The following is a 57671-nucleotide window of genomic DNA, read 5'->3' on the forward strand; positions in this document are numbered from 1 at the left end:
AATAACGGCAAATTCCTAGAAGATCTATATTATCGCCTTAATGTATCCTCTCTAAAAGTACCTTCATTATATGAGAGAAAAGAAGATATACCTCTACTCGTTAAATATTTTGTTAAGCAGCTTTCAAAATTTTCAGGTTTAAAAGAACGTAACTTTGCCGATGAAACTATCGCTGCTCTTCAATCCTATGAATGGCCGGGTAATATTAGACAATTACGTAATGTAGTTGAATGGACTTTAATTATGAATCCATTAACTACAGGTAATAATGAAATTATAAAACCTTATATGATACCTTCCGAAATATTAGCAAATAGTGCTAATCTCACAAAACTTGAAGATAGTTTTGATGTGTTATCTATGCCGCTTAGAGAAGCTAGAGAAGTTTTCGAGCGTCAATATCTATCAGCACAAATGAGTCGTTTTAATAATAATATTTCAAAAACATCTTCATTTGTCGGTATGGAAAGATCGGCTTTGCATCGTAAATTAAAATTATTAAGCTTACATATACCTCCTACAAATAGAATAAATGAAGAAGAATATGAGGAAGCAAATGCTTAAAGTCATATCAATAATTACTATTTATTTGTTATTAAGCAGCTGCTCCGAATCTACTCGTGATGCGAATGGATTACTTACGGATAGCCAAAGTACGGTAATTCGGAATTATATAATATCGCAAAATTCTAAAAACCTTAAAGTGAACCTTAAAGAGAAGTTCGGTTCAAATTTAAAAGGAGTCAAATTAATAGGAGTAAAGCTAATAAATGAAGATTTATCAGGAATAGATTTAACTTCCTGCGAAATATTACGTACTGATTTTGCAGGTAGTAATTTAGAAAAAGCTATACTTACAAATGCTATAATTCAAGAAAGTAATTTTGCAGATTCGGTAATAAAAAATATTTCCGGGTATAATTCTGACTTTCAAGGTTCAATTTTTAACAATATAACATTACAAAATACAAATTTTGTTCAATCAAATTTTAGCGATACTGCTTTTAATAAAACTACTATAATAAATGTCAACTTTGAAAATTCTAAATTTAGTCATGTATTATGGAGTGATAATACTATTGACGGTGTTAATTTTCAAAAAACTAACCTAAAGAATAATAGCTTTAAAAATACTAATATAACAAATTCAATATTTTACGGTACGGATTTAGAAAAAAGTGTAATGAATAATACCAATTTTACTAATAATTATTTTGAATCTAGCGACCTAAGTCAAACTAAATTAACAGCAGTAATAATTAAAGATTCTAACTTCACACAAAGTATTTTTAATGAAGTAAACTTTAATAACGTACAAAGTAATAACTCTTTCTTTTCATACGCTTCCTTTCAAGATTCAACATTACAGAATATTAGCCTTACTAAATGTGATTTACAAAATAGTACAATTAGTAGTTCAGTTTTAAATCATTTTAAAATCGATAATGCTATATTAAATAATATGAGTCTAAACGATAATAAATTTAATAATTTATCAATAAAAAATAGTAATGCTAATTTTGTAAGGATTAATAAAACTAAAGGCTCAAATATTACTTTAGATAATATTAGCTATACTAATAATATTTTTAGCAATAATGATTTTAAACAATTTATAGTGATTAATACTGACTTAAACAGCAGTGAAATAATAAACTCAAATATAACTAACGGACAATTTAATAACGTAAATTTTTCTAAATCTTTAATACAAAACGTAAATTTTTCAGATGTTAAAATTACTTTAGGTAATTTAAACCAAGTAGCTCTAATAAATTCCAATCTAACAAATACTACGGTTATTAACTCCGTCCTTTCTAATTCACAAATAAATAATATTAACTACCAAGCATATTCCGGTTTTATTAATACTAATGTTTCTAATAATATTATTTTAAATAGCGATAATTCGAGCAAAATTCCACCAAATAATATAGTAATAAGTTCGGTAAAAGATTTGCAAAAAATAACTAACTTAACAAATATAAATTTAACAAATCTTGACTTAAGTAGTTTAGTATTTAATGGAACAGATTTTTCAAATAGTATCTTTAAAAATGCTAATTTAACAAATACGGTAATAAAAAATTCTATTTTAAAAGAGGCTAATTTTTCTGCAGCAATACTTACTAAAACAGATTTTTCAAACTCAATATTAACAAATAGCATATTTAAATCAGCTAAAATTGATCAGGCGGGCTTTAATAACTCTGACCTAACAAATGCTGATTTTACCGAAGCAACAATTAAAGATACTTCATTTGATAAGGCTAAGACAAACGGAATGAAAGGGGTGGAATAGTTTTTAAACGCTATAAGCGACTGTAGGATTTGTTGCATGGCTCGGTTTATCCGTCATTGCGAGGAAATTGCATAGCAATTGACGAAGCAATCTCAGGAGTTTGTTATTATTTCATGAGATTGCCACGCAGTCTACGACTGCTCGCAATGACGGGGTGGTATCCATGCAGCAACGCCCCGCTTATGCAGGAATGACACAGAATTTACCTTTGGTGGTTCTTTGAAGATTTTCCTTTATTAGTAGGAGTATTAGACGGTGTAAATGAATTATTATTCATGAAAGCAGTAGGACTTTGCTTCTTCATTCTATTAATAATTCGTTGTTGTTTAAGATTATTTATCTTTTGTCTTCCGGCTATCCTTATAGATTTAGTAATTTTGGCAGTTTCTACAAATATTTCCTGAGGAGTTTGTAGCTGATCAATTTGCTCATAATGTTTTTTAAGAAACTCTTCTTTTATCTTTGGTTTTACTCCTTTCAAATCAACATATGTTTTATATAACTTCTTTAATTTTATTTTCGATTCTTTTATTTGTTGTTTGGAAGATTTTTGAGGAAGTGATTTAATCGAATTAACAAGACTACTACCTATTTCTTTTATAATATTAACTGCAGGCGAAGCTATTTTCTTTATTCCTTCATAAATTTTACCGAGCCCTCTAGCAATAACATCTAATATTTTAGGCTCATATTCTTTAGATATAGGGGGTGTATCCCTAATAATATCTCTAGCTTCAGTTAGATTACTCGCTAAATTAAGTAATGCTTTTTTCTCCTCTAACTCGGTAGAGCGATTAGCATATGAACTAGCTATATCTGCCTGAGCATCTATAGTATCGGTAATTATTGATTTAGTATCATTAAAAGAAAGATCTATAGGTGTCTTTTTTTGCCTTATAGGGCTGTCTTCTCTTAATTTATCTAGCCTATCACGTATTGCTTGGTCTTTTTGATCATTGAGGCTTTTACTTTTTTGTTCTAGTTTAAGCTCAGATTGCATCTGCTCAATTAGATCATCTACTTCATTCCCGGATTTTTTTGTGGGGACATAAGGTCTATCTTGAAGCTTTGCAAACCTTTCTTCTAATTCTTCAAGTGTTGGAGGAGTGCCTTTAAGTTTTGCTAATCTTTCTTCTAATTCTTTTATTATTTGATCGTCCTGCTTTTTCTTAGACATATATACCTCTGTAATAATTCCTAGGTTTTGTGAAAGAAAATTAATAAGATTTTTGCAATAATAGTTATTCCTATTTCAAAAAAAGCTTATGATTTACAGCAAAAAATAGATTAATTTAATTTTCCGCACGCAAAGCCTAGTTATTTAATAACACAAACTACTAACTAAAATAAAGTATTTTTTGATATGAGCAAAGTATAATTCTACTTTATCAAGTATTTTTAAAGGGTAAGGCAATTCAGCTAATTCAGCGAGTATACTTATCCAACACGTCCGACATGATTTTACGAGCTACGGGGGCAGCGGCTTTACTACCGCCTCCTCCATGGTCAACAAAAACAGTAACAGAGTAACGAGGATCGTGATAAGGAGCGAAGCCTAAGAACAAGGCATGATTACGCCTCTCCCAAGCAATAGAGTCATGGCTTAAATCGTCTTTAGCATTTAGTTTGCCTTGTACTTGGGAAGTACCGGTTTTACCGGCAAGCTGCCTATTTTCACCTAAAATTCTATTATAATACGCCGTACCTCCCGCAACATTCACAGTATTATACAAACTTTCTTGTATAATTTTGATATTTTCAGGCTTAATATTGACATTATAAAATTCCGGATCATTTTTTAATATTCTAGGCGTATATAATTTACCGTTACTTGCAATAGCCGTAATAAATCTTGCAAGCTGCATCGGCGTTACTCCTAAAAATCCTTGCCCGATTGCTAAATTAAAACTATCCCCTATTGACCAAGGAAGTTTTAATTTTTTCTTTTTCCACTCTTTTGACGGTACAAATCCGCTACTTTCAGGAGCTAAATCAATACCGGTCTTTGAGCCGAGACCAAATTCTCTTGCAACTTCAAGAATTTTATCCGGACCTACTATTCTGGCTAACTCATACATATAAATATTGCAGGAATGCTTTAAAGCAGACATCATATCTACCGTCCCGTGTCCGCTATGATTCCAACATCTAAAGCTATTAGTACCAAGAGCAGAGCTACCGTCGCAAAAAACGGTTTTATTAGGATTAATGCCTACTTCAAGAGCTGCAAGTACGGTAATTATTTTAAAAACCGAACCTGGGGGATATGAGCTTTGTATTACCTTATTAATTAAAGGCTTATAAGGATCGCTCATTAAACTTTGCCAATAATTTTCCGATAATTTACTGAAATTATTTGATTCAAAACCCGGTGTGGAAGCACAAATTAGTATGTTTCCGGTTCTAGTATCCATAACTATTGCCGAAGAACCTTTAGGATTTAAATATTGCTGGATATTTTGCTGAAGAGAAGCATCGATATTTAAATACATGTCTTCACCCGATTTAGTAGGGGTTCCTGCTATTTCTCTTACCTGCTTACCGTAAGCATTTACTTCAACTTTTTTATAACCGAATTCTCCTCGTAATTTATTATCGTAATATTTTTCGATACCGGATTTACCAATATTAAAATCGCTTAAGCTATGTATATTTAACTCTTGCTTCTCTTGCTCATTTATTTGACCTAGATAACCGATTAAATGAGAAGTAGTGCTTGAAAAAGGATAAAACCTTAAATATCCTATATCGATAAATATTGAAGCCAGTTTATGCTTTTGTTCTTCAATCATTGATACTTGCTGCCAATCAAGCTGATCAAGTATTATTAAAGGAGTGTGGCGACTAGATTTTTTAATTTTTTGCTTAATATAATTATATTTTTCCGGAGATAAATTTAGAATATTACTAATTATCTCTAATTCATCCCGATAATTATTATTAATGCTCCTATCGATTACTAGCTGATAACATGGTTTATTAGTAGCTAAAATATTGCCGTCTAGATCGTAAATTCTTCCTCTAGTCGGCGGAAGTACAACGAAATTAATACGATTCTTATCCGATAAAGTCTTATATTCTTCACTTTTAATAAGCTGTAAATAAAACATTCTTATTCCAAGCAACGATAAAAATCCGAGTTTACCTAATCCGATTATAAAGGCCCTTCGTGAAATTAACTCACCATGTAGTATTTTTTTATTTAGCATACTTTTTAAAGTAATTCATAGGAGAGTCAAGTATAAGACGAATTATATTATAAGAAAATATAGTTGTTAAAAATTGAAAGAAAATTATTAAATATCCGTCTGCTTCTAGCTTCTTGATTGTTATTAGTAAATATTTAAAATTCAATATAAATAAGCAATAAACACAAAAAACAACAAAATTTATCAAATAGTTTTTAGCTATAAAAAATTTTGAAGAGAGTTTATATATTATATATGCCGACAAAAAAACTAACGAATTTGTACCGATAGGCATACCGCTTACTTGATCTATAAATAAACCGAGAAAAAATATACTAAAAATATTTAAGGAATATAACGACATAAAATAATAAATAAATATAATTTCCATCGCCGGAAAAATTCTGCTTTGAATATTTATTTTATAACTCACTAACGGAAATAATATTATAAAAAAACATAGCAAAGCAAACAGCAATTTTAATATTATTTGTAAGCTATTTTTATATATTTCCTGTTTTATCTTTAACATGAATAATTTTTTATTATGTGTTTTGTAACTGTCACCAGCTAACTTGATAGACGTTGTTGTACGAATCGAGAAGAATGTTCGATGTCATTCCCACGAAAGCGGGAATCCAGCATAAAGCGAGATAAATCGAGCTTTTAAAAATCTTTAAAGTAATGGATTCCCGCCTACGCGGGAATGACATCGAGTGGTTTTGTCTATCCATACAACAACGCCGGTCAAACCACGGAATGACACCTGTATACAAAATATAAATTAATTTTCCATTTTGTACAGTTTTAAAAAATGAATATGGACTCTATAATAACTCACAACAACTAGGATTACATCTTTTATCATCACCGCTAAGCTCTAATTCTTGTTGCTCATCAGAAATTGTGGTGGAGAAAAATTGCTGTTTTGATATAATATTATTTCTTGTTATCGTAGGATCAAAAGACTTAAGCCGTGGGATAGGTATACTAGGTTTATCTGTTATATTTTTACTTTTTGACATAAAAACCTCCTTTTTAGCTTATATACTCGTCATTGCGAGGAAATTACGAAGTAATTGTACGTCCGCAATCTCAGGAGTTTGTTATTATTTCATGAGATTGCCACGTCGCTTCGCTCCTCGCAATGACGGGATGGTATCTCAACTTTCTTCTTCTTCACTTTGTTCTATCGGCTCCAAACCATATAAAGATATCATACGCTCAAAAACTCTACCGGCAGTAGGGGCAGCCGTCCAGCTTGCCGTTGCAAAGCCAAAGCTTTCTTTAGTCGGTTTCGGCTCATCAAATCTAATAAAAATAACATATTGCGGGTTAGATGCAGGTAGCACTCCTAAAAACGATGAAGCTCTACTATTTTTTAGATATTTCTTTTTTCCCCCTGCACCTTGTGAAAGCTTTTCTGCCGTACCGGTCTTACCGCCGATAAGATAGCCTTTGACCTCTGCTCTTTTACCGTTACCTTCTTTTACTACCGATCTAAATAATTTCTTCATTTGGGTAGAGGTATTTTCACTAAAAACTTTTGTACCTATTACTTTTTCATCCTTTCTTTTTAATAAAGTAAGATCATACAAAGTACCGCCGTTAACGACCGGTAACATTGCTCTAACAAAATGCAAAGGGCTAATCGAAATGCCGTAGCCGTACGACATAGTAACACTAGTTAATTCATTCCATCTTTTCTCGGAAGGAAATAACGGAGTACCTCGTTCAGGTAATTCTATTTGTAACTGATCTAATAGACCTAATTTCTTTAGGTATTTTTTAAAATTGCTTTTACCGATTTCAAGCATAATTTGACTTGTGCCAATATTTGAAGAATATAGAAAAATCTCAGGCACACTATGCCACCCTTGCCTTGGTGTATAATCCTTAAGCTGGAATCCTCCTACTTTCATATAGCTTATATCATAAGCATCATTCATATTTATTGCACCGGTATCAAAACCGACTGCCATAGTTAATGCCTTAAATACCGAACCCATTTCATAAATGCCGAGACTTGCTATATTAAACAGCTCTTCCGGTTTGGCTAAACTCGGATGATGAGGATCGAAATCAGGTTTATTTACTAATGCTAAAATCTCACCATTATTTGGATCGGCAATAATGCCTACTGCTCCTATGGCCTTAAATTGCTTTAAAGTTTTATCAATCTCTTCACTTAAAATACTTTGTAATCTGATATCAATAGATAATTGAAGTGGTTCTTTCCGATTCTTTGGTTTGTTTAATTCATAATCGGAATTAGTTAAATATTTATCGTAAGCGAGTTCTAAACCACTAAGCCCTACCAAATCTCTACCTACATAACCGACAACATGCGACAATAAATTAGAAAAAGTATAAATTCGTTTCTGCTCTTCTTCAAATTCAAAACCAAGTAACCCAAGGCTAGTTATTTTTTCCTGCTGACTAGGTAATAAATCCCTTTTTACCCATATAAAGCTTTTATTTGACTTAAGTTCCGCAAGTAATTTAGCTTTATTAATATCAGGTAGAATTTCTGCTAGTTTTTTTATGGAAGTTTCAGGATCGAGAACTATTTGTGGATTAGCGAATAATGACGCAGAAGGTAGGTTAACTGCTAATAAATTACCGTTTCGGTCAACTATTTCTTTTCTAAATTGATGATTTTTTTTAAAGGAATTAATATTTTTATCGTAAACATTCGTAGCAACGATTATCAATCTGTAAGATAAAGTACAAAAAAGAAAAGAAAAGCCACAAATAACCATTAATAATCGGATTTTTGTATTTTTACTACAAACATTCCAAATTATCAGACTTTTAATTGCAGGTTTCCATTTTTCTAAAATTTGTTTCATATATTATTTATAATGACGTTTATAAAAGCCATGCAACAATCCTACTAAGATACGAAGATCAACTTCAAAAAGAGCAAGGAGTCCATAAGACGAGGAGCGGAGCGTATAATAATACGTGAGCACCGGAGTACTTATAGGACGACGTAGCCAATTTTGAAGTTCATCGAGTATCCTTCACTCTACTCGAAACAGTCTGTATATACTTATTATTCGTAATTCTTTTGTAACGCCATTTACTACTCTTTGAAATACTAATATTATGATTAAATTTAATATTTTGATCGATATTTGGCCCTAACGGATCTTTTATCATTTGATAAGATTTAACTGTTTCCAATTTTAAATAAGCTGCCGCAAGTTTTTCCAATCTAGCCGGCAAAAGTAGATAAGCTTGCTCTGCTTTTAAAATATGAATATTATTATTCTCACTATTTATCTGTTTTACAACGCTACTTAATTGATAATCAAGGGTTGAGACTCGCTCTTTTATGCTAAACAAACTACATATTGCTATAATTGTTATCAATAATGTTAAATAGTGAAACTTTCTTATAGTCATAACTAAATTACTCTTGTATTTCCTATAATACTTAGACAATTTTTTAAAAGCATTCGATATCATTCCTGGGTAAAAGCAGCATTGCCTGAGTGGTTCAAAAACCTACTCGATGTCATTCCCGCATAGATCAATTTCGCCTCTGTCATCCCGTGGCTTGACCACGGGATCCAGTTAAAAATACTAAAATTATTAGTATTTTTTATTGTTTTTATGGACCCCGTGGTCAAACGAACTAGGTGACACAGTGGGTTTTACCGATCCACGCAACAAGGCCTTCCCGCGTAGTCGGGAATCCAGTGTAAAGCGAGATAACCTAAGCTTTTAAAAAGCTTTAAAGTACTGGATTCCTGCTTTCGCAGGAATGACATAGGCTATAGTATCTTTTTTGCGGCTCGAAGTTTTGCCGACCTTGCTCTAATATTTATCCCTACTTCTTTATCTGACGGTGCTAGAGCTTTGTTAGTAATAATCTTAAGCCATTTATTCGGGTCAATTACAATATCGTCTTTAGCGTATTTCGACCTTGCTACCGGCTTTTCCGAATTTTCTTTAAAGAAATTCTTAACTATCCTGTCTTCTAAAGAGTGAAAAGACACCACAACTAAACGTCCATCTTTCTTTAATATATTTTTTACATTCACTAAAAACCGCTCTAACTCTCCAAGCTCATCGTTTATATAAATCCTAATAGCTTGAAAGGTTTTAGTAGCAGGATCAATTTTGCCTTTTCTAAATCCTATACTACTTCTAACAATCTCGGCTAACTTACCGGTACTATCAATTCTCGCCGTTTTTCTATATTCTACAATTCTCTTAGCAATTCTTCGTGAAAAGCTCTCATCACCGTATTTATAAATTACATCGGCAAGCTCTTTTTCCTCTGCAATATTTACAAATTCCTCAGCACTAAGCCCTTGCCCGCTCATCCGCATATCGAGTGGTCCGTCATGCAAAAACGAAAATCCTCTATCTGCTATATCTAACTGCATTGATGAAACGCCTAAATCCAGCACTACCCCATCAAATTTTTTTTCCTTAAGCTTTGCAAAACTATCCGTAAAATTCGTTTCTATAAAATCAAATCTCTCACCGTAATTTTGCTTAATTTCTTCGGCTTTTTTAATCACGTTTGGATCACGATCCAAAGCTGTGACATAACAGTCACAGCTTTCTAATATTGCTTTGCTATATCCTCCTGCTCCAAACGTACAATCCAAATAAGACTCACCGCCTTTTGGGCTTAAGGCCTTTAACATTTCACTTAGCATTACCGGTATATGAGATTGCGGCATCAATTCGCATTCCTTAGAGTTAACCGCTTTTCATGAGCGATTTTTTGAGCGGAATTTAAATATTTCTCAAAATTTTGCGGCTGCCAAATCTCAAAAATCACCCCTTTACCTACAAAACACGCCTGCTCCTCGATCCCTGCATGCTTCATTAAAGATTGCGGCAATATCACTCTTCCCTCACCGTCAAACGAAAGCTGCACGGCTTCCCCGAATATCATAGTCTCAAAGGCATCACGCTCCTCGGAATAAGGATCAAGAGTCTCTATCATCTGCCTTAATTTCTCGATATGCGAAATGCCGCACGCTTCTATACAATTATTTCTAATCGACGGATAAGCAATCACGCCGTTAAATAGTTCTTTCCCTAGTACCGCACGGTAATTCGCCGGCACTGACACCCTACTCTTTTTATCAACACCATTTACATACTTAGATAAAAATACATTCATTGGTATAATTTGGGTTATTTTGGGATTTTATGGTAATTTATAGGATATTATAGGAATATCAAGGAGTCAAGCGTTTTTAACAGATAGGAGTTAAATTATTAACTTGTGTCTTTATTGTCATTGCGAACCGACATTGTTGCGTGGGTTGGTTTTTCCGTCTGAGCTAAGGAAAAATTGAAAATTTTGACGAAGCAATCTCAGGAATTTGTTATTATTTCATGAGATTGCCAAGCTCCTTCCAGTCGCGGCCTTGTTGCGTGGATCGGAAAATCCGTTCGGTGTCATACCGTGGCTTGACCACGGTATCCAAAAAACAATAAAAATATTAGTAATTTTAGTATTTTTAACTGGATCCCGCGATCAAGTCGCGGGATGACAGAGGTGAAATGGATCCACTCAACAAGGCCCGCTCGCAATGACGTAAAATCTTGACATATACTTTGAATCGGACTAAACTAAGTTAGTTTAAATCAGTTAAAAATTTTAAAGCTTAAAATGCAAATAGTTAACATTCATAATGCAAAAACTCATTTATCCGAATTAATAAAATTAGCTGCAAACGGCGAAGAAATAATTATATGTAAATCAGGCAAGCCTACCGTTAAACTTGTACAATATAATCCTAAGAAACAACGACGTAAACCCGGATATTGGGAAGGTAAAGTTGTTGTAAAAGAGGATTTTGATGACCTACCCGATGATTTTATGGATTTTTTTTAAGTAATTATTGTAGGCTCTATGAACATTTCTAAAAAGATTTAATTTTGGTTATTTTTTGCTGCAAATTATAAGATTTTTTTGAAATATGAATAACTATTCTTACAAAAATCTTATTAATTTTCGCTAAAAAATACCTCAAAATAAAAATCAATTAAAAATATTCATAGAACCTAGATGAAATATTTATTAGATACACATATTTTATTGCAGTGGCTAAATAATGATAAAACTCTGCCGCATAAAATATCAGAAATTATAGCTAATCCCGATAATATAATTTTCGTAAGCAGTGTAAACACATGGGAAATTACTATTAAAAAATCTTTAGGAAAACTAGAAACTCCAAATGATCTAGAAAAAGCCATTGAGGCTAATGAATTTCAAAAATTACCGATTTCTATAGCACATAGCACTTATATTGCAAATTTACCTTTATATCATAAAGATCCATTTGATAGACTATTGATAACCCAAGCAATAGTAGAAGGTTTAACCCTATCTAAATATTCCGTACATACAATTAAAGCTTAATATATAAAAAAATATTGATTTATTAATTTTTATTATGTTTTATTTGAAATAATTATTGATTAATGTTAATAATTATCTTACTTTTTATATAAATAAAGGTTAATTATGCTGCAACTTAAAATAGGTATTTTTAAAAATATAAAAACTACAACTCAATCAAACGCTAACTATCCCCTAAAGAAAAAAACTACTGAAAAAAAAATTTAAACCCCCACGGTAAAATATATAAATATGATCCCAACCAAGATATTTGGACACCGGATACTGAACTTCTTGGAACAGATTATGATACATAATTATAAATCTAGCATTCTTGACTAAATATATATATTGTGAACAAATGCTAAGTTTGAGCTTTAAAACCTAATTTATGTTTAATTTACCTATTGATAATATTATCGTATTCATATACCTAATATCTATTCTACTCATTGGTATATATTACCGAGCTAAACATAGTAGTTTTAAGAACTATGCAAATGTCGAAAGTAAAGCGAAAAATAGTAAGCTGTTATTAATAGCTACAATATTTGCAAGCTCTGTCGGAGGTGCTACCACTTTCGGCATTATGGAAAAGGTTTTTTTAGGACATGAATATTATGCTTATGCTTTGATGCTTACAATACCTATAGATATATTAATTGCGATCTATATAGTACCTTTAATTGCCAAACATTACGGAGCTGAAAGCATCGGCGATATCCTGAGTACATATTACGGTAACGTTGGTCGTTTTATCGGCGGTGTTAGCTCAGTCATTGTTTCAGTAGGGTTTTTGGCTGCTCAAATAAGCGTAAGCGGCTATATTTTTCAATATATCTTAGAAATAAATTATGTAAATGGGGTAATTTTAAGTTATAGTATAGTACTTATATATACTACAATCGGCGGCTTACAATCTATTGTTTTTACTAATTTACTACAATTTTTGGCGATGATAATCGCTATACCGACCATAACTTTTATCAGTTTAAATAAAATCGGTTTTGTAGATTTTATTAATAACCTACCTACGGAAAATGCAAATTTTGATCAGAGCAACCTACTTTCTTATACGATTGCAGCAGCTTTAAGCTTTAGCGTCATGAATCTATATCCTACATTTATTCAAAGAGCTTTAATTAATAAAAATCCTACGCAAACAACTAAAGCAATATATGTAAAATCCGCTATATATTTTTTCTTCTTGATTTGCATTACTTTAAACGGTTTAATTGCTTATAAGCTTTATCCAAACCAACCGTCAAATTTAGTATTACCTTATTTAATCAGCCAAATTATTCCACCTTTAATTCAAGGGGTAGTAATGAGCGGACTCTTAGCTGCTGTTATGTCTACTGCCGATTCTGATTTAAACGTTACTTCTATAGCTCTCGTTAAGGACATAATTAACCCTATACTTAAAGTAAAAAATCAGCAAAAATTATTATTAATTGCCCGAATTATTAACATTATAATAGGGAGTTTTGCAATAATTGTAGCTTTAAAATTTAGTAACGTAATTGACTTAGTAGTGTTCTTCACCGGTTTTTGGGGACCGGTAATATTAGTACCGTTAATAACAACGCTTTTTGGTATCAGAACATCTAAAACCGTAATGGTCTTACCATCGCTTGGCGGAGCAGCTACTTTCTTAATATGGGAATATTATTCTTTATCATTACAATATTTCAACCTTAGAGGGGTGTTTATAGGAACGATGGTGAGTCTGATGATATTTATTTTAGGACGGTATTATTATGGTTTGATGTCATTCCTGCGAAAGCAGGAATCCAGTAACCGCTAATGTCATCCCGCAGCTTGATCGCGGGATCCAGTTAAAAATACTAAATTATTAGTATTTTTAGTTTTTTATGGATACCGTGGTCAAGCCACGGTATGACACCGAACACGTTTTTCGGTTCACGCGGGAATGACATCGAGTAGGTTTTTCGATCCATGCAACAACGCCGTTTCTAGCTAGAAATGATGTTAATACTATATCTCGTTCCTTTGAGTTCTCCGGTTTTAATAAATACTTGCATTTCTACTAATTCTTGGAGATCTCTTGTAGCGGCTTTAGAGATTTTAGTAATAGTTATATAGTTTTTAGCACTTAAACCACCTTTAAAACCTTCCACTCCTTCCTCAAAAATTCTTTTAACTACTTTTTCTTGCCTTGCGTTTAATATATTTTTGAATTTATCGTAAAACTTTGTTTTATTTATTAAAAACTCTATATTACGTAAAGTATAATCTTGAGCTTTAATTATTGTTCCAACAAAATATAATATCCAATCTGTAATTTCTAAGCTTTTATTATTACGTTCTAAAGCATTATAATATAATTTCTTTCCCTCATTTATTACATGCGATAAGGCTATTAATATAGGTGCCCTATATTTTGACACAGCATTTTTATAGTAATAATTCTACCTATTCTTCCGTTACCATCTTCAAACGGATGTATAGACTCAAAATAAAGATGAGCTATAGCAGCTTTCGTCAGAGGAAGAATATCTTTAGTATCATTATACCATTTTATGAACTTATCCATTTCTTGCTGTACAATATTAGATGGAGGAGCTTCAAAATGAACTGTAGGTTCACATAATATTTACTTGATACTACCTGCATAGGCTCTAAACGAGTGCGATATTTTCCTATAGCACCCAAATCTCTTCTACCGTTAGTTAACATTTCATGCCATTGACACAAACAATCATGACTTAAGGGCTGCTCATACGAATAATACATATCGGCAAGCAATTCAGAAATTCCGGTTTCTGCAGGGGAAGTTTTTCTATTATCCGTTGCTATATTAAAGTAACGCTTTATAGAAGATTGTACGCTAGCTCTGTTTAAATATTCACCCTCAATTTCAGAAGTATTTAAAGCTTCATCACTTGCAAGCATAACAATTAAGTTATTTTGATCTGCTTCTGAAAGATATTTAGCTGCCCCTAAAAGAATACCACTATTTTTAACAAAATTTTTCTCTAAATCTAATATATGTTTCTGATCATATTTAAAGTTAGGCCAATCTTTATGCTGCCAATTCCATATCATGAGCTATAAATATTTATTTTATAACTCATATTATAGCATAATTATGAGTTATAAAATTAGTTTTTTTTGTGCAAAGCATTAAAAATCATCTCGGCAAGTGACTTGTTAATACCGTTTACTTTAGTAAGCTCATCTATTGTTGCATCACATACTGCTTTATAAGAACCGAAATAGTGCAGCAATGCTTTTTTACGAGTTTCACCTATACCCTCTATATCATCAAGGCTTGATAATTTTATGGCACGCGATCTACCGAGTCTATGATTCTTTATGGCGAAATTATGTGCCTCATCCCGCAAGATTTGTAAATATTTCATAATCGGCAAATTTTTATCCAGAGTAAATACTTCTTTACCTGTCATATGAAATTGCTCAAGACCGGCATTTCTATCTACTCCTTTTGACATACAAACAAAAGGAATATTCATTTCAAATTTATCCATTACCTCTTTAACAATACCTAAATGCCCTTTGCCACCGTCTATAATCATCAAGCTTGGCAATTTATGCGGCTCATTCTTAAGTCTAGTTAATCTTCGTGTTAAAACTTGCCTGAGCATTTCATAATCATCACCTACAGCATCATTATGCGTACTGCTGGTATCATCCCGTGGCTTGACCACGGGATCCATAGGGTTTGTTAATGTACTGGAGCCCGCGATCAAGTCGCGGGATGACAATGAAGAGTCGCGGGACGACAATGAGAAAACCCGATATTCCTTTTTATCAAAACCGGCTTTACCGGCAACTACCATAACACCGACTGCAAATTTACCTTGAATATGGCTATTATCATAAATCTCAATTCTTTCAGGAATTTCAGGAAGACCAAATAGCTCTTTGATTTCAAGCATAATCTCTTGATTTTTTGCAAATTTCTTCAAATATTGCTCTAGAGAGAATAAAGCATTTATTGCAGCATTCTGAACTAGCTTGGCTTTACCTCCACTAATAGGTATTATAATATTGAGTTTAGTAATATTATTGATTTTTTTAATCGCCTCTATCACATTCTCTTTATCATTAATTTCATGATTAATTATAATTTCCGCAGGTACTTGTTGTTTTTGGTAAAATTGTAATAAAAAATATTCTAATACTTCTTCTTTAGTACTATTTTCGGTAGAAGTAGGAAAATAAGGAATATTACCGCATGCTTGCCCTGCCCTATATAAAAACACTTCTACGCAATAATGTCCGTTCTTTTCTACAATAGCGATTATATCTGCGTCTTTAACAATATCTGAAACACCTGCCTTAAGCTGCACGTAACTAAGTGCCTTAATACGGTCTCTAATTTCTGCCGCCTCTTCAAAACGCATCTGACTACTTAGCTCTTCCATCTTTTTAGATAGGTTCTCTTGGAGTTCTTTAGTACGACCTTGTAAGAAATCTTTAACCTGAGCTACTAAGTCCCTATAGTCCTCCTTATTTATTTTACCGACGCAAGGAGCATAACAACGTTTTATTTCATATTGCAGACAAGGACGAGTACGTGAATTAAAGTAATTATCCGTGCAGGAACGTAATTTAAAGATTTTTTGCAATTCCGTTAAAGTAGTATTAACTTCCGTGGCAGAAGCAAAAGGACCAAAAAATTTTCCGTCATTTAGAGTTTTACCTCGATATTTTAGCAATTGCGGGAAATCATGATCTAAACGTAACTTAATGAAAGGAAAAGACTTGTCGTCCTTAAGAATAATATTAAATTTCGGCTGAAATTTTTTGATTAGCTGGGCTTCTAAAAGTAGTGCCTCAACTTCGGAATTAGTAATGCTGTACTCTAAAAAACAAGTATTTGCAATCATCCGAAGCGTCTTATTATCTAAATCGCTTTTAATGTAATTAGTAAGACGTTTCTTTAAATTTTTAGCTTTACCGACATAGATAACCTGTTTGTTAACGTCAAACATTCGATAAACCCCGCAGCGTTCAGGAGCATCTATAAGTTTAGATTTAATTAACTCACTTCCGGTAACTTCTAGGGTCATATGTTTTGTGCATTTGTCAATCCCATGGCTTGACCATGGGATCCAGTTAAAAATACTAAAATTATTAGTATTTTTTATTGTTTTTATGGACCCCGTGGTCAAGCCACGGGGTGATACAGTGGGTTTTTTACTGGTCCACGCAACAATACCTTTAGTAGCTTAGCTTATGACGTTTTTCTTAATTCCCTGTTTTATTATACGGATTGTCATTTGCTACTTTAACATTCACTATTTTTCGTGTATTGTCATCAAAGAAAAAGGTTATTTTAAACTCATCTCCTACATTTAAATCTACTTTTGGGTCATAAAGCATAATATGCATGCCACCGGGCTTAAAATCAACGTTAATATTACCGGCAATTGAAAATGGATAATCGACTTTTACCATTTTACTAACCCCTTGATCATTAATTGTTTGATGAATTTCTATTCCGCTTATCTTATCTGAAGATATATTCACTAAATTATAACTCTTACTTCTACTATTTATTAATGTAAAATACATAGCAGAATTGCTAACTTTACCTTGCACATTTGTTGTAGGTCTTGCCCAAGGCTGTGCAAAGTTAACAGCTGCCTCTGCAGGTAATAGATCATCGGGCTGATCAGAAGAAGAATTTGTAGAATTAGGATTTTGAGCTGTTTGGTTATCAGCATAGCTTACTGCACAAATTAAAGTTATAAAACCAACTAATAAAGTTTTTAGCATAATAGTACCTATAATAAATTAAAATAGGATATTAGCATAAGTTATTTTTTTTGCAAAATATTCTTACGCACCTCTTCAGGAAATTTCTCTATTGCATAACGAACTGCGGTTCTTGGCATTTGTGATATATAACGATCCAAAAAATCTATTAACTGTTTTTCATCTTTTTTTCCTGCTTCACGTAGCATCCAACCTATTGCTTTATGCATTAAATCATGTTTATCGTTTAAGAGTAATTTTGCTATTTCAAAAGTTGTATCTAATTGATTATTTTTGATAAAATACCAAGTAGCAACTATAGCTATTCGTCTCTCCCAAAGAATTTCCGATTTTGTTAATGTAAAAAGATAATCCTTTTCTTTATCCCATAAATAAGCTCCTACAACGTGATGAGCTGATGCGTCCACTAAATTCCAATTATTTACGTATTTTATATTGTTTAAATAAAAATTATAAAAAAACTCTTTATCTTGTGCTTTCTGATATTGCATAATCAAAATAGCTAACGCTAAAAATCTTTCTTCATTAAATTCTGAAGTAATAAGTCTGCTTAAATCCCCCACATCTAAATTATAATAACTTTTAGCTATTTTACGTAAAATCGGCACGGTAACCCCAATAAACCGGTCATGCTCTCCATACTCCCCTTCCTTAGTTTTAAAAAACAGCGTTCTACGTTCCACAGGAATAGTAGCATTCTCAAGTAAAATATTTCTAATTTGTTGTAAATTTTCTTTCATGTTCAATAAGCCATTTTTTACGATGTAATCCTCCGCCATATCCTCCAAGTTCGCCATTGCTATTAATAATACGATGGCAAGGAACAATTGTTGCTAACTGATTCATGCCGTTAGCATTTGCAACAGCTCTATAAGAAGTAGGTTTGCCCAAAGCTTTAGCCTGATTTAAATAACTTCGTGTTTTGCCGTAAGGTATATTAATTAATTCTTGCCAAACCATTTTTTGAAATGGGCTTCCTAAAAGATATATAGGAGTATTAAATTTTTGCAAAGTACCGTTAAAGTACAATTTTAACTCCTCTTCAATTGATAGAATAGGTTTAGTGCGATCTTCAGTAATAGCTGATTTTGTTTTAGCTTTAAGTCTTTTAATTTTATGCTCTAACCCTTTACTTTCAGCAAAATCGAGTAAATAAAGCCTCTCTTCATCACTAATTACCAGCATTGAACCAAGAGGCGTATCAAGCCAAGCGGATTTTAAACTCATTTGTTAACCTAAATATAATTTCTTAGTATTATAATATTAATTTTTTTATTTAACAATTTTAATATTTTAATACAACAATTTATAGGTAATTATTATGAAAAAAGCTCATGTTTTTAAATATTCTCAGGTAATTAAAACGGATAGAATAGCAACTATAACTCAATTTAGCCAACACTCTTCTATAGATCCACAAAATGCTGGAACTATAGCTATAAATGAAGAAAAAGACGGCGGGATAATAGACCAGTATAAAACCGGTAAAATCACTACCGAAGAATTTCGTATAGGAATGAATGAATTAATTGAAGAAGCAGGCGGTAAACCTATTACAAATCTTGAAACATTTGATAAATGCTGGAATGCTATGTGCATAGTAGAACCTAAAAAACTAGCAGAGCTATATAATTTACAACAGACGCATAAATTTCATATCCATATTGTAGGCGGTACAAACGAATTACAGCATAATTATATTCAGCAAGAAATACAAAAAGCCTCGATTAAACCTGATATTTCTTATACACTTTCATATGAACTCGGTACATTAGATAAGAAAAAATTAGAATATTATACAGAAAATGTTTTAAAAGCACAAAATTATGAGCCGGTATGGCACACTGCTAATCAAAATGACTACGACCAGAACGCTTTAGACATATTAGGAAAATATTACGATAATACTACTACAGATATTATATAAATATTGATGCCTCTAAAATTCTACAATAGCGGATTATACAATATTCGCTATTTGTGTTATTTAAATCATTTAGCTTCATGCTCTTTAGCAAAATCAATTAAACTCTCCACGACTTCGTTTAAATCTTCAGGCTTAAAAATGATACCAATTTTTTTCTCAACAACATCAAAAAAATAATCATCTAGCGAATTTCTCATTTCATTTAAAATTTTAGTGTTTTTTGTCCAATGAACAATTGTTTTCTGCTTAATGATGTCATAGGTATCACGAGCAATTTGAATGGCATTTTTACACTGATTTTGATTTGTTTTATCCTGTAAAAAGTTAAGTAATTTTCTGTAAAAAACTAGCTTTGTTTTGTTGTTGCTTAATTCACTTGGTACGTCTTTTTTAAGTTCAGCTCTTATTTTTTAAAAGATCACTATCCGATAAACGTTTATTATGATGCTGTATGATTGTGTTATTTATAAGGGTAGAAAATTTTTGATAAAAGGCAGGATCGATATTGATATAATCCTTAATAGTATCTTGTATTTGATTAACCATATCCATGACTGCGATTTCTGTTCTTTTGATAAATTTTTCAAACATTTCATCGTCAAAAATGTTAACCGCTTCAGTTTTAGTAATATTACCGACAATAACATGCTCATCAAGCAATTTTGTGATTTGAGTGGTATATATTTTTTTATCCGGTTTTTCTTTGTAACGCTTTTCCACGATCTCTTTGAGCTTATTAAATCTCTTTAATTCATTCTTTAGTTCTTTTGAAGAAACCTCAGATAATTTATTAGAGTTAGAAGCTATAGACATCAGATTTTTAAATTTATTCAACAAGAAATAAAACTTATTACGTATAGTTTCATCGGCTAAATGCTGTTCGAGCTGTTCAGAATCTAAATCGTTAGACACATTTATAAAAATATTTTTAATTTCTTGCAGTAACGGAAAAAGTTCTTTTAACTTATCATCTACAAAAAATATAGCGTCTTCTAAATCTTCTCTATCAAAATTGTTTAAACCGTAATTGTTATAAAATTGATGTGCTTGTTTTAATTGATTCAATAACCCTACATAGTCAATTATGTAACCGTATTCTTTAATTTTCCCTTTTTCTTCAAATAGACGATTTGCACGAGCAATTGCCTGTAAAAGATTATGCTCTTTTAATTCTTTGCATATGTAAATAACGACATTACGCGGTGCATCAAAACCGGTTAGTAATTTTGAAACTACAATTAAAATTTCAGGATCACCAGAACTTTTAAATTTTTTAATAATTCTATTATTAAATTTTAGTCCGTATTGTTCCCTCATGTTTTTTAAAAATTTATCTACTTCATTTTCACTTTCAATATCTTTATAACCTTCACGGTCATCAGTAGAAGATATAACAACTTCAGAACTCACCTGTCCTATATAATCTAAAATTTTTGTAAAGCGAACAGCGATTAATCTAGAAGGAGCTATTAACATACCTTTTAAACCCGTGCCTTTAAACGTTTTTAAATAGTGCGTTGAAATATCAAATGCTTTTGCATAAATAGCTTCCTTTGTTTGAGAAAGCATCTTTGAGCGACTGAATCTTGTTTTCAAAGCTGCTTTTTCTTCTTTATCTAATCCGTTAGTAATCATATCAAAATATTTATCAAGCAATGATTCATCTTCAAGATATTGCTGAATAATACGCCCTTCATAAAATAACGGTATGATCATGTTATCTTTTAACGCATCTTTTATAGTATATTTATGAATTTAGCCCACCAAACTTTCTCATAGTGTTTTTTTGCTCTTTTAAAAGCGGTGTACCGGTAAATGCTATTAACAAGCGTTAGGCAAAATAGTTCGCATGTTATCTGCTAAATCACCGTATTGAGTACGATGACCTTCGTCAATAAGAGCAAAGATATTATCGTTAGAATCTCTACAATAATCTTCAAGAACTATTTTAAATTTATTAATTACCGTAGTTATAATAGATACATTGCTTCTAATTAATTTAATTAGCTCTGCCGATGTAGTTGCAAGTTTAGGTTCAAGCCCGCAAGCTTTAAAAGTACTTTCAATTTGCCCGTCAAGTTCAACTCTATCGGTTATAATTATGATACGTGGATTCGTCAGGTTAGCGGATTTTAGTAGAAATTTGGCAATCATTACCATTGTTAAAGATTTGCCTGTACCTTGCGTGTGCCATATTACTCCACCTTTTCTAATATTCCCATCATGTTGCCCTATCCTTTTTATAGTTGCATGAGTGCCGAAAAATTGATGATGACGAGCTATTTTTCTTACGTTATTATCAAAAACACAAAAATTTTTAACTAAATCAAGTAATCTTTCAGGACGACATAGAGCATAAAGTACTTTATCTTGTTCGGTAGGTTCTATACTACCTACTAATTGTTGTTTATCAAAATAATTTCTACAATTAGCAAAAGCACCTGAATAAAGAGGATTTTTGCCCTCTTCAGTTAAAGGTTTGTTAATTAGATTACGTATAATATTGATATTTTGTTTTTTTTCTTCCTCTTCTCGCCAAATACTCCAATATTTATCTGAGCTGCCTACGGTAGCATATTTCGCTTCATTTTTATTTATAGCGATTAATAATTGAGCATAATGAAAAAGATGCGGTATTTCATCTGATTTTTGATTACGTATATGCTGAGATATAGCTTGATCTAAGGACTCGGTAGGCGATTTACATTCAATTACTACAAAAGGTATGCCGTTAACGAATAATACAATATCGCATATACGTTCAGTATTCATTTTGGTTTTTACAGCTACTTCAAAAGCAATATTGTAAGTATTATTCTTAGGTTCTTGCCAATCAATATATTGTAAATTATAGCTTTTAGAATCTTTCTTAATATTTGCACTTAAAGTTAGTAAATCATATATCTCTTGGTTAGTTTTTATTAAACCGCAATTTTTAATATCTCTAAGCTGACGCACAGCCTCTTTTGCATCCTTATCATCTGAGTTGATTTTATTCTTATTAAGTTCTTTAATTTTTTCGATTAATATATTCTCTAGCAATATGTTGTGAGGATTACCTCGTTCTATCTTTAGTTCTTGTTGAGTAAGCAGTTTATAGCCGAATGCTATTAATGCTTTCACGGCTAGTAAATGAGAAAGGTGTTTTTCGTTGATATTCGATTTGTTATTATTTGAAAGCATACTTTTAATCACTTCTAAATTTCTTTATGATTTCTAAGTAAGTTAACCGTAAAGATAATTTACCTAGTAAATTTGCTATCAAATCTGAAATTTAGAGCCTACCTGTAAATAAATTTTAACTGATAATTTAATTCTTTTTTGCTGCAAATTATAATTTTTACGTATACGTATCTACCTACACACGCCACTCGCCGGTAAGTAACTTCTGTATTAATCCTTGTTTTTGTTTTTTTATAAGCTCAAGCTCTTTTTTGTGTATTTCTAACTCAGAACACAAACTATTAAGATAACTTGCAATTCGGTTTTGTTGCTCAAGCAAAGGTATATATACAATATAATTCTCAATAGAGGGTTTTTGAATATTCGGCAAACCTGATCCTGTTTTTAGCCGCATAATTTTAGGCTCATTTTGTTTGAGTTGAAAAAATAAAAAATATTTATTTAAATTAGCAGCTAAATTAGTGACTGAATAGCAATGTCCGCCTAACCAAAATTTTTCCTTACATAAATTTACAAAACCACACGAACCACCTTCGCTAATAATAATAGTATTTGCTTCCATATTCCATTGATCCGTAAAGCCTGAAGGAATTACACCACCATTCCAAACAGGATAAATACCGCCTTTCATATCAGGCGATTTAATTGTTTTCCTTTACGAATAGTAGCTATGCTAGAAAGTTTAACAACTTGCCACTTTTCTTCCTTTGCCAGGGTACTAAAGATATCTCTAGCAATTATATTATAATTTTGTTAATATCTTTATACTTTCATCCCACACACGCAAAATATTAGCTATTTTTTGTTGTTCAGGGAGAGGAGGAATTAAAATAGGTAAATTTGAGTATTCTTCAGCATTTATATTTGATTGCACTCCACTTCGTAAAATTTTTTTGATCCAAATTCTATATTCATTAGATTGAGTGAACAAGAAAAGATATTCCGGTAGAATAATTTTTTGATTTGGACGAAAACGAATTAAATAACTTGCATACGTTATAACTTTATTAGATTTATGTAAATAAGTTTTTCCTACACTACCAGTACGTGCAAAAACAATATCGCCTTTTTCTAAATAATAACTTTTCGCATCTGCAAGATTTATACTTTTAGTATTACGAGCGATTAAATTACCTTGTTCATCGATATCGGTAATACGTAAATATCTCGGTAACAAAGGATCATAACTTAGAGCAGCTACATTTGCACCATAAGAACCTTTTCCTATAATACAGTCTTTTAATAATCGATTTTTCCAATCCTTATGCATCATTTCCGCTTCTAAACTCATACATCAACTCCAAGCTCTTTTAAGTGAGCATCCATCTGTGAGCGTATATTTACTAGCTCTTTTTCGAGTTGTTGAATTTCTTTTTGCAGTTCTGCAATGTCAATTTCTTCTTCCTCCTCGTATGTATCAATATAACGGGAAATATTTAAATTATATTTATTTTCATGAATTTCTTCTCTACTTGCTAGATGAGAATATTTTTCAATAGTTTTTCTATTTTTATAAGTATCAACAATTTTATTAATATGCTCGTCTTCTAAAAAATTCTGCCCTTTACCTGCTTTAAAAAAGCTACTAGCATCGATAAATAATACATCTTTTCGTTGTTCGTTTTTCCCTCTTATTTCTCTTGAGCGATCAAATATTAAAATAGCTACAGGAATACTAGTTGAGGTAAAAAGATTAGCAGGCAGCCCAATTACTGCATCTAATAAATTTTCCTCGATTAAACGCTGACGAATTAAACCTTCTGTTCCCCCACGAAATAATACGCCGTGCGGTACTACTATAGCAGCACGCCCACTATGCGGCTTAGTAGTTTCAATCATATGAGAATAAAAGCATAGTCTCCTTTAGTTTTAGGAGGAATACCACGCCAAAAACGTTCATATTCATCATTAGTTGCGTTTTCATGCCCCCATTTTTCTAAACTAAAAGGTGGATTCGCAACAACTATATCAAACTCCATAAGCTTATCGTTTTCAATTAATGCCGGATGATTTAGTGTATCACCCCAATGAATATGTGCTCCGCTTTCCATATGTAAAAACATATTCATTTTTGCTAATGCCCATGTTGCATTATTCATTTCTTGACCATAAAGTGCATAATTATGATTACCTACCTCTTTAGCTGCTTTAATTAAAAGTGAACCTGAACCGCAAGCCGGATCACAAATTATGTTGCCGGGCTTTGGAGCAGCAAGCTTTGCAAGCAAAGTTGATACGGCAGTAGGAGTATAAAATTCACCGGCTTTTTTGCCTGCATCTGAAGCAAAGCGTGATATTAGATAAATATAACATTCGCCTATAATATCTTCACTGACTCTGTCAGGACTTAAATCTAATTCCGGCTTGTTAAAATCTTCTAACAGCAATTTTAAACGACGATTTCGTTCTTTGGTCTTACCTAAATTAGACTCCGAGTTAAAATCGATATTACGGAATACTCCTTCTAATTTAGTAAAATTCTTCTCTTCTATTTGATCTAAAGCTTCATTTATAAGTTCACCGATATTATTTTCATTTCGTTTTATAAAGATATCATAAAAATTTGCATTTTCCGGTATTACAAATTGTTCTCGTTTTAATTGTTGTTTGGCTCTTAAAGGTTCATCTTTATATTTTTCTTCATATTCTTTTGAATGTGCTAGCCAAACATCTGAAATATATTTAAAGAATAGCATTACTAATATGTAATCTTTATAATTTGCTGCATCTATCACACCTCGAAAAGTATCACAAGCAGCCCAAGCAGCACTATTTATTTGATTTTGTTTTACTTGATCAGTCATATCTTTATTTGATTTATTTTATCTAGTGATAGATTATATTGATAGCTTTTTCAAGTAAACCAAGTTTATCAAGTATGATAAGTAAAGGGGTAATTTGTTTATTTAAATAGGCATCTTCTACTATATTTGTTGAATAAGAACTCGGACTATTCTGTAGTAATGCAGCCCCAACATCGCTATATGACATAGGTTGCCCACTCAATCCTATAAGCGGTGGTGGCGGCATAAGCAATGCCCTAGCTAATCTAGTCTCTATTAATTCAGGATGACTCTCTAATTTTTTACTTAAATTATAAGTGATTATCGCTAGTTCTTCTTTAACATTTTGCGGTAGATTATTTTCATTTGGACTTTTTCCTACCCAACCCACTAATTCTCTTATTCTCCCTTGCTGCGTTACTATTTCAGCAGAGCTATTAAGTAAATGCAGCACATCAGCTTTAATGCTACCGTTTGCAGCTTTAAGTAAGCTTCCAACAAACGTAGCTGCCTTACCGGCATCTATATCAATAGTTCCGGCATTAATTCGGCTTATAACTTCTTTAATTGCATTAGTATTCATTCCTCCGGCAAGCATTACTTCGTTATATAACGGTAACGGTAATATCTCGAGTGAATGAGAAGTTTTTATAATAACTGATTCTTTTGCAGAAATAGTCCCGCCTATAATGTAACCTTTTTTAGCATCAATATAGGCAGTTCCGTCTGTTGTGGTAACACTTTCGTAAATTGCCCCTGTCCTTTAGTTGGTTGTTGTTACATCATACCCCATACTCATTAGCCCGGCTAAAATAAGCTCTTCATCATTATTATTAATTGCTTCATGAATTAAATCAGGGCTTAGTTTACTATCTACGGCAGCTTGTAATAGCTTCGGATGATTTAAAAGTGGTTTGTCGTAAATTATTTCCTTTACTGCCCACGTTATTACTTTATTTGCAGCTTTATTTATTTGTTCTAATATAATTTCATTAAGTTTATCTTCTACATCTATAAGTTTGCCCTTTGTAACTCTTCCTGTAGTAAGCTCTTCCATACTAGCCGTTATTTTTTCTATATCATATGAATTTGTTAAGCTCGATACATCGTTTATTATTTTATTTATAATATTTTGCATTTCTGCTTTATTGCTACTTGTATTATTTTCTACGTTAATATTTACTTTTTCTACTATTTGCTTAAATATATTTAACTTATCTATACGTATATTCTCATTTATTATAGCTTGCTGTTGTATTGTTTCCTCAATTTCATTTTCCAAATCAATTAGCTTTCCTTTAGTAATTTTATCGCTATCTATAATATCTTGTATACTCTTAACTGTTTTTTGCAGATTAGGTTTATTCCTACCTAATTTTGTTACTTTGTTCATTATATTATTTTGTAATGTTTCCTTGTCTATTTCGCTAATATTATTGATATTTTCTAATTTATTGTTCATCCTTGCCAGTACTTCATAAATATTTTCTTCTGAACTTATAAGATTTTCTTGAGTTATATCTTGTTTTTCTGCTTCTTTAGGTAAATCTTTTATCTCTGCCGGCTTATTCTCATTTATAACCGAAGTTGTTTGTTGTAATTTTAGGCTCTGTTGTTGTTTTTCATATTTCTTTTCCACATTTATTTTATTTTTTTCATATAATTTGTTTTCTTTATGTAAAGATTTCATAATTTTTATTGCTATTGTATATTTTTCTATAGCGTCACTGTATTTCCCTTGACTACATAAATTATTGCCTTCCGCATTTAAAGTTTCTGCTTTTTTCTCTGCTATGTTTTTATTTCTTTGGATATATTTCTTAATTTCTTGTTTTGCATAGTATCCTGTATTTTTTTCCCTGTTCCATCCAACATCAAGATAAATAAGTGTAGTATTAATGACTAAAGCTACCTCTAGTTCTATTAGCCCTTGATCCCCTATACCATTAAGGTTAAGGTCAAGATAAGTAAGAGTATTGTTGGTTTTTAATGCTTTGGCAATAGCCTTAGCCCCTCTATCTTCTATGCTGTTACTGCTAGTTATACTGAAATTACTGCAACCAAAGCTAAGATGAGTGAGTGTACTGTTAATTTTTAAAGCTTCAGCTATCTCTACTGCTTCTATATTATCTATTTTATTCATGAAAAGATTAAGAGTAGTAATAATAGTGTTAGTTTTTAAAAATTCCATTACCTCTTTTATTTTTAGCTTATCCATTTTATTGTATGAAAGATTAAGAACATGGCTTCCTTTACTCAACAAAAGTGCTTCCTCAACCAATCCCCTATCTCTTAGATACTTTATTAATTCTTTCATAGTCTACTCCTTATTAAATTCTATAAATTTTAATATTTTGTTAAAAATGAGCTTATAGACAAGATAATAATAAGGAGTGTTAAGAATGCAATAGAAATTTAACTAAAAGTATGAATAAATGAATTGAGATTGCTTTAAGGAATATACAAAGTTAGTTTTTTTGATGATATTTAAAATTCGGAATTTAAAAGAGATTTAATACAAAAATTAGACATGTATGGACCTACCTGATAATGCAAGAAAAAAATAATATATAACAGCAAAAAAATCGAATGCAGTCATGTATCCGGCTTATAGTTAATAAATCACTTTAAATTTACCCTATAGCCCTGATGGAATTCGCTGGCTTACAAACTATATTACTTATCATTTTGTCGACTTCTAAAGAGTCATTGTCCAGTTCAGTTTTTTTGTAAGCTAAGGTTCGTCTTATTTACCATCAATATTATCATTCTTTCGCATATTCCGGATTAGAATCTATTAATTTAATTCTTTTATTTTTTTATCATTCTCTAGAAATTCTTCTTTTAACTCACTAAACGTTCGATAGCTTAGCTGACTTAAATCCCCTTCATCTAAAATTTCGGTTAATTTTGTCATAATCTTATTGATTCCTTGCGGAATAACAAAACCAAATTCATGTAATAATCCCCTGATCTCATTAACAAGAGCTGTACGATTTTTTACCAATCTCTGTCTTACCCTATGAATAAATAAAATATCTTGTTGCTCTACAGTTTTGATAGGCACAAACCTCATATTAGGTCTTGCTACTGCCTCACATATTGCTTCTGCATCAGCTTGATCATTTTTATTAGTTTTAACATAAGGCTTAACAAATTGTGGAGCCATTAGTTTTACATTATGACCTAATTTTGTTAATTCTCTTGCCCAATAGCTAGAACCACCGCAAGCTTCCATGCCTACTAGACATCTTCTTGGTAAATTAGCCATAAAAGTTATAACCTGCTCTCTCATTAATTTTTTTTTTAATATTGTCTTACCATTTTTATCTACACCGTGAATTTGAAAAATTCTTTTTGCAATATCTATACCAATTGTGGTAACTTCCATATGGACCTCCTTATTGTTGTTTAGGATTCATTTCCTATCCTAGAAGATTAGCTTCTGCTTCTCATTCTGTATATAGGGTAGGTCCATACCATTATTTTGGAACATAAAAGGAGCATTCAAAGTTTTTGCTAAATTTCAAAAAGCTCTAAAACCCTTATAGGAACTGGTGGAGGCAAAGGGAATCGAACCCTTGACCCTCTGCGTGCAAAGCAGATGCTCTACCCCTGAGCTATGCCCCCGATTGTGTAGAAGATATATTGTTTGTAAGTAATTAAGATAAGCTTTTAACTAATCCCCAAGGCAATGGCTGACCGTTACTTCCTACAACTAAATCTCCGGAAGATTCATATTCAGCAGCTAGAAAAGAATTTTGAGCAGCAATAAGCTTTACCGGTTTGATTTTCTGACCGTTATGAAAATATTCTTTAGCCTGTTCCCTAGAAGTCGGGTTATTTTTGGAAGCTGTTTTTGCTTTAGCTTTAGACATACACTATTAACTTTTTCTTAAACTTGTGAATAATATAAAATTTTTTCCTAAACTTGTCAATAACTACCGTCTAGTATCTATAGAAAATTGTTATTATTTACTTTCACCGACTAATGCTATTTTAAATTCTACTATTTCTGATATTGTTTTTCCGTCATATATACTAAACCCTACTCCTCTAAATTCTACTTTTGCGTTGATATTAGCACCATATGATAATAACAGCTTATATATTTCATCATCCTTAATATCTTTAGAAGTACACCGAACGTTTTTAGCAACCGCATGTAAAGGTGTTTCTCCGGATTTTCTTTGATCAACCGCAGCTCCTTTCTCAAGTAATAGTTTTGCTACATTCAAGTACTTACCGCTTACAGCTTCATATAAGGCGGTCCCAGCAAAGCTCCGTCGTAACCGTTTACTACAGCCCCTTTTGCTATTAGATATTCTACCACTTCATAATGTCCATAACGTGCAGCCGTATTTAAAGGAGTGTCCTTAAAAACATCACAACACATATTAACGTTTGCTTTTTTTGCTTTAACTAGCCAGTTAGCAACTTTTATTGCATTATTTGAAGATGCTGAAAATAATTCAGTAGTAGATACCACCCGTAATTCATTTAAACCCTTTACTACATCCGCTCTATCAAAGGGAGATAGCTTCTTTTAAAACATTTTCAAAACCATATCGATTTACAAGAGTTAAATTACACTTTAATAGTTCCTTTATCATATTCTACATAAAGAAATTACTCGTTAACTAAATTTAAATACCCGGATGCGTATTTGTGTAGAACGTTAGCAATAAGAGTTTGATAAGGTATTCCTTCTTGTGCTGCCACTCTTTTTATATGATTCAAATCATGTAACGGCAATCTAATATTAATTCTTTCTGATTTTTTTAAAAAATTAGCAGCTGCAATTTTAGCTATCTCCTTTTGCTTTTTTAGCTCTTCTTCAGGTAGTTTTACAAGTTCACCTTTTTCAAAATAATCTAATATTTCTTGCTCTTCCTCTGTTAATTTATATTTCTTCATAGTTTTTACCTTTAGCTTTTATATATTCTTTAGTAGCTTTTCTACTTGGAATAATTGTTTTTAAAAAGACTTTATCTTCCTTTATAACACACGGTACTAAATAACAGTATCTATCTATCTCAACTATATATATTTTTTGATTTGGATATTTATCTTGATTAGGATGATTTTGTATATTTAACACATAATCTTCTTGCTCTATTAAAGTAATTATCTGCTCAAAACTTACCCCTCTTTCTTTCAATAAAGTAATATTTTTGTCTTGATTAAATTCAAAATAATATTGTTTCTGCATATTATAGTTAGTATTATGAAATTTTGCATGCCTTTTGTCAACACAATTTGATAAGCATTAACCGGCATTGCTAACTAAAGAGAGATAATAATAAAAAGCTCGATGTCATCCCGTGATTTATTCACGGGATCCAGTTAAAAATATCAATATTATTGATATTTTTAGTTGTTTTTCTGGATACCGTGGACAAGCCACGGTATGACATATCTCTCTTTAGTTAGCAATGCTCATTAACCAATTCGCTTCAAGCAAATTCTTTCGGTGATTTCTTTCAGTTTTTCTACTCTCTCAATTAAGTATAAAAGCTGTTCTTTAGTAATTTTATAGTTTTTATCATATCTCGCATCAACATATGCTTTTTGAAGCAACTCAAAACATTCTTTTTGCTCTGGGTTGCTATAGGAAATACTTGCAATAACTCGCTATTATAATTTGCTGCTCTGCTCCCTAATTTCTTTATATCGTGTAGTTTTGGTTTATAATTAGAAAAAACTAATAAAATAACTTTCGGTAGCTTGATGAAGATAAAAAGCACTATGTCTAAGGCTTTTTCTTTCTAAATTATTTTTAGAATCTATAAGAAATCCTGCTCCAAAATCAAACCACTCTTCATAATAATCTTTAGCAATTTCTTTCATCTCGCTCCAAGGTAAATCTTTAGCTTCGCTAAGTGTAAATTCCTTGCTATCATATAAAAGAATTCCTTCTTTTTTTATATCCGTGTAAAAATAACGCCCTATCTCCAACTGCTTATTTACCTCTTCTATTGACTCTAGGATTATAGATATCTCTGAATCATACGGGATAATCTGAGGTTTTATTACTCCTGTTTTTTCTAACCTTTTATATATATTATCTTCTAACCTTAAAGCAGTATATCCTTTATATTTACTTTTCTTCAGAATTATCAAAATATCGGTATCGCTATGGTAACCGTTAGGTAAATCACGTACCCAATCGCCTCTCGCAAAAGAACCGTACAAGATAATCATAGCGATTTTATCTTGTGCAATATCTAAAATTTGCTGCACTATAAAATTAAGCCTAGCTTGGATTTTTAGGGAACGTTCAGGTAAAGTGGTTTTCATTATAATACTCTTATGTCATTCCCGCGAAACATTGTTGCGAGGATGTTTTTTTGTCATTGCGAGAAGAAACTGCAAGTTTCGACGAAGCAATCCAGTAAAAAATTCTGTAAGTCAGAATTTTTTTAATTATTTTCTGGATTGCCACGTCGCTTCGCTCCTCGCAATGACGGTTCGAGTATCCACGCAGGCAACACCTCGTGGGAAGGACATAGAGTAAAAATCGTAGGGTATTATAGGTTTTCATCTATTCATTTGCACCATGACAATATTTATATTTCTTGCCTGAACCGCACGGGCATAGCTCATTACGAGATACCCTCCCCCAGCTAGTAGGATCATCAGGATTTCTATCTTTAGGATCAATGCGTGATACGACTGGTTTAAGGTCAGTCTCAAGGCTACTTCCTGCATTATATTTCCTAAATGCCGGATCTTCCCGACTTTCTCGCATATTTTTCTGAAGTTTTTTATGCTCAAGCGAAACATCTTCTTTTTGAATATGTTTTAAATCGATATGGAAGTGATATACTGTTTGAATAAATAATTCTTTTAAATTATTAAGCATCTGCTCGAATAAGTTAAATGCTTCTCTTTTATATTCGCTAAGAGGGTCTTTTTGAGCATAAGCTCTAAGCGATATGCCTTGTCTTAAATGATCTAAGCTATATAAATGATCTTTCCAAACTTGATCAAGAGTAGTTAGTAAAATATATTTCACGGCATTATGCATTAACTCACTACTATAAGCTTCTTCTTTTGACTTATATATATCATGAGCCGTTTGTATAACGATTTTCGTGATTTCTTCTTCCGTTACGTCATTTTTACTTACTAAATTATGATCAAATTTCATAGAAAAGACACGATGCAATTCTACGCTTAAATTTTCTATATCCCAATCTTCTCTATAAGAGCCTACCGGCATAAAAGTTAATACTATCTTTTTAGCGAGTTCCTCAGTAGTACTATTTAAGAAACCGTGACTATCTTTAGATTTAATAATTTCAGTACGTTGCTCGTATATTATCTTACGTTGGTCATTCATTACATCATCAAAACGTAATAAATTTTTACGCATCTCGTAGTTATGTTCTTCAACTTTTTGCTGAGCTTTCTCAAGTGAACGACTAATCATCGGATGGTGGATAGCCTCTCCATCTTTCAATCCAAGTGTTCTAAGAACTCCTGATATACGATCTGATGCAAAAATACGCATTAAATCATCATCAAGCGATAAGAAAAACTTAGTTTTTCCTGGATCACCTTGTCTACCCGACCTTCCTCTTAGCTGATTATCTATCCTACGGCTTTCATGCCTTTCCGTACCTATCACAAATAAGCCATCCACTTCAATAACCTGCTTCTTTTCTTCGGCAATTTGAGCTTTTATTTCAGCTGTTTTAGCTTCATAATTATGTTCTTTATCCAGCTGCTCTATTAACATTTCAGGGTTACCGCCAAGCATAATATCAGTACCTCGCCCTGCCATATTAGTTGCAATCGTTACTGCCTTAAACCTGCCTGCTTGAGCAATAATAAAAGCTTCCTGCTCATGAAATTTGGCATTTAAAACTTTATGAGGGATTTTTTCTTTATTTAAAACGCTTGAAAGCTCTTCTGACTTTTCTATGCTTATCGTACCGACAAGTATAGGCTGACCACGATCGTAACAATCTTTAATCAGCTTTAATATAGCATCATATTTTTCTTTTTTACTACCGTAAATCTCATCATCAAGGTCAAGCCTTGTAACTTTATTATGGGTTGGAACTGCAACCACATCGAGATTATATATGTCTTTTAATTCAGGTGCTTCGGTCATAGCCGTACCGGTCATACCTGATAATTTAGGATAATTACGGAAATAGTTTTGGAAAGTAATTGATGCAAGAGTTTGGTTTTCATTTTGAATTTTCACGTTTTCTTTTGCTTCTAATGCTTGATGTAACCCTTCCGAATATCTACGCCCCTCCATTACACGACCGGTAAATTCATCGATAATCATTACTTTACCTTCACGCACCAAATAATCTACATCAACAGTAAACATATTATGAGCTCTTAAAGCTTGATTAACATAATGCACTAAAGTTAAATTTTCAAAATCATATAAACCAGTATCAGGTTTTATAATATTTTCTTTACTTAAAAGTGATTCTATATGTGTAATACCGGTTTCCGTTAAATTGATAGTTTTTAATTTTTCGTCTTTTTCAAAATCACTTGCATTAAGCAGGCGTACAATTTTATCAATTTTACCGTATAATTCCGAATTATCATTAACCGGACCTGAGATAACTAGCGGAGTTCTTGCTTCATCTATCAAAATCGAATCAACCTCATCGATGATAGCAAAATTAAAAGGACGAAGTACTCGCTCCTGCAAGCTATACTTCATATTATCTCTTAAATAATCGAAACCGAGTTCATTATTTGTTGCATGAGTAATATCGGCATTATAGGCGGCTCGTTTTGCTTCATCAGGCATACCGGCAACAATACATCCAACCGATAAACCTAAAAAGTTGTAAATTTTACCCATAGAAGCAGAATCACGGCTTGCCAAATAATCATTCACAGTTACAACATGTACACCTTTTCCAGTTAAAGCATTTAAATAAGCAGGAAGCGTTGCAACTAAGGTCTTACCCTCGCCGGTACGCATTTCGGTAATCATGCCTCGGTGTAGTATCAGCCCCCCTATAAGCTGAACATCAAAATGACGCATACCGCAAACTCTTCTAGCCGCTTCCCTAACTACCGCAAACGCCTCATATACTATATCGTCTAAAGTAGTTCCGTTTTTAAGCTTTTCTTTAAACTCTACAGTTTTATTCTTTAACTCCTCATCTGATAATTTTTGTATAGCAGGCTCAAGCGAGTTAATTTTCGTAATCTCGGCAAATAGTTTTTTTACAGTACGATCATTTGCAGTACCGAAAAGTTTTTTTAAAATAGAAAGCATTAAAATCCTTAAATAATAATTTTGTATTTAAAATTTATAGTACGAGGCAGTTTTTATAAAAAGACCTCAATATCATTACCCACATGGCTCGAAAAAACGCCCTAGGTGTCATCCCCGCATAGGCGGGGATCCAGTACTTTAAAGCCTTTTAAGCTTTATTTGAATAAAATCTTGATCTTAAATATTTTTTTTAAAGCTCGACTTATCTCGCTTTACCCTAGATTCCCGCCTACGCGGGAATGACATAAACCGATCCATGCAACAGAGTCAACACCACGCAGGAATGACATCGAATAAAGAAGTGTCCAGTACTATGTATTTTAAAATATAGGCGATTTTTGTTAATAGTGCTATATAAATTTACTACATAATTTTTGTAAATTATTATTAATAAATAAAATATTCTCAAATAGCTGTTGACGGTTATATATTATTTTTATAAAATTTAAGCTTATGTTTAACACAATTATGAGTCATAAATGAAAAAATTATCTGTTATATTTTTATCAGTTAGCATGCTTTCCGGTATTGCTTTTGCCGATAAAGACAAAGTAGTTGCTACCTATAAAGGCGGTGAAGTAAAAGAATCGCAAATTATGAAAGAATTTAAGCCTCAGCTTAATCTTCAATCAGGTGAAACAATCAAAAATTTCGATGATTTTCCACCGCAAGATCAGGAAAAATTAATAAAAATTTATGTTAATAATCTTTTGTTAAAAGAAGAAGTTGCTAAGTCAAATATTACTTCTTCTAAAGAATTCCAAGAAAAACTTGAAAATGCAAAAAATCAATTAGCTCAACAAGAATTACTAGCAAATTATATAAAATCTAGTATTACAGATAAGATGTTTGATGACGAATATAATAAATATGTCGGTAATCTTAAAGGTAAAGAGCAAATAAAAGTTGCTCATATTTTAGTTAAATCCCAAAAAGAAGCTAACGATATAAAGACCAAATTAAGCAAAGGCGGAAATTTCACTAAGCTTGCAGAAAAATCATCTCTTGATAAAGCTTCAGCTTCAAACGGCGGAGTTATAGGTTACATTCTACTAAATCAACCTGGACAGTTAGTACCGGAATTTGAGAAGAAAGCTTTTGCTTTAAAAGTAAATGAAGTTTCAACTCCTGTAAAAACCGATTTCGGTTGGCATATTATCAAAGTGCTTGAGAAAAAACCTGTGCCTATTCCAACAAAAGAAGAAGCAAAAGTAACTATTGATAATATATTAGCTGCAGAAGTACTAAAGAAATATATTTCTGATTTAGAAGCTAAAGCCGATTTAAAAATCTTGTTACCTAAAGCAGACAGCAAAGCCGGATCGTAATTTATTTAATATCATTCACTTTTAATGTCATTCCTGCGAGGTCTTGTTGCATGGACACCTGAATCGTCATTGCGAGCGACTGAAAGGAGCGTGGCAATCCAGAAAATAATTAAAAAAATGCTATTAATTAGCATTTTTACTGGATTGCTTCGTCAAAACTTGCAGTTTTTCCTCGCAATGACGGATAAACAGGTCCACGCAACAATACCATACGGGAATGACAATAGGTCACGCAAATATCTCTCACCAAGAATGACGTTATAAATCGCCCTCAATCACAGCAAACGCTACGCATACAGGATAATCATCAGAAAGAGAAAGGTGAATATTAAAAGGCGGGAGTTTGTTTGTATAGTTTGAACTAACTTCTACTATAGGCTTGCCCAAATTATCATTTAGTATAGTAATATCTTTTAAATTTATACCTTGACCTATACCAACTCCAAAGGCTTTACTTACAGCTTCTTTAGCAGCAAAACGCTTTGCTAAAAATACAGCATGACCTGTTTTGTCCAATAAACTAAACTGTGCTAACTCCTTTGAAGTTAGAATTTTTTTAGCAAAAAGTTCCGGATATAAATGTAATATTTTTTCGATTCTAGGAATTTGTACCATATCAGTACCGACACCGATAAGCATTTACTTATCGGTTTCATAATCTTCGCCATTCTCATCAATAAAGATTTGATCATCTAAATCAGAATAATCTTCCCCGATATAAACTTCAGGTAAATACTCAAATTTTTCTTCTACATCTTCTAATTCATCTTGATTAACAAGCGGCTCTATCATAGTTCTTGTACGCAGACTATTTATTAAGTCTTGTTCTAACTGTTCTACCGATACTTTTCCGGCAGCAATTCTACGTAATGATATAACAGGAGGTTTATCACGCTTTTCTTTTTTGATTTGATTAGTTTCTACTTTATAATTTAATAATTTAGCATATCTTGTTGCTAGTACAACAAGCCGAAACCTATCCGGTATAATTTTATTACAATCTTCTGCCGTAATTCTTGCCATAATTTTCTCCGTTAAAAATAAAGTTATGTAAGGCATCATTGCGAGCAGCCGTAGGCTGCGTGGCAATCTCGTCAAACATCCTGAGATTGCTTCGTCGAATTACGTTGTAATTCTTCTCGCAATGACGGTACAATACCTATATTATACTCTTTTTATATCCGCACCGCAATTACTTAATTTTTTTTCTAAATCTTGAAAGCCACGATCCAAGTGATATATTCGGTGTAATACGGTTTTGCTATTAGTACTAAGACCGGCGAGTATTAGCGATACCGAAGCTCTAAGGTCGCTTGCCATAACTTCCGCTCCTTTTAACATTTCTACACCTCGAACGACCGCCTTATTACCTCGTACTACTATATCTGCTCCCATTCTACATAATTCAGGGACATGCATGAAACGATTTTCAAAAATATTCTCGGTGATCATTGAAACACCGCTACTAAGCGTCATAAGGCTCATAAATTGTGCTTGTAAATCAGTAGCAAAGCCAGGATAGGGATTAGTTTCTAAATCAACTGAATTTAACTTCCCTTCATAAGTTACTTGGACTCCGTTATTGATCGGCACAACTTTTATACCCGTTTCAATAAGTTTTAAAGCTATATTTTCTATAATATGGTAATCAATCCCACAAATTTTTACATCACCTTTAGTAATAGCTGCCGCAAACATATAAGTACCGGCTTCAATACGATCAGAAAGTACTTTATAGCTCGCTTTATTTAAAGAATCCTTACCTTTAATTGTTATTTCGCTAGTGCCGACACCTGCAATATCGGCTCCCATTTTGATAAGGCAATTACATAAATCAACTATTTCCGGCTCTCGACCGCAATTAAAAAGCACGGTTTCTCCCTCTGCTAAAACAGCTGCAAGTATTGCATTAATCGTAGCACCTACGGAAACTTTATCAAAAACAAAATGAGTACCTTTTAAGCGTCCTTTACTTGAAGCATTAATATAACCGTCTTCTATTTCAATCGTAGCTCCCATAGCTTTTAATACGGCAATATGCAAATCTACTTGCCTTGCTCCAATAGCACAACCACCCGGAAGCGACACTCTTGCTTTACCGTATTTGGTAAGCAAAGGACCAAGAACCCAAATCGATGCTCTCATTTTACGAACTATTTCATAATTTGCGGTAAAGTTATTTATATTTCCGGTATTAATTATAAGCTCAAATTCATCTTGATGTTCTAATATTTCAATATCTGCCCCGTGACTTCTTAGCAAATCTTTCATAGTACTAACATCCGTTAACTTTGGAACATTAGTAATATGCAGTTTATCGGTAAGAATAGACGCTGCTATAATAGGTAACACGGCATTTTTAGCACCGCTAATATTAATACTACCTTTAAGAGGTTTACCGCCGTGAATAATTAATTTTTGCATAAATTATTTTGATAAAATTATAACGTCATTGCGAGGAAAGGCAAAGCCTTGACGCGGCAATCTCATAAAGCAGTATAAAATTCCTGAGATTGCCGCACTCGCTCCGCTCGTTCGCAATGACGGTTTTAAGGCTACACATCCAAATTCACGACATTCAAAGCATTAGCTTGGATAAATAATCTACGAGGTTCAACAACATCACCCATTAAAGTAGAGAAAATGCCCTCTGCTTCATCGACTTCCGCAACTCTTACCTGAAGCAAAGTTCTTTTTGCAGGGTCAAGAGTAGTTTCCCATAATTGGTCGGAATTCATCTCACCAAGACCCTTAAAACGCTGGATGTTTATTCCTTTTTTCCCACATTCTATAATGGTATTTAATAACTGGCTTGCTGTTAAAATACCGAATTCCTGACTTTTCACTATAAGCTTTAATTGCTTACTGAATATATCAAAAATTGTTAAAGCAAGCTTTGATATTTGTATAAACTCAAATGATTCTAACTGCTCTTTCAACAATATTTTACTTTCTTTTAAACCCCTACTAAAACGGAAGAACTCTATTTTATTTTCATGTTTTAAAATTTTCCAATTAGTTTTATCAGGCGACTCTTCTAAGCTATTTAAAACATCTAAAGCTTTTTCAAGTCTTAAATCACTTTCAGCTTCAAATATTTTGTTATTAAGTAAGTCATTAATTGCAAGAATTTCAGTAATTGAGCAATTAAATTTTTTGCTAGCATGATCAAGCAAGCCGTTAAACTTAACTACTTTATTAATTAGCTCTTCCAAATTATCGCCTACTAACTGTTCTTTACCGTCTAGAGTTAAGGTTGCATCATTGATAGTTGATTTTATCAAATAATCCTGCAAAGCTTGCTCATTCTTTAAATAAAGCTCAGCTGCTCCTTTTTTTACCTTATAAAGCGGTGGCTGTGCTATATATAGATAACCTTTATTTATTAGCTCAGGCATATGACGATAGAAAAACGTGAGCAATAAAGTTCTAATGTGCGAGCCGTCAACATCAGCATCGGTCATAATAATAACTTTATGGTATCTAAGCTTTTCTAGGGAAAATTCTCGTTCAACACTAATCCCAAGAGCTGTAATTAACGTACCGATTTGGTCCGAACCGAGCATTTTATCAAATCTTGCACGCTCAACGTTCAAAATTTTACCACGCAGAGGCAATATAGCCTGAATTTTGCTATCCCTACCCTGCTTTGCAGTACCGCCCGCAGAGTCTCCCTCAACAATAAACAATTCTGAAATTGCCGGATCTTTTGCATGGCAATCGGCAAGCTTACCGGGTAAGTTCGAGACTTCTAAGGCTGATTTTCTTCGAGTTAGCTCCCTCGCTTTTCTAGCAGCTTCACGAGCATTAGCCGCTTCCATAATCTTAGCTATAATTGCCTTAGATTCCGCCGGATGCTCTTCAAACCACTCAAGAACCTTTGTATAAACGGCATTTTCAACAACCGGTCGCACTTCGGAGCTTACTAGCTTATCTTTTGTTTGAGAGGAAAATTTAGGATCAGGAACTTTAACGGAAAGTACGCAACATAAGCCTTCTCTAGTATCCTCACCGCTAAAGTCATTTTTAGATTTTTTATTAAGGCCCGTAGTATCAAGGTAAGAGGTAATAACACGTGTTATTGCTGATTTGAAAGCACTAAGATGAGTTCCGCCGTCACGCTGCCTAATATTGTTAGTGAAACACAGGATATTCTCATGATAAGAATCGTTCCAGTGCATCGCAAGCTCAAGGCTTATACCGGACTCAGCATTCTCTGTATTAACTACTATACATGGATGAATGGCGTGTTTAGCTCTATCTATATATTTTACATAAGCTTCTATACCGCCCGTATAATAAAACTCTACTTCTTTAACTTCTTCAAAGCGATTATCGACGAGTAAAATCTTCACGCCTGAATTTAAAAAAGCAAGCTCACGAAGACGATGCTTTATAGTGCCGAAATCAAATTCTATATTAGTAAACGTTTCTACAGACGGGAAAAAAGTAACTTCCGTACCTTTTTTATCAATATTTTCTTTGACAACTGCAAGCGGAGCTTCTGTTATACCATTATTAAATCTAATCAAATATTCTTTATTATTACGCCAAATACGCAGCTCAAGCCATTCAGAAAGAGCATTTACAACCGATACACCGACACCGTGTAGACCGCCTGAAACCTTGTAAGAGTTCTGATCAAACTTACCGCCGGCGTGAAGTTGCGTCATAATAACTTCAGCTGCTGATATCCCTTCCTCTTCATGAATTTCAACGGGTATACCTCGCCCGTTATCGGATACGGTAACCGAACCGTTTTTATTTAACGTTACTTGTACTAAATCGCAATAACCGGCGAGCGATTCATCAATAGCGTTGTCGACTACTTCATAAATCATATGATGTAGACCGGACCCATCCCCAACGTCCCCGATATACATTCCCGGTCTTTTTCTTACGGCTTCAAGACCTTTTAAAACCTTTATAGAATCAGCACCATATGATGATTCGTTAAATTTTTCTTCAATTTCCGACATAATCCGACACAATATTTATTTGTTGCTAGAAACAATAAAAATAACTATAACGTAACTTATTAGAATAGTAAAGTTTCTTGATTTAAAAAGTTTACGTCATTGCGAGGAGCGAAGCGACGCGGCAATCCAGTAACAGCTATGCATTTTAAACTGGATTGCTTCGTCAATTGCTATGCAATTTCCTCGCAATGACGATATGACAATACCAAATTAGTGAGATAACAATGAATATATTAAAGTTAAAAAATATTTTCGATGTAATTGATGATTATGACGTGTTTTTATTTGATCTTTGGGGTGTAATAATCGAAGGAGGACATACTTATCCGGGCGTCGTAGAAAATATTAATAAAATTATTAAACGGAAAAAAGTATATTTTGTTACTAATGCTCCACGAAATATTTTTTCGCTGCATCAAACAATTAAATCTTGGGGAGTAAACGTGTTACCTGAAATGATTCTTAGCTCAGGTGAAATAGCAGTAGAAATGATTTTAGAAAGTAAAGAACGATTCGGTATTGAAAAGCCGATAATATATCACTTAGGACATTTAGAAAATGATATAATAAACGGAATTCAATGTCCTATCACTGATGATATTAACAAAGCTAATATTTTCTTAATGACTATTTACAGAGACGAAAACGAAAATTTAGATTTAAACGAATTCGATGAGTTATTTAAAATTGTTGTACAACGTAAAATGGTCAATATTTGTGCTAATCCTGACCTTGGAATAAATCAACACGGTGTTTATAGATATTGTAGCGGTTATTATGCCGAAAAAATAAAGCAGTTTGGCGGAAAAGTAATTTATAGCGGTAAGCCATATGAAGACATATATAGCAAGATTTTAAAAGAATGTCATAATACCCCTAAGAATCGTATGTTAATGATTGGGGACACTTTTTACACCGATATACTTGCAGCAAATCGCCTTGATATAGACTCTGCCCTAGTGTTAACCGGAAATTCTAGAGAATATCATAGTAATTTTGATAATATTGAGGAAAAACTGGATAGTTTAACAAAAACTGCTGTTAAGCAATCGATTATGCCTAGTTTTGTAGTGAGTTTGTCGTAGATACAGACACCGTCATTGCGAGCGGTCGTAGACCGCGCGGCAATCTCATGAAATAATAACAAACTCCTGAGATTGCGGACGTACAATTGCTACGCAATTTCCTAGCAATGACGGATAAACAACAACTCTATTGATATTTTACTTATAATCTGCTATAGAGTAAAACTAAAGCGGTCGTGGCGAAATTGGTAGACGCGCAGCATTGAGGGTGCTGTTCTGTAAAAAGATTGGAAGTTCAAGTCTTCTCGACCGCACCACTCGCCGGTTTTTCACAAAGCCAAATTTTTTCTGTTTTAACACTTCAGATTTTATATTTACTCCTAAGTTCTTCTTGTTAGCAAATGTTTGTGCTAATTGCATACTCCTGATAAATGAAAAGGAGTTGAAATAAAAACTATTGCTTATTTGTACTCTGTGATTTATATTGATTAGCAAATTGTACACAATTCCGTGCTAAGCCTAGCCTAGCTACACCGGCTTTAAATAATTATAATAAGTCTATAGTAAACTATTAGGTAAATAGGTCATGCCTAATTTCAATATATTTAAAAGCATCTTACCTGATCATCATGATCAATTTGCCAAGATTTTTGATCAAATTAATGATCTGATTGAAGATCACAATTATGACGCTGCTGCAAGCAGGCTGGCTAAGCTTCATTATGCCGATTTAGCGGATTTCTTAGATAATCTTAACAATAAAACATATAAAATAATTATTCCTTTATTACAGGATGAAATTAAGCCTAAAACGTTAGTATCGTTAAATGCTTATAGTAAGCCTTTAATAATAGAAACTTTAGGCATAAAAAAATCTGCAGAATTAATCAATAAGCTAGTTATAGAAGATGCTATTGAAGTAGTAATAGATCTAGACGATGATATAAAAGACCTTATCCTAAGTAATCTTACTAAAGAAAAAAAACACCAAATTACCTTAGGTTGTACATATCCCGAAAATACGGTAGGTAGGGTAATTGAGCGAGATTTTATTAATCTTCAAGAAGGATGGACGGTCGAGGAATCATTAAATTTTATCAAAAACGTAAAGAATGACTTTTATGCGGCAATCGTTACAGATAATAAATTACGCCCTATCGGTATTATTTCTCTTAGCACGCTAATTAAAGGCAAAAAAAATGAATTAATAAAAGATTTGATGAGCAAAGATTTTAAGCTTGCAGATGCTTTTACCGACTTAAATGAATTAAGCTTCATTTTTAGACAATATGCTTTAACTATTGTACCGGTAGTAAATAAAAGCGGTAAGTTAGTAGGTAGCGTATCAATCGATAATATAATTTATATTATCGAAGAACAAGCTGGAAAAGATATATTATCATTAAGCGGGGTACACACTCAAGATACTTTCTTCAATGTATTTTATACCGTTAAACATCGTTTTCCTTGGCTCTTTGTTAATCTAATCACTGCCTGCATGACCTCACTTATCATTAACCATTTTAACGACACTATTGCAAAACTTATAACGCTTGCAGCTACTATGCCTATTGTAGCTTCAATGGGCGGAAATGCCGGAACACAAGCCATGACCGTTACGGTTAGAGCCCTTGCTAATAAAGATATTCATTATAATAATGTCAATAAAGTTATATTAAAAGAAATAGCAGTATCGGCTTTTAACGGTTTTGTACTTGCAATTATCGGCGCAGGGCTTAGCTTTGTGATGTTGCTTGACTTAAATCTTAGCGTTATTTTTGCTATTGCAGTTATTTTAAATTTTTTAGTAGCCGGATTATTCGGCTCTGCTATTCCTATAATACTGCATTATTTTGATATAGACCCCGCTGCAGGCTCCGGCGTATTTCTAACAACCATAACCGATGCTCTAGGTTTCCTAACTTTCTTAAGCCTTGCTCATATTTTTTTAGTGTAATTGTTTATTAGGTGTCTTTCCAAACCAGCTTATAGAGAGGAATTTAAAGGAGACACGGAAGTGCTTGCCACCACAGCGTACGTAGAAGTACGTGAGGATGCGAGTAGGTCTTGTTGCGTGGATACCCGAATCATCATTGCGAGGAGCGAAGCTTTGCTGCAATCCAGAAAAATAATTTAAAAAATTCTGATTTATAGAATTTTTTTACTGGATTGCTTCGTCGAAACTTACAGTTTCTTCTCGCAATGACGGAAAAATTGATCCACGCAACAATGCCATGCGAGTCTAGGCTCGACGTATTAAATTACCTCTAGAAGCGAAGTTTGGAAAGATATCTATTCAAATAAAAATACATACACATTACAGCAAACAGTAGCTATAGCTCCAAGACATTTACATATACCGCAACAGTTAGATTAGTATTATTTAAGGAGCTAGATTGTGCATACTCTTGTACTTCTAAACTATTACGGTTTGACATAGTTACATTTTGACTTTAGGATTAATATTTAAAATTATATAACAATAATTTTTAATCTGCAGCTATTTATTATTAAAATTTTTTAATTAATAGCCTACAAATTATAATGAAATAAGAAATAACTTTTATGGAAGATATAAGCTCTTGGAAAGAAAAGTTTGAAATTTGTGTTTATAGTAAAAAATCACTCGATAAACTCGAATATTTAAATACTAAAGTAGAAAATCCTATAGATATCCTTGAAATCAAAAAAGGTATCTACTATGCACGTAAATATCACGGTTCTCAAATGCATCAATCAGGCGATTCTTATTATTCGCACCCGATTGAGGTAGCAATTATGCTTGCTGAATTTGTAGATGAAGAAGCACCTAAGCTTTATAACGTTATTATGCTGCAAGCTGCTTTACTTCATGATACTATTGAAGACACCGAATTAACTGAAGAAGCAATTACCGAAATTTTTGGATCGGAAGTAGCAAAACACGTAGAAGGTCTAACTAGAATTAAATCTTACGGGAAGATAAGTAGCGGAGAAAGCCTAAACTTACTAATTAAAGAGAAAAGATACAATACGGCATTAATAAAATTATTTGACCGAATTCATAATGTGCAAACTTTGGGAGTTAAATCACCTGAGAAAGCTAGAAAAATTATTGAAGAGACTTTAATAAATTTTCTTTTGGTCGCTGCTAATATAAATTATAAACTAGAACGAGAATTTGCTGAATTATGCCTAAAAGTTTTTAATATCGAACTGGAAAGACAAAAAACTTTTTCTAATAATAACTCTCTGCTTCCTCCTCTAACTTTATAAAATGATTTACTCCAAATGTATAACCAATTAGAATTGGAATAATAAAGAATAATAATCCCCAGTGATTAAAATAATCTATCAAGTAAATTGTTCCAAAAGAAGAAACTGCAAACATTAAAGCTCTTGATAAAGCAAATATAAAACTGCCGCATGTAAAACGTTTTAATACCGGACATCTTACATAAAACACTGCACCTGCCGGAAAAGTAGTAGGGCAAATACTACAATAAATAATTGGAATAAAAGTAATTCTATAGTATTTGAAATATTGTTTAGTAAGATAGGAGACATAATAGCTACAATAGAAAATATTATTAATCTTACCTTAAGAACTTTTAAAGGATGTATTTTACAAACCAAATAAGTAACAATTATTGTACTTATTAATTCTGTACCACAAACAATAAAATTTTGATGAATTACTTGAGCGGCACTGTAATTAAATGAGTTTTTTAGCATATTACCGCAATAAATATAAACAATATAAAACCATAACGGGGCTCCACAATGTATAAAAAAGAAAGCTATTGCTGTTGGTTTATTAATTTTTTTACTCCAAATAGGGCTTGATTTTAGCCTATTACTATCTATCCCCGCTTGTGCTACAGTTTTCTTTATTCGTCTTTTTGCATCAATGAAATCCGGAGTCTCTCTAAGATTTGTCCTTGCAACAGCACCAACTATAGCAATAGCTGCTCCAAACCAAAATGCAATACGCCAATCAAGTCCAAAAGAAGTAACAACTGTTCCTAGCGCCAATGCTACGGTTGCACCTAAAGTTACAAAAACAACAAGCGAAGCCACTACCCAATAACGTTGAGGAATTTTTGTCATTTCGGTTAGATAAAGCTCGGCACCTACTACCTCCCCATAGAGGACATCCCCTGAGCGATACGACACGCAGTTACTACAGACACGCAGTTACTACAAAAGTTGCCGTAATACCAATTTCGGCATAAGTTTTTAAATTAGCCATTATAAGACAACAAAGCGACATTAAAAAAGTTGTAATAATTACCGTTGCCTTACGACCTATAGTATCTCCTATCCAACCGAATATTAAAGCACCGATAGGTCTAAATACATATGTTGAACAATATGCAATGGCAGAATATAGAGAAGCAGCTCGTGCATCGGCTTCAGGAAAAAATAGCTCGTTAAGTAGTACCGCCATGTGTACATAAAGCATGAGATCAAAATATTCAAGAAACGTACCTATCGATAGTAGCCCTATTGCTTCTTTTTGATTACGGGCTAAACTCTTTTGCTCTTTTGCGTAACTTAACATGCTTTTTTACAGATTAGTTAAAATTAATAAAGAACTATACTGTTTTATATAAAAATAAAAGTCAATTTAAAAAAATTAGATTTTATAGCATTGCTAACTAAAGATAAATGTCGTAATGAGCTGAGCTTGTTGCGTGGTTCAATTTCACCTCTGTCATCCCGTGGCTTGACCACGGGATCCAGTTAAAAATACTAATATTATTAGTATTTTTTATTGTTTTTTGGACCCCGGGGTCAAACGAACTAGGTGACACAATGGGTTTTACCGGTCCACGCAACAATACCTAATGAGCTGAATGACTGAAAGGAGCTTATCAATCTAAGAAAATAATAAAAAAAATTTTAGTTTACAGAGTTTTTAACTAGATTGCTTAGTCAATATACTTTTAAATTTCTTTGCAATGGCGTTAATTTATTAAATAATCTATCTTTATTTAGCAATGCCAATAAATTTCTAATTTAATACTTGCAATTTATCTTATAATTACTTATATTCAGATTCGCTTAGATTAAAAAGCACTAAGGCGTTTTATATGTAATTAATTTTGATCCCCTTAAACTTTTTACATTAAAACGCCGTTGTTTTATTTAAGCGGGTGTAGCTCAGGGGTAGAGCGCTACCTTGCCAAGGTCGAAGTCGAGGGTTCGAATCCCTTCACCCGCTCCAGTGATTTTTCCGTTTTATGTCATTCCCGCATGACGTTGTTGTGTGAATACCAAAACCGTCATTGCGAGGAGCGAAGCGACACGACACGGCAATCTAGAAAAAGATTAAAAAAATTCTGTAAATCAGAATTTTTTACTGGATTGCTTCGTCGAATTACTACGTAATTCTTCTCGCAATGACGGAAAATCAGTCCACGCAACAATGCCTTTTCACAAATGACATCATTAAGTTTATCATAAATTTAATCTTCCAAACCATATTTTTTCTTAATATCTTCTAATGAAATTACTTCTTCTCCTTTTTCTATACGAGACAAAGCAATTAATAAATCCGCTTTTTCTTCTATATAATTTTTTATATCGGCGATTTTAGTTGTCATAAATATAATTAGTTTTTGATTATTTATACTAGCACGAACTATAATTAACTTATACATTATTTATTTTACCCTTGCATTAAAGCTATTAGGTAGCTATTTTTATTTTATTGATTTTTTTTAAAGGAAGCAACATATGTCAGCAAATACGCAAGATAATCAGGCAAATAATAACGACACTATAGAGATACAGGAAACTGAGGTAGTGCCTGTAGAAACAAATTCTCTACAATCGGGGTTAACAAGCTTAATACCGATGGTTTTAATTTTTGCCGTATTTTACTTCTTATTATTACGTCCGCAAGAAAAACGACGCAAAGAAAGAGAGAAATTAGTAAGTGAAGTTAAAAAAGGCGAAGAAGTTCTAACAAATAGCGGCATTTACGGTATTGTGACTAAAGTAAGTGAAAATGACAATAATATTGAAATCGAAATAGCTAAAGACGTACGTATTAAAGCTTTAAAAAGTGCTATTATCGATATAACTAGTCGTACAAAAGAAGTAGCAGTAAAAAAAGAAAATAACAAAAAAGATAAGAAGGTAAGCGGTGCAAAATCTTCCTAAGTGGAAAATTTTTCTTTCAATTATATGTACGGTTTTTGCGGTTATTTGTGCCTTACCTAATTTCATGCAGGTAAACTCTAAGTTTCTGCCTCATGATTCAGTAAATCTAGGGCTTGACCTTAGAGGAGGAGCCCATTTATTACTCGATGTTGATTTTGACACCTACTTAAATGATTCAATGGAAAATCTTGCTGACACTTTACGCAAAAATTTTCGTGAGGATAAAATAGGCTATAAAAATCTGTTAGTTAGACAAAATAACATTCAATTAGAAGTAAGATCGCCTGAAGAATTAAAGCCGTTAAAAAAAATAATTAACAAAATTGATCCGGAAATTATCGCTGAAGTAAACGAAAATAAAATAAAGCTTAGCTACAGCGAATCTAGATTAAATGACTTACTTAATAAGGTAGTAGACCAATCTATTGAGATCGTTCGCATGAGAGTTGATAGTACCGGCACTAAAGAGCCGACACTACAGAAGCAAGGCGATAAACATATATTACTGCAAGTTCCCGGCGAAGAAAATCCCTCTTACCTGAAGAATATATTAGGGAAAACTGCAAAGCTAACTTTTCATTTAGTTGATGAAAATGCCAATATCGAAGAAGCGGTAAAAGGACATGTTCCGGTAGGTTCAATGCTAGTTAAGGGAGATAGCGAAAGTCATGGGGAGTATTATGTAGTTATAAAGAAAAAAGTTGTTTTGGGTGGAGATCAGCTTACAACCGCTTCAGCTTCTTTTGACCAAAATTCACAAGCGGTAGTTGCTTTTTCTTTCAACAATTTAGGTAGTAAAATATTTGGTGAAATAACCAAAAATAATACCGGTAAACGCCTTGCTATAGTTTTAGACAATAAATTACTAAGTGCTCCAACGATAAACGGAGCGATTATGGGCGGAAGCGGTATAATAACAGGAAATTTTACCGTTGAGTCGGCAAATGAGCTTGCACTATTATTGCGAGCCGGTTCTCTCCCTGCCCCGCTTAAGATTATTGAAGAAAGGAGTATAGGTCCTAACCTCGGTGCTGATTCTATAGAATCAGGAAAAAAAGCAGGACTTCTAGGATTTATAGCAGTGTGTATATTTATGGTTTGGTCTTACGGTGTGCTCGGTTTATTCGCCAATATAGCTTTAAGCCTTGCATTATTATATATTCTAGCTTTACTTTCACTTTTCCAAGCTACTTTAACTCTGCCTGGAATTGCAGGAATAATACTAACTATGGGTATGGCTGTTGATGCTAACGTATTGATTTACGAAAGAATCAAAGAGGAATTGCATAAAGGAGTTTCTAATCTTTATGCTATTAGAACCGGTTTTGAATCCGCCTTTGCTACTATCCTTGATTCTAACCTAACTACGCTAATCGTTGCTTTTTTACTTTATATATTTGGAGTAGGTGCAATAAAAGGTTTTGCCGTTGCATTAACAATCGGGATTATATCTTCAATGTTTTCAGCGATTATCATTACTAAATTGTTAATAGATATTTGGGTAAAATATTTTAAACCTAAAAAACTAGGGCTGGTGTAAGAGTGTATCAGTAATGATTTTTATGGCATTGTTGCGTATTGGATTCGTCATTGCGAGGAAAATTACGAAGTAATTGACGAAGCAATCTCAGGATACTTGACGAGATTGCCACGCTCCTTTCAGTCGCTCGCAATGACGATTTTGGCAATTTTCCTCAAGCTACAGAATGATAACGAAAAAATGGGTAATATCTTATGAAAATGCAATCAAATGTTATAAAAATAATTATCGTAATTAGCTTATTAATAGGAGTAGGAGCATTATATTTGTTGTTATCTTTAAGAACGCCTGAAAAACCGCTTGCCGGTCAAGTTAATATCTATGAAGATAACGTAAAAATTGGCGGTGATTTTGAGCTAATAGACCAAAATGGAGAGATATTTAATAGTGATAAGTTGAAAGGCAATTTAAGCCTCATTTACTTTGGATTTACTAATTGTCCTGATATATGCCCAACCTCTCTAAATAAAATGACGGAGATTGTAGAAATTTTAAATAAACATAAAATAGATATTCTACCTATTTTTATCACTATTGATCCAAAACGTGATACACCTGAAGTACTTAAAGAATATTTAAAACATTTTCATCCGAAATTTATAGGTCTTACCGGTAACGAGCAGCAAATAAAAGATGTAACTGATAAATTCAAGGTTTTTTATGCTCGTGTAAATGGTGACGATGACGACCCAAACTATATGCTTGATCATTCATCTTTTACCTATTTAATCGATGCAAACGGAAAATATCTAAAACATTTCTATTTAGATTCTTCACCTAAGGAAATTATGGAGTTTTTAAAAGGCAATTAATGAGTAATGACTTGCAGCTAAATTCAGAAAGCTTTAGACAAGAGGAATTTAAGGTTGAGCCTGCACAGCGTATTATAATACGTGAGCATAGGCGAACACCGCAAAATTCACTTGGATCAAGTTTTCTGAATGACGCTGTATTAACTGCATATTTATTTACTTTTACAGCTTTAACGATATTGTTAATTGCAAGTTTTTTAAATTACAAATCATTGAAAAATAAACAGAACTTTAATGCAAAAGAGAGTAAGAAATAGATTAATAACAATAATTATTTGTTTCTGCTCTGCAGCTCTTGGAATTAGTATAATACTTTACAATTTAGAGAAAAATATAGTATTTTTTTTGCCGCCGTCAAAAATTAATGAAATAGAACAAGGCAAAGAGTTAAGAGTCGGCGGGCTTGTTAAAATAGAATCAATAAATAAAATTGCTGCTGATAAGATAAGTTTTGTTATTACCGATAATATTAAGGATTTAGAAATATTATACCAAGGTGTACTCCCTGCTCTATTTCGTGAAGGACAAGGAATTATTGCTATCGGACAATTATCGGACGGAAAATTTATAGCAAGACAATTACTTGCAAAGCATGATGAGAATTATAGACCTCCGAAGTAACAATGTCATTGCGAGGAGCGAAGCGACGCGGCAATCTCATGAGATAATATAAAAACTCCTGAGATTGCTTCGTCGAATTACTACGTAATTCTTCTCGCAATGACAAAAAATAACTAAACCAACCAACAAAATAAAAAACATGTTTATAGATAAAATCAAAGCAAAAGCAAATAATGACGAAATAAACGTAATTATCGAAATTCCGATGAATAGCGGTCCAATCAAATACGAATTTGACAAAGAATCAGGAGCGGTTTTTGTTGATCGCTTTATGCAAACTACCATGAGCTATCCTTGTAATTACGGCTTTATTCCTCATACTCTTTCAAATGACGGTGATCCGGTAGACGTACTTGTCGTAGCTCATCATCCGATAGTGCCTGGGTCGGTTATAAAATGCCGAGCAGTCGGCGTATTGATGATGGAAGACGAATCGGGGCTTGATGAAAAAATAATCGCAGTACCGACTTCTAAACTCGATATTACTTTCGATCATATTAAAGAATTAGATGATTTATGTGAAATGCTAAAGAAACGTATCGTGCATTTCTTTGAGCATTATAAAGATTTAGAAAAAGGTAAATGGGTTAAAGTTACCGGATGGGAAAATAAAGCAAAAGCGGATACTTTAATCAATAAAGGAATAGATAGGGCTAGCTAGGATAAGAATTCATGGCTTTCAAGTCGTCATTGCAAGCAGCCGTAGGCTGCGTGGCAATCTCGTCAAATATCCTGAGATTGCTTCGTCAAAATTTTCAATTTTTCCTCGCAATGACGATGAAACCAATTCGCATAGGCAATATATCCTTACAATAACATATCTATAAAAACAGTAATATTAATAAAACAGTGACATTATTTCGTTCAGGAGTCGTAGTAGCTTTTTTCACATTAATTTCTCGCATATTCGGGCTTGTGCGTGAACAATTTATCGCATCATTATTTGGTTCTACCCCTATGGGTGATAGCATTAATGTTGCTTTTAAACTACCGAATCTATTTAGAAGAATTTTTGCAGAAGGAGCATTATCAAGCGTATTCATTCCTATTTATAATGAAAAAATGCTTATTTCTAAGAAAGCCGCTAATAATTTTTCAGGCGAGGTATTTACCCTTCTACTTCTGACATTAATAGTAATAATAGCATTAATGCAAATCTTCATGCCACAATTAATGCTGTTTATTACTCCTGGATTTCACGGTAAAAAAGAAAAATTTGAGCTTACGGTATTTTTATGCCGAATTACAATACCTTATTTAATATTTGTTTCATTAACGGCTCTACTTGGCGGAATATTAAACTCTGTAAAGAAATTTGCAGCCTTTGCTTTTTCACCGGTTATTTTAAGTGTATGCGTAATAATTTTTACTTTAACATTTGATAATTATATAGAGTCTACTATCTCAATTAGCTTATCTTTAATAATTGCCGGAATATTACAGGTTTCTTTTATGTTTGTCTGTGTGAAAAGAGCGGATTTAAACTTTCCGATAATTTTTAACCCAAGCGATCCCGATGTAAAAAAGCTTTTGATTAATATGGGACCGGCAACCATTAGCTCCGGCGTACAGCAATTAAATCTTTTCATATCCCAATCTATTGCTAGCTTTATTGAAGGTGCTATTTCTATATTATCTTATGCCGACCGGATATATCAATTTCCTCTATCAATAATAGGTACTAGCTTCTCTACTATATTGCTACCTGAGCTGTCAAAAATCTATAAATCAAATGATATAGTAGCTGCAAAAAAAATACAGAATAACGCTATTAGAATGGGGCTATTGTTATCATTGCCTGCAACATTCGGTATTATAATTCTATCTCATCCGATTATTAATATAATTTATGAAAGAGGAGTATTCACGAGCCAAGATACTACAAATACAGCCGAGGCTATTTCTGCATTTGCACTCGGACTTCCTGCTTTTATTTTGGCAAAAATTTTAACTCCTATTTTTTATGCTAACGGAGATACTAAAACACCGCTCAAAATAACTTTATTTTCAATAATAATTAATACCGGTATGAATCTATTATTAATGGATTCTTTGAAGCATATAGGTATTGCAGTCGGTACATCTATTGCAGCTTGGTATAATCTAGGTTTATTATATAGCTATACTACAAAACAAAATAAGCTACATATAGAAGCAGGTATAAAGCTTTTCTGTGGTAAAATTTTGTTATGCTGCATAATAATGTCTATCATCATTGCTTTAATAAAACATTATTATTTAGAATATTTTTATTCGGAATATTTATTGATTAAAGTTTGCATGCTAGGCGGTACAATTGCAGTTGGAATGGGAGCATTTTTCGGCACGGCATATTTATTAAAAGTGGTCAATTATGATAATAACAAGAAATAAGCACCAATCAAATTATCAGGATTTGCTAAAAACCTTAGCTATTATAGCTATGATCATTGATCATGTTGGTTTATATCTATATCCTGAATTAACTATTATGCGGATCATAGGTCGTACAGCTATGCCGGTATTTTGCTTTTTTGCCGGTTATAATTTTCATGATAAGCCAAAAACCCATATAATAATATTCGGTGTTTTATTACAAATATATACTACTGTACTATTTAAACAGTTTCTTACTACAAATATTCTAATCTCTATCTATTTAGGGCAATGGTATATTTATTATTTTCGTAATTCTTTAATTCACTTTCTCTATAGCGGTTATTGTCATGTAATTATAATGGTAATATTATGGTATATTAGCTGGGCTTTGATTGATTACGGGACTCTTGTAATTGCTATAATGATACTTGGATTTATTTCAAAACATGAGCAGACAAATCTAAAGCTTTGCTGCTTTATAGCAATTTTTGCTTCTTTCGTGCATTCAACTCTTTTTACTCTTGCAATTTCCTTTAATGAGTTTAATTTTTCAAATACTGAATTAATTTTAGATCTCATCTTCTTAATGATTACCTATACATTAATGATACTAAAAGATTACTCACAAAAAATACCGATAAATTTAAAATGGATAAGCCGAAATGTTTTATATATTTACTGCATACAAATTATAATCTTACAATTCATATTCATCTATAAATACACATATGGTTTTAAAAATTGGTAAGTAAATATTAATAATTAGTGACAGTGGTCCTAGATTAATATTAATATGATTTAGATAATATTGATATTACTTATATGGATTTGATAGATCGTCTAATTTCGGATAATGAACAATATAAAGAGCAATTTAGAAAAAACAAACTATTTGAAATTAAGTTAGATAGTTCCCTACAAAAAAATAAATTTCTTAAACATTTTCGGATTTGGTCAGACGAATTTCAAAAAATGGTATTAGCAAGAGTAGTGTTTTCTGAAACAAAAGAATTTAAACAACTTGCATGGGAGCATCTTACCGATGAATTTGGACATAATATAGAATTATCCCAAAATCTAGAAAATAATGAAGAAGCTACAGATTCTATTTTTGAGGCCTTAGGTTCTTGGTTTACACTAAAAATGATGACTCTTGGAGATAGTGAGCGAGCTGTTCTTGTCCATTTAGTAATAGAGTCTTGTGCTACTATATTCTATGAAAAACTAGGATCAATATTTTTAAATCATAAGTCAACAAAACATTTCAAAACACATATGCATCTTGATCCCGAACATGAACAAATGGGAATAGATTTATTAAAACAAATAAATATTAATGATTCTTCTTTACTCACTATTCAAAAAAAAGGCTGGGATATGATTGACTCTCTGTTTACTAGACTTGCTGAAATCACACAGGACTAATTGGATAATAGGGTATCAGTAAATAAATTTTAACCGAATATTATAAATATCAAAAATAAAAACTAATTAATTGACATTTAAATCCATTATATGTATATTAATATATTACTAAGGCTTATTTACATATTTTATTTACATATTAAAAGTTTTTAATATGTAAGCTATACAAATATTAAACAATATTAATGGGTTAAGTTATGTCAATACTCCGCGTACTAACAGCAACACCAAAAAGCATTTTTAGTAAACTTACTTATAAATACGATCTAGCTACTACTATACGGGCTTATAATGCTGTAAATATATCTCTAGATGAAGCTTTCAAAACTTCATTACAAAATAATTCTTACAAAACTGCAAAACTACTACTTTCATCAGGTCAACTTAATCTTAATTATAGGGACGCCGAAGGAAATTCAGTTTTAATGAATATACTTCAATCACAAAATACTCCTCTACTAAAAAATTATTTTAGCAAGGCAAAAGTAGAAACTGATTTTAAATTATTTCCTTTAATACCTAATAATAGCGGTCATACAATTTATGAGATTGCTGCAGTAGCAGACAATAAAAAAATTTCAAAAATTCTTTATCATAAAATAGCAGAGCTTCATGATCTTAATAAAATAGTAATTCAAGCCTCTGCTAACAAAATAGATTCAAATACTTTAGATTTAGATTCTCCTCCACCTTATAATCTTTCATATCATGATGATGCTACCCATATGACAGGAGAAATACTAGAAGGTAATTAAATCCTACGAAAGCATTATTGAGTGAATAAAAATCGTCATTGCAAGCGACTAAAAGGAGTGTAGCAATCTCAAGGAAATTAAAACTAGATTGCCACGTCGCTTTGCTCCTCGCAAGGCATTGTTGCGTGGATACCACCCCGTCATTGCGAGGAGGGACATAGTCCCGACGTGGCAATCTTGTCAAACCTTCTAAGATTGCTTCGTCGAATTACTACGTAATTCTTCTCGCAATGACGAAAATCACTAAACCTAAACCAGCTCACTTACTTGCGATTTGGCGAAGAGCTTTATCTGAAAGTTAACAAAATTTAAATTACCTTTTGAACCTATTTCCGCAAATTTATGAGCTTTAAGTAACAGATCATAATCTTCCGCCAAATCAGCAAAGAAAAACTCCATTTCACCACTTTGTTTTACTCCTAAAATCTCACCGCTACCTCGAAGTTTTAAATCCTGCTCAGCGATATAAAACCCATCATTAGTTTGTTTCATTATCTCAAACCTACCTCGTGCAACTTTTCCAAGCCTTTTAGGATTATAGAGCAATATACAATATGACTGCAAAGAGCCTCGCCCTACTCTACCTCTAAGCTGATGAAGCTGAGCGAGACCAAACTGCTCAGCATTTTCGATAATGATTAAGGTCGCTTCAGGTACGTCTATTCCGACTTCAATAACAGTTGTTGCAACTAATATCTTAATTTTACCTTCTTTAAACTGCTTCATTATTTGGTCTTTCTGCTCGTTCTTCATCTTACCATGAATAATACCGGTATAACCTTGATATATATTTTCGATAGAGTTAAAACGATTCATCACATCCATTAATAAACTATCCTTTTCCACTGCTTCTTTCTCTGCTTGCTCTATCAATGGACAAATCCAATATACCCGCTCACCTGCTATAAGCTTCTTATTTATCGCTTCGATAATATTGTTCTATCTTATTAACTGACATGGTGTTCGTAGCGATAGGCAAACGATTCTTCGGCTTACCCGTTAGCTTTGAGATATTCATATCACCAAACATAGTAAGTGCTAAACTTCTTGGAATCGGTGTTGCAGTCATAACTAAAACATCAGGATTTACTCCTTTATTTATTAGATTCAAACGCTGCTGCACTCCAAATCTATGCTGCTCATCGATAACTATATAACCTAACTTCTTAAAACTTACTTTCTCTTGAAATAACGCATGAGTACCGACTAATATATCAATCTCACCGTTTTCAAGTTGTATCATAATATTTTTACGAGCTGCCCCCAGTATTTTACCTGTAAGTAATCCGACTCTTATATTAGTATTTTTTAAAGCTTTAACAAAGAACTCATAATGCTGATTGGCAAGCAAATCGGTTGGAGCCATAAGCGTTGCTTGAAACCCTGCTCCCACTGTATTTACCATCGTAAGCAAAGCTACCAAAGTCTTACCTGAGCCGACGTCACCTTGCAACAATCTCATCATTTCTACTTTATCGCTTTGCTCAAGCTCTATTTCTTCTATAACCTGCTTTTGATAGGAAGTTAGCTCAAACCCTAACTCATTTAATATATTTGCTTGAATGCCGACAGCTTTAGGATAAATATTACCTTGTTTTCCGGCAATTTGCGTGCGTACATTTAAAAGAGATATTTGATTAGCGATAAGTTCCTTAGCTGCTAGTTGTTTTTTGGCGTTATTATATAAATCGTCATTGCGAAGCCCCTCTATGTCATTCCCACTCTCTATGTCATTCCCGCCTACGCGGGAATGACATAGAGAGTGGGAATGACATAACCCATGCAAAACCTTCAAACTCTGCAATACCTCCTCCAAATAATCCTTTACCTCCTTATCTTCAAGTAGCTTACACTTCTCCTCAAAGATATCCATCGCTTT

Annotated in this window: 62 protein-coding genes, 3 tRNA genes and 8 pseudogenes (2 of these 73 only partly in view); 26 read left to right on the forward strand and 47 right to left on the reverse strand. The window is 32.7% G+C overall.

The genetic code is table 11. The features are described from left to right. The 3 genes in view from BN1174_RS01210 to BN1174_RS08270 are tightly spaced (at most 56 nt apart) and all read left to right on the forward strand, a layout consistent with a single transcriptional unit that may run on beyond the window. Positions 1 to 564: the 3' portion of a sigma-54-dependent transcriptional regulator gene (locus BN1174_RS01210; RefSeq protein WP_040255898.1), read on the forward strand. Its footprint begins 864 nt before the window's first position; 564 of the gene's 1428 nt are visible here — the last part of the coding sequence; the start codon falls outside the window, past its left edge; it ends in the stop codon at positions 562 to 564. Then, positions 557 to 2302 carry a pentapeptide repeat-containing protein gene (locus BN1174_RS01215; protein ID WP_040255900.1) on the forward strand — a complete coding sequence of 582 codons (1746 nt, stop codon included), beginning with the start codon at positions 557 to 559 and terminating at the stop codon, positions 2300 to 2302. Before BN1174_RS01210 ends, BN1174_RS01215 begins: the two co-directional genes overlap by 8 nt. A gap of 56 nt (positions 2303 to 2358) precedes the next feature. Beyond that, positions 2359 to 2496, forward strand: a complete 138-nt coding sequence (locus BN1174_RS08270; protein WP_156138559.1) for an RND transporter — start codon at positions 2359 to 2361, stop codon at positions 2494 to 2496. An 8-nt stretch (positions 2497 to 2504) separates the two neighbouring features. Here the strand turns inward: BN1174_RS08270 and BN1174_RS01220 are convergent, their stop codons facing one another. The 8 genes from BN1174_RS01220 to mraZ all read right to left on the reverse strand — a co-directional run bounded on the left by BN1174_RS01220 (position 2505) and on the right by mraZ (position 10642). Then, positions 2505 to 3479: a hypothetical protein gene (locus tag BN1174_RS01220; RefSeq protein ID WP_040255901.1), complete on the reverse strand. Its 975-nt coding sequence runs from the start codon at positions 3477 to 3479 to the stop codon at positions 2505 to 2507. Positions 3480 to 3726: 247 nt separating this feature from the next. After that, the gene (gene mrdA / locus BN1174_RS01225; protein WP_040255902.1) at positions 3727 to 5511 is read right to left on the reverse strand and encodes a penicillin-binding protein 2; all 1785 of its coding nucleotides are present in this window, start codon (positions 5509 to 5511) and stop codon (positions 3727 to 3729) included. Further along, positions 5501 to 6022, reverse strand: coding sequence for a hypothetical protein (locus tag BN1174_RS01230; protein WP_040255903.1), 522 nt, complete (start codon positions 6020 to 6022; stop codon positions 5501 to 5503). Before BN1174_RS01230 ends, mrdA begins: the two co-directional genes overlap by 11 nt. A gap of 295 nt (positions 6023 to 6317) precedes the next feature. Beyond that, positions 6318 to 6515 carry a hypothetical protein gene (locus BN1174_RS01235; protein WP_040255904.1) on the reverse strand — a complete coding sequence of 66 codons (198 nt, stop codon included), beginning with the start codon at positions 6513 to 6515 and terminating at the stop codon, positions 6318 to 6320. A gap of 138 nt (positions 6516 to 6653) precedes the next feature. Further along, positions 6654 to 8342 (reverse strand): peptidoglycan D,D-transpeptidase FtsI family protein, encoded by a 1689-nt coding sequence (locus BN1174_RS01240; protein ID WP_040255905.1) that lies wholly within the window; start codon positions 8340 to 8342, stop codon positions 6654 to 6656. 160 nt (positions 8343 to 8502) lie between these two features. Then, positions 8503 to 8901 (reverse strand): cell division protein FtsL, encoded by a 399-nt coding sequence (ftsL, locus tag BN1174_RS01245; RefSeq protein ID WP_040257834.1) that lies wholly within the window; start codon positions 8899 to 8901, stop codon positions 8503 to 8505. Between the two features lie 371 nt (positions 8902 to 9272). Then, complete coding sequence (gene rsmH, locus BN1174_RS01250; protein WP_040255906.1) at positions 9273 to 10193, reverse strand: 16S rRNA (cytosine(1402)-N(4))-methyltransferase RsmH; 921 nt, start codon at positions 10191 to 10193, stop codon at positions 9273 to 9275. After that, positions 10193 to 10642, reverse strand: a complete 450-nt coding sequence (mraZ, locus tag BN1174_RS01255) for a division/cell wall cluster transcriptional repressor MraZ (RefSeq protein ID WP_040255907.1) — start codon at positions 10640 to 10642, stop codon at positions 10193 to 10195. The genes rsmH and mraZ overlap by 1 nt, the downstream gene beginning before the upstream one ends. 253 nt (positions 10643 to 10895) lie before the next feature. Between mraZ and BN1174_RS13275 the strand changes: the two are divergent. From BN1174_RS13275 to BN1174_RS01270, 4 genes and pseudogenes are all read left to right on the forward strand, one after another. Beyond that, a pseudogene (locus BN1174_RS13275) lies at positions 10896 to 11050 on the forward strand (MFS transporter); the annotation flags it as partial. Positions 11051 to 11137: 87 nt separating this feature from the next. Continuing rightward, a complete protein-coding gene (locus BN1174_RS01260; protein ID WP_040255909.1) occupies positions 11138 to 11362 on the forward strand; it encodes a type II toxin-antitoxin system Phd/YefM family antitoxin in 225 nt (74 codons plus the stop codon). A gap of 174 nt (positions 11363 to 11536) precedes the next feature. Next, positions 11537 to 11893, forward strand: coding sequence for a type II toxin-antitoxin system VapC family toxin (locus BN1174_RS01265; protein WP_040255911.1), 357 nt, complete (start codon positions 11537 to 11539; stop codon positions 11891 to 11893). Positions 11894 to 12263: 370 nt separating this feature from the next. Beyond that, positions 12264 to 13679: a sodium:solute symporter family protein gene (locus BN1174_RS01270; RefSeq protein ID WP_040255913.1), complete on the forward strand. Its 1416-nt coding sequence runs from the start codon at positions 12264 to 12266 to the stop codon at positions 13677 to 13679. A 169-nt stretch (positions 13680 to 13848) separates the two neighbouring features. Here BN1174_RS01270 and BN1174_RS11320 read toward each other — a convergent pair whose 3' ends face one another. From BN1174_RS11320 to BN1174_RS01295, 7 genes are all read right to left on the reverse strand, one after another. Then, positions 13849 to 14283 (reverse strand): Fic family protein, encoded by a 435-nt coding sequence (locus BN1174_RS11320; protein WP_231555719.1) that lies wholly within the window; start codon positions 14281 to 14283, stop codon positions 13849 to 13851. Continuing rightward, on the reverse strand, positions 14256 to 14429 hold the full coding sequence (locus BN1174_RS11325; RefSeq protein WP_231555720.1) for a Fic family protein: 174 nt from the start codon (positions 14427 to 14429) through the stop codon (positions 14256 to 14258). The genes BN1174_RS11320 and BN1174_RS11325 overlap by 28 nt, the downstream gene beginning before the upstream one ends. Then, positions 14414 to 14941, reverse strand: a complete 528-nt coding sequence (locus tag BN1174_RS11330; RefSeq protein ID WP_231555721.1) for a DUF4172 domain-containing protein — start codon at positions 14939 to 14941, stop codon at positions 14414 to 14416. The genes BN1174_RS11325 and BN1174_RS11330 overlap by 16 nt, the downstream gene beginning before the upstream one ends. 56 nt (positions 14942 to 14997) lie before the next feature. After that, positions 14998 to 16932: an excinuclease ABC subunit UvrC gene (gene uvrC / locus BN1174_RS01280; RefSeq protein WP_040255917.1), complete on the reverse strand. Its 1935-nt coding sequence runs from the start codon at positions 16930 to 16932 to the stop codon at positions 14998 to 15000. A 178-nt stretch (positions 16933 to 17110) separates the two neighbouring features. After that, entirely contained in the window at positions 17111 to 17641 is a 531-nt protein-coding gene (locus BN1174_RS01285; protein ID WP_040255918.1) for a copper chaperone PCu(A)C, read from the reverse strand. Between the two features lie 41 nt (positions 17642 to 17682). Beyond that, positions 17683 to 18381, reverse strand: coding sequence for a DNA alkylation repair protein (locus tag BN1174_RS01290; protein WP_231555722.1), 699 nt, complete (start codon positions 18379 to 18381; stop codon positions 17683 to 17685). Then, positions 18356 to 18868: a methylated-DNA--[protein]-cysteine S-methyltransferase gene (locus BN1174_RS01295; protein WP_040255919.1), complete on the reverse strand. Its 513-nt coding sequence runs from the start codon at positions 18866 to 18868 to the stop codon at positions 18356 to 18358. Before BN1174_RS01295 ends, BN1174_RS01290 begins: the two co-directional genes overlap by 26 nt. 94 nt (positions 18869 to 18962) lie before the next feature. Between BN1174_RS01295 and BN1174_RS11335 the strand changes: the two genes are divergently transcribed. Beyond that, entirely contained in the window at positions 18963 to 19568 is a 606-nt protein-coding gene (locus BN1174_RS11335) for a hypothetical protein (protein WP_231555723.1), read from the forward strand. A 65-nt stretch (positions 19569 to 19633) separates the two neighbouring features. Here BN1174_RS11335 and BN1174_RS12175 read toward each other — a convergent pair whose 3' ends face one another. The 18 genes and pseudogenes from BN1174_RS12175 to secA all read right to left on the reverse strand — a co-directional run bounded on the left by BN1174_RS12175 (position 19634) and on the right by secA (position 34799). Beyond that, positions 19634 to 19765, reverse strand: coding sequence for a hypothetical protein (locus tag BN1174_RS12175; protein WP_040257839.1), 132 nt, complete (start codon positions 19763 to 19765; stop codon positions 19634 to 19636). Between the two features lie 889 nt (positions 19766 to 20654). After that, positions 20655 to 22205, reverse strand: a pseudogene (locus BN1174_RS12920) (HsdR family type I site-specific deoxyribonuclease); the annotation flags it as partial. Next, positions 22188 to 22751, reverse strand: a pseudogene (locus BN1174_RS12555) (type I restriction endonuclease); the annotation flags it as partial. The pseudogenes BN1174_RS12555 and BN1174_RS12920, both read right to left, overlap by 18 nt. Positions 22752 to 22926: 175 nt before the next feature. Continuing rightward, positions 22927 to 23397, reverse strand: coding sequence for a restriction endonuclease subunit S (locus BN1174_RS01315; RefSeq protein WP_331370584.1), 471 nt, complete (start codon positions 23395 to 23397; stop codon positions 22927 to 22929). A gap of 96 nt (positions 23398 to 23493) precedes the next feature. After that, positions 23494 to 24042 carry a restriction endonuclease subunit S gene (locus BN1174_RS01320; RefSeq protein WP_052454713.1) on the reverse strand — a complete coding sequence of 183 codons (549 nt, stop codon included), beginning with the start codon at positions 24040 to 24042 and terminating at the stop codon, positions 23494 to 23496. Then, a pseudogene (locus BN1174_RS12925) lies at positions 24039 to 25555 on the reverse strand (type I restriction-modification system subunit M). The gene BN1174_RS01320 and the pseudogene BN1174_RS12925 overlap by 4 nt, the downstream one beginning before the upstream one ends. 22 nt (positions 25556 to 25577) lie before the next feature. Next, positions 25578 to 26117, reverse strand: coding sequence for a hypothetical protein (locus BN1174_RS01330; protein WP_156138431.1), 540 nt, complete (start codon positions 26115 to 26117; stop codon positions 25578 to 25580). A 180-nt stretch (positions 26118 to 26297) separates the two neighbouring features. Next, positions 26298 to 27851: a leucine-rich repeat domain-containing protein gene (locus BN1174_RS08295; protein WP_082022252.1), complete on the reverse strand. Its 1554-nt coding sequence runs from the start codon at positions 27849 to 27851 to the stop codon at positions 26298 to 26300. A gap of 486 nt (positions 27852 to 28337) precedes the next feature. Further along, positions 28338 to 28925: pseudogene (locus BN1174_RS01345) on the reverse strand (IS110 family RNA-guided transposase); the annotation flags it as partial. A 164-nt stretch (positions 28926 to 29089) separates the two neighbouring features. Then, positions 29090 to 29164, reverse strand: a tRNA-Ala gene (locus BN1174_RS01350). A gap of 32 nt (positions 29165 to 29196) precedes the next feature. Then, positions 29197 to 29412 carry a hypothetical protein gene (locus BN1174_RS01355; protein WP_014412567.1) on the reverse strand — a complete coding sequence of 72 codons (216 nt, stop codon included), beginning with the start codon at positions 29410 to 29412 and terminating at the stop codon, positions 29197 to 29199. A 93-nt stretch (positions 29413 to 29505) separates the two neighbouring features. Next, positions 29506 to 29859, reverse strand: a complete 354-nt coding sequence (locus tag BN1174_RS01360) for an ankyrin repeat domain-containing protein (protein ID WP_331370585.1) — start codon at positions 29857 to 29859, stop codon at positions 29506 to 29508. Next, positions 29784 to 30023 (reverse strand): ankyrin repeat domain-containing protein, encoded by a 240-nt coding sequence (locus BN1174_RS07715; protein ID WP_052454714.1) that lies wholly within the window; start codon positions 30021 to 30023, stop codon positions 29784 to 29786. The genes BN1174_RS01360 and BN1174_RS07715 overlap by 76 nt, the downstream gene beginning before the upstream one ends. A 140-nt stretch (positions 30024 to 30163) precedes the next feature. Next, a complete protein-coding gene (locus BN1174_RS01370; RefSeq protein WP_040255928.1) occupies positions 30164 to 30451 on the reverse strand; it encodes a CopG family antitoxin in 288 nt (95 codons plus the stop codon). Next, positions 30438 to 30746: a BrnT family toxin gene (locus BN1174_RS01375; protein WP_040255931.1), complete on the reverse strand. Its 309-nt coding sequence runs from the start codon at positions 30744 to 30746 to the stop codon at positions 30438 to 30440. Before BN1174_RS01375 ends, BN1174_RS01370 begins: the two co-directional genes overlap by 14 nt. Before the next feature lie 230 nt (positions 30747 to 30976). Continuing rightward, positions 30977 to 31114: a hypothetical protein gene (locus tag BN1174_RS11355; RefSeq protein WP_231555726.1), complete on the reverse strand. Its 138-nt coding sequence runs from the start codon at positions 31112 to 31114 to the stop codon at positions 30977 to 30979. A 114-nt stretch (positions 31115 to 31228) separates the two neighbouring features. After that, positions 31229 to 31834, reverse strand: coding sequence for a nucleotidyltransferase domain-containing protein (locus BN1174_RS01380; protein ID WP_231555727.1), 606 nt, complete (start codon positions 31832 to 31834; stop codon positions 31229 to 31231). A 244-nt stretch (positions 31835 to 32078) separates the two neighbouring features. Further along, positions 32079 to 34799: a preprotein translocase subunit SecA gene (gene secA / locus BN1174_RS01385; protein ID WP_040255933.1), complete on the reverse strand. Its 2721-nt coding sequence runs from the start codon at positions 34797 to 34799 to the stop codon at positions 32079 to 32081. A 479-nt stretch (positions 34800 to 35278) separates the two neighbouring features. On the opposite strand from secA, the gene BN1174_RS01390 reads away from it, so the two are divergent. Next, on the forward strand, positions 35279 to 36127 hold the full coding sequence (locus BN1174_RS01390; RefSeq protein WP_040255936.1) for a foldase protein PrsA: 849 nt from the start codon (positions 35279 to 35281) through the stop codon (positions 36125 to 36127). Between the two features lie 11 nt (positions 36128 to 36138). Here the strand turns inward: BN1174_RS01390 and BN1174_RS12180 are convergent, their stop codons facing one another. From BN1174_RS12180 to gyrB, 5 genes are all read right to left on the reverse strand, one after another. Beyond that, entirely contained in the window at positions 36139 to 36261 is a 123-nt protein-coding gene (locus BN1174_RS12180; protein WP_269378720.1) for a hypothetical protein, read from the reverse strand. 124 nt (positions 36262 to 36385) lie between these two features. Beyond that, entirely contained in the window at positions 36386 to 36766 is a 381-nt protein-coding gene (gene acpS, locus BN1174_RS01400) for a holo-ACP synthase (protein ID WP_040255940.1), read from the reverse strand. After that, positions 36767 to 37150, reverse strand: coding sequence for a DNA-directed RNA polymerase subunit omega (gene rpoZ, locus BN1174_RS01405; protein ID WP_040257851.1), 384 nt, complete (start codon positions 37148 to 37150; stop codon positions 36767 to 36769). Positions 37151 to 37291: 141 nt separating this feature from the next. Continuing rightward, positions 37292 to 38551: a UDP-N-acetylglucosamine 1-carboxyvinyltransferase gene (murA, locus tag BN1174_RS01410; RefSeq protein ID WP_040255942.1), complete on the reverse strand. Its 1260-nt coding sequence runs from the start codon at positions 38549 to 38551 to the stop codon at positions 37292 to 37294. Between the two features lie 131 nt (positions 38552 to 38682). Continuing rightward, positions 38683 to 41106 carry a DNA topoisomerase (ATP-hydrolyzing) subunit B gene (gene gyrB, locus BN1174_RS01415; protein ID WP_040255944.1) on the reverse strand — a complete coding sequence of 808 codons (2424 nt, stop codon included), beginning with the start codon at positions 41104 to 41106 and terminating at the stop codon, positions 38683 to 38685. A gap of 224 nt (positions 41107 to 41330) precedes the next feature. Between gyrB and BN1174_RS01420 the strand changes: the two genes are divergently transcribed. The 5 genes and pseudogenes from BN1174_RS01420 to BN1174_RS01435 all read left to right on the forward strand — a co-directional run bounded on the left by BN1174_RS01420 (position 41331) and on the right by BN1174_RS01435 (position 45386). Continuing rightward, a complete protein-coding gene (locus BN1174_RS01420) occupies positions 41331 to 42191 on the forward strand; it encodes a TIGR01459 family HAD-type hydrolase (RefSeq protein ID WP_040255946.1) in 861 nt (286 codons plus the stop codon). A gap of 170 nt (positions 42192 to 42361) precedes the next feature. Beyond that, a tRNA-Leu gene (locus tag BN1174_RS01425) sits at positions 42362 to 42448 on the forward strand. Between the two features lie 269 nt (positions 42449 to 42717). Further along, positions 42718 to 44088: a magnesium transporter gene (mgtE, locus tag BN1174_RS01430; protein ID WP_040255948.1), complete on the forward strand. Its 1371-nt coding sequence runs from the start codon at positions 42718 to 42720 to the stop codon at positions 44086 to 44088. Continuing rightward, positions 44089 to 44193: pseudogene (locus tag BN1174_RS12560) on the forward strand (palindromic element RPE1 domain-containing protein); the annotation flags it as partial. Between the two features lie 503 nt (positions 44194 to 44696). Beyond that, a complete protein-coding gene (locus BN1174_RS01435) occupies positions 44697 to 45386 on the forward strand; it encodes an HD domain-containing protein (protein ID WP_040255950.1) in 690 nt (229 codons plus the stop codon). Here the strand turns inward: BN1174_RS01435 and BN1174_RS12565 are convergent. Beyond that, positions 45349 to 45689, reverse strand: a pseudogene (locus BN1174_RS12565) (proline/betaine transporter). The gene BN1174_RS01435 and the pseudogene BN1174_RS12565 overlap by 38 nt on opposite strands. 604 nt (positions 45690 to 46293) lie before the next feature. Then, positions 46294 to 46674: an MFS transporter gene (locus BN1174_RS12570; protein ID WP_331370573.1), complete on the reverse strand. Its 381-nt coding sequence runs from the start codon at positions 46672 to 46674 to the stop codon at positions 46294 to 46296. A gap of 591 nt (positions 46675 to 47265) precedes the next feature. Here BN1174_RS12570 and BN1174_RS01445 point away from each other — a divergent pair. Further along, positions 47266 to 47340, forward strand: a tRNA-Gly gene (locus BN1174_RS01445). Between the two features lie 58 nt (positions 47341 to 47398). On the opposite strand, the gene BN1174_RS09590 is transcribed toward BN1174_RS01445, so the two are convergent. Both BN1174_RS09590 and BN1174_RS01450 read right to left on the reverse strand, forming a co-directional pair. After that, a complete protein-coding gene (locus tag BN1174_RS09590; RefSeq protein ID WP_156138432.1) occupies positions 47399 to 47539 on the reverse strand; it encodes a hypothetical protein in 141 nt (46 codons plus the stop codon). Between the two features lie 42 nt (positions 47540 to 47581). Next, the gene (locus BN1174_RS01450) at positions 47582 to 47719 is read right to left on the reverse strand and encodes a hypothetical protein (protein ID WP_040257853.1); all 138 of its coding nucleotides are present in this window, start codon (positions 47717 to 47719) and stop codon (positions 47582 to 47584) included. A 133-nt stretch (positions 47720 to 47852) separates the two neighbouring features. Here BN1174_RS01450 and yajC point away from each other — a divergent pair, with 133 nt between their 5' ends. Together yajC and secD are read left to right on the forward strand one after the other, a co-directional pair. After that, on the forward strand, positions 47853 to 48281 hold the full coding sequence (yajC, locus tag BN1174_RS01455) for a preprotein translocase subunit YajC (protein WP_040255952.1): 429 nt from the start codon (positions 47853 to 47855) through the stop codon (positions 48279 to 48281). Further along, a complete protein-coding gene (secD, locus tag BN1174_RS01460; protein WP_040255953.1) occupies positions 48265 to 49821 on the forward strand; it encodes a protein translocase subunit SecD in 1557 nt (518 codons plus the stop codon). Before yajC ends, secD begins: the two co-directional genes overlap by 17 nt. A gap of 7 nt (positions 49822 to 49828) precedes the next feature. Here secD and BN1174_RS12185 read toward each other — a convergent pair whose 3' ends face one another. Beyond that, positions 49829 to 49954 carry a hypothetical protein gene (locus tag BN1174_RS12185; protein WP_269378725.1) on the reverse strand — a complete coding sequence of 42 codons (126 nt, stop codon included), beginning with the start codon at positions 49952 to 49954 and terminating at the stop codon, positions 49829 to 49831. A 61-nt stretch (positions 49955 to 50015) separates the two neighbouring features. Between BN1174_RS12185 and BN1174_RS01465 the strand changes: the two genes are divergently transcribed. From BN1174_RS01465 to ccmE, 3 genes are read left to right on the forward strand one after another with little or no spacing between them, the layout of a single operon-like run. Further along, positions 50016 to 50633 carry an SCO family protein gene (locus BN1174_RS01465; protein ID WP_040255955.1) on the forward strand — a complete coding sequence of 206 codons (618 nt, stop codon included), beginning with the start codon at positions 50016 to 50018 and terminating at the stop codon, positions 50631 to 50633. After that, positions 50633 to 50890, forward strand: a complete 258-nt coding sequence (locus BN1174_RS01470; RefSeq protein ID WP_040255957.1) for a palindromic element RPE3 domain-containing protein — start codon at positions 50633 to 50635, stop codon at positions 50888 to 50890. Before BN1174_RS01465 ends, BN1174_RS01470 begins: the two co-directional genes overlap by 1 nt. Then, the gene (ccmE, locus tag BN1174_RS01475; protein WP_040255959.1) at positions 50868 to 51254 is read left to right on the forward strand and encodes a cytochrome c maturation protein CcmE; all 387 of its coding nucleotides are present in this window, start codon (positions 50868 to 50870) and stop codon (positions 51252 to 51254) included. The genes BN1174_RS01470 and ccmE overlap by 23 nt, the downstream gene beginning before the upstream one ends. On the opposite strand, the gene BN1174_RS09595 is transcribed toward ccmE, so the two are convergent. Continuing rightward, entirely contained in the window at positions 51199 to 51354 is a 156-nt protein-coding gene (locus BN1174_RS09595) for a hypothetical protein (RefSeq protein ID WP_156138433.1), read from the reverse strand. The two genes, ccmE and BN1174_RS09595, sit on opposite strands and share 56 nt — an antisense overlap. A 39-nt stretch (positions 51355 to 51393) precedes the next feature. On the opposite strand from BN1174_RS09595, the gene ppa reads away from it, so the two are divergent. Then, the gene (gene ppa, locus BN1174_RS01480) at positions 51394 to 51915 is read left to right on the forward strand and encodes an inorganic diphosphatase (RefSeq protein WP_040255961.1); all 522 of its coding nucleotides are present in this window, start codon (positions 51394 to 51396) and stop codon (positions 51913 to 51915) included. 18 nt (positions 51916 to 51933) lie between these two features. On the opposite strand, the gene BN1174_RS12935 is transcribed toward ppa, so the two are convergent. Then, a complete protein-coding gene (locus tag BN1174_RS12935) occupies positions 51934 to 52026 on the reverse strand; it encodes an RND transporter (protein ID WP_408005866.1) in 93 nt (30 codons plus the stop codon). Positions 52027 to 52103: 77 nt separating this feature from the next. Here BN1174_RS12935 and murJ point away from each other — a divergent pair, with 77 nt between their 5' ends. From murJ to BN1174_RS12190, 5 genes are all read left to right on the forward strand, one after another. Continuing rightward, a complete protein-coding gene (murJ, locus tag BN1174_RS01485; protein ID WP_040255963.1) occupies positions 52104 to 53627 on the forward strand; it encodes a murein biosynthesis integral membrane protein MurJ in 1524 nt (507 codons plus the stop codon). Further along, the gene (locus BN1174_RS01490) at positions 53608 to 54360 is read left to right on the forward strand and encodes a TraX family protein (protein ID WP_040255965.1); all 753 of its coding nucleotides are present in this window, start codon (positions 53608 to 53610) and stop codon (positions 54358 to 54360) included. The genes murJ and BN1174_RS01490 overlap by 20 nt, the downstream gene beginning before the upstream one ends. A 74-nt stretch (positions 54361 to 54434) precedes the next feature. Next, positions 54435 to 55037, forward strand: coding sequence for a hypothetical protein (locus BN1174_RS01495; protein WP_040255967.1), 603 nt, complete (start codon positions 54435 to 54437; stop codon positions 55035 to 55037). A 197-nt stretch (positions 55038 to 55234) separates the two neighbouring features. Beyond that, complete coding sequence (locus BN1174_RS11365; protein ID WP_231555728.1) at positions 55235 to 55792, forward strand: hypothetical protein; 558 nt, start codon at positions 55235 to 55237, stop codon at positions 55790 to 55792. Between the two features lie 38 nt (positions 55793 to 55830). Continuing rightward, positions 55831 to 55953, forward strand: coding sequence for a hypothetical protein (locus tag BN1174_RS12190; RefSeq protein WP_269378729.1), 123 nt, complete (start codon positions 55831 to 55833; stop codon positions 55951 to 55953). Between the two features lie 88 nt (positions 55954 to 56041). On the opposite strand, the gene BN1174_RS12940 is transcribed toward BN1174_RS12190, so the two are convergent. Then, positions 56042 to 56617, reverse strand: coding sequence for a helicase-related protein (locus BN1174_RS12940; RefSeq protein ID WP_408005883.1), 576 nt, complete (start codon positions 56615 to 56617; stop codon positions 56042 to 56044). A 39-nt stretch (positions 56618 to 56656) separates the two neighbouring features. Further along, a pseudogene (locus BN1174_RS01505) lies at positions 56657 to 57671 on the reverse strand (DEAD/DEAH box helicase) (its annotated part continues 498 nt past the right edge of the window); the annotation flags it as partial.

Source organism: Rickettsia hoogstraalii (genome assembly GCF_000825685.1).
GTDB lineage: Bacteria > Pseudomonadota > Alphaproteobacteria > Rickettsiales > Rickettsiaceae > Rickettsia > Rickettsia hoogstraalii.

What these genes read in the sequence shown, in the direction of transcription:
- BN1174_RS01355 (WP_014412567.1), bottom strand. Translation starts at nt 29,412, where the DNA reads ATGTCTAAAGCTAAAGCAAAAACAGCTTCCAAAAATAACCCGACTTCT.
- mrdA (WP_040255902.1), bottom strand. Translation starts at nt 5,511, where the DNA reads ATGCTAAATAAAAAAATACTACATGGTGAGTTAATTTCACGAAGGGCC.
- BN1174_RS01290 (WP_231555722.1), bottom strand. Translation starts at nt 18,381, where the DNA reads ATGAAAGAAAATTTACAACAAATTAGAAATATTTTACTTGAGAATGCT.
- BN1174_RS11330 (WP_231555721.1), bottom strand. Translation starts at nt 14,941, where the DNA reads ATGATATGGAATTGGCAGCATAAAGATTGGCCTAACTTTAAATATGAT.
- BN1174_RS01380 (WP_231555727.1), bottom strand. Translation starts at nt 31,834, where the DNA reads ATGAAAACCACTTTACCTGAACGTTCCCTAAAAATCCAAGCTAGGCTT.
- rsmH (WP_040255906.1), bottom strand. Translation starts at nt 10,193, where the DNA reads ATGCCGCAATCTCATATACCGGTAATGCTAAGTGAAATGTTAAAGGCC.
- BN1174_RS12180 (WP_269378720.1), bottom strand. Translation starts at nt 36,261, where the DNA reads ATGCTAATTAATAGCATTTTTTTAATTATTTTCTGGATTGCCACGCTC.
- BN1174_RS01235 (WP_040255904.1), bottom strand. Translation starts at nt 6,515, where the DNA reads ATGTCAAAAAGTAAAAATATAACAGATAAACCTAGTATACCTATCCCA.
- BN1174_RS01270 (WP_040255913.1), top strand. Translation starts at nt 12,264, where the DNA reads ATGTTTAATTTACCTATTGATAATATTATCGTATTCATATACCTAATA.
- ccmE (WP_040255959.1), top strand. Translation starts at nt 50,868, where the DNA reads ATGCAAAAGAGAGTAAGAAATAGATTAATAACAATAATTATTTGTTTC.
- secA (WP_040255933.1), bottom strand. Translation starts at nt 34,799, where the DNA reads ATGCTTTCTATTTTAAAAAAACTTTTCGGTACTGCAAATGATCGTACT.
- BN1174_RS01465 (WP_040255955.1), top strand. Translation starts at nt 50,016, where the DNA reads ATGAAAATGCAATCAAATGTTATAAAAATAATTATCGTAATTAGCTTA.
- BN1174_RS08295 (WP_082022252.1), bottom strand. Translation starts at nt 27,851, where the DNA reads ATGAAAGAATTAATAAAGTATCTAAGAGATAGGGGATTGGTTGAGGAA.
- BN1174_RS01390 (WP_040255936.1), top strand. Translation starts at nt 35,279, where the DNA reads ATGAAAAAATTATCTGTTATATTTTTATCAGTTAGCATGCTTTCCGGT.
- BN1174_RS12175 (WP_040257839.1), bottom strand. Translation starts at nt 19,765, where the DNA reads ATGAGAAATTCGCTAGATGATTATTTTTTTGATGTTGTTGAGAAAAAA.
- BN1174_RS01295 (WP_040255919.1), bottom strand. Translation starts at nt 18,868, where the DNA reads ATGAGTTTAAAATCCGCTTGGCTTGATACGCCTCTTGGTTCAATGCTG.
- murA (WP_040255942.1), bottom strand. Translation starts at nt 38,551, where the DNA reads ATGCAAAAATTAATTATTCACGGCGGTAAACCTCTTAAAGGTAGTATT.
- BN1174_RS01490 (WP_040255965.1), top strand. Translation starts at nt 53,608, where the DNA reads ATGATAATAACAAGAAATAAGCACCAATCAAATTATCAGGATTTGCTA.
- BN1174_RS01420 (WP_040255946.1), top strand. Translation starts at nt 41,331, where the DNA reads ATGAATATATTAAAGTTAAAAAATATTTTCGATGTAATTGATGATTAT.
- BN1174_RS01330 (WP_156138431.1), bottom strand. Translation starts at nt 26,117, where the DNA reads ATGAATACTAATGCAATTAAAGAAGTTATAAGCCGAATTAATGCCGGA.
- BN1174_RS01285 (WP_040255918.1), bottom strand. Translation starts at nt 17,641, where the DNA reads ATGCTAAAAACTTTATTAGTTGGTTTTATAACTTTAATTTGTGCAGTA.
- BN1174_RS12570 (WP_331370573.1), bottom strand. Translation starts at nt 46,674, where the DNA reads ATGTTAAGTTACGCAAAAGAGCAAAAGAGTTTAGCCCGTAATCAAAAA.
- BN1174_RS01450 (WP_040257853.1), bottom strand. Translation starts at nt 47,719, where the DNA reads ATGACAACTAAAATCGCCGATATAAAAAATTATATAGAAGAAAAAGCG.
- BN1174_RS11365 (WP_231555728.1), top strand. Translation starts at nt 55,235, where the DNA reads ATGTCAATACTCCGCGTACTAACAGCAACACCAAAAAGCATTTTTAGT.
- BN1174_RS01495 (WP_040255967.1), top strand. Translation starts at nt 54,435, where the DNA reads ATGGATTTGATAGATCGTCTAATTTCGGATAATGAACAATATAAAGAG.
- mraZ (WP_040255907.1), bottom strand. Translation starts at nt 10,642, where the DNA reads ATGAATGTATTTTTATCTAAGTATGTAAATGGTGTTGATAAAAAGAGT.
- BN1174_RS01215 (WP_040255900.1), top strand. Translation starts at nt 557, where the DNA reads ATGCTTAAAGTCATATCAATAATTACTATTTATTTGTTATTAAGCAGC.
- BN1174_RS11325 (WP_231555720.1), bottom strand. Translation starts at nt 14,429, where the DNA reads ATGGATAAGTTCATAAAATGGTATAATGATACTAAAGATATTCTTCCT.
- BN1174_RS01265 (WP_040255911.1), top strand. Translation starts at nt 11,537, where the DNA reads ATGAAATATTTATTAGATACACATATTTTATTGCAGTGGCTAAATAAT.
- BN1174_RS01260 (WP_040255909.1), top strand. Translation starts at nt 11,138, where the DNA reads ATGCAAATAGTTAACATTCATAATGCAAAAACTCATTTATCCGAATTA.
- BN1174_RS12940 (WP_408005883.1), bottom strand. Translation starts at nt 56,617, where the DNA reads ATGGATGTGATGAATCGTTTTAACTCTATCGAAAATATATATCAAGGT.
- BN1174_RS01370 (WP_040255928.1), bottom strand. Translation starts at nt 30,451, where the DNA reads ATGAAGAAATATAAATTAACAGAGGAAGAGCAAGAAATATTAGATTAT.
- ppa (WP_040255961.1), top strand. Translation starts at nt 51,394, where the DNA reads ATGTTTATAGATAAAATCAAAGCAAAAGCAAATAATGACGAAATAAAC.
- gyrB (WP_040255944.1), bottom strand. Translation starts at nt 41,106, where the DNA reads ATGTCGGAAATTGAAGAAAAATTTAACGAATCATCATATGGTGCTGAT.
- yajC (WP_040255952.1), top strand. Translation starts at nt 47,853, where the DNA reads ATGTCAGCAAATACGCAAGATAATCAGGCAAATAATAACGACACTATA.
- BN1174_RS01230 (WP_040255903.1), bottom strand. Translation starts at nt 6,022, where the DNA reads ATGTTAAAGATAAAACAGGAAATATATAAAAATAGCTTACAAATAATA.
- ftsL (WP_040257834.1), bottom strand. Translation starts at nt 8,901, where the DNA reads ATGACTATAAGAAAGTTTCACTATTTAACATTATTGATAACAATTATA.
- BN1174_RS01240 (WP_040255905.1), bottom strand. Translation starts at nt 8,342, where the DNA reads ATGAAACAAATTTTAGAAAAATGGAAACCTGCAATTAAAAGTCTGATA.
- BN1174_RS01435 (WP_040255950.1), top strand. Translation starts at nt 44,697, where the DNA reads ATGGAAGATATAAGCTCTTGGAAAGAAAAGTTTGAAATTTGTGTTTAT.
- mgtE (WP_040255948.1), top strand. Translation starts at nt 42,718, where the DNA reads ATGCCTAATTTCAATATATTTAAAAGCATCTTACCTGATCATCATGAT.
- BN1174_RS01470 (WP_040255957.1), top strand. Translation starts at nt 50,633, where the DNA reads ATGAGTAATGACTTGCAGCTAAATTCAGAAAGCTTTAGACAAGAGGAA.
- BN1174_RS11335 (WP_231555723.1), top strand. Translation starts at nt 18,963, where the DNA reads ATGAAAAAAGCTCATGTTTTTAAATATTCTCAGGTAATTAAAACGGAT.
- BN1174_RS01320 (WP_052454713.1), bottom strand. Translation starts at nt 24,042, where the DNA reads ATGAGTTTAGAAGCGGAAATGATGCATAAGGATTGGAAAAATCGATTA.
- BN1174_RS01220 (WP_040255901.1), bottom strand. Translation starts at nt 3,479, where the DNA reads ATGTCTAAGAAAAAGCAGGACGATCAAATAATAAAAGAATTAGAAGAA.
- acpS (WP_040255940.1), bottom strand. Translation starts at nt 36,766, where the DNA reads ATGCTTATCGGTGTCGGTACTGATATGGTACAAATTCCTAGAATCGAA.
- uvrC (WP_040255917.1), bottom strand. Translation starts at nt 16,932, where the DNA reads ATGACCCTAGAAGTTACCGGAAGTGAGTTAATTAAATCTAAACTTATA.
- BN1174_RS01375 (WP_040255931.1), bottom strand. Translation starts at nt 30,746, where the DNA reads ATGCAGAAACAATATTATTTTGAATTTAATCAAGACAAAAATATTACT.
- rpoZ (WP_040257851.1), bottom strand. Translation starts at nt 37,150, where the DNA reads ATGGCAAGAATTACGGCAGAAGATTGTAATAAAATTATACCGGATAGG.